The 57,671-nt window shown below is 70.1% G+C and carries 48 protein-coding genes and 1 pseudogene (2 of these 49 only partly in view); 20 read left to right on the forward strand and 29 right to left on the reverse strand.

Features of this window, described 5'->3' with window-relative positions; translation table 11 throughout:
• The 4 genes from IM697_RS09310 to pgfA form a co-directional block, all read right to left on the reverse strand.
• On the reverse strand, positions 1 to 2,385 hold the 5' portion of the coding sequence (locus tag IM697_RS09310; protein WP_194046443.1) for a DUF3367 domain-containing protein. It extends 2,187 nt beyond the left edge of the window; only the first 2,385 of its 4,572 coding nucleotides appear in the window; the start codon lies at positions 2,383 to 2,385; its stop codon lies beyond the left edge, outside the window.
• Positions 2,382 to 3,173 carry a class I SAM-dependent methyltransferase gene (locus tag IM697_RS09315; RefSeq protein ID WP_194046445.1) on the reverse strand — a complete coding sequence of 264 codons (792 nt, stop codon included), beginning with the start codon at positions 3,171 to 3,173 and terminating at the stop codon, positions 2,382 to 2,384. The genes IM697_RS09310 and IM697_RS09315 overlap by 4 nt, the downstream gene beginning before the upstream one ends.
• Positions 3,174 to 3,201: 28 nt before the next feature.
• Positions 3,202 to 4,350, reverse strand: coding sequence for a glycosyltransferase family 4 protein (locus IM697_RS09320; RefSeq protein ID WP_194046447.1), 1,149 nt, complete (start codon positions 4,348 to 4,350; stop codon positions 3,202 to 3,204).
• A 217-nt stretch (positions 4,351 to 4,567) separates the two neighbouring features.
• Positions 4,568 to 5,554 (reverse strand): cell envelope lipid trafficking protein PgfA, encoded by a 987-nt coding sequence (gene pgfA, locus IM697_RS09325; protein WP_194046449.1) that lies wholly within the window; start codon positions 5,552 to 5,554, stop codon positions 4,568 to 4,570.
• 213 nt (positions 5,555 to 5,767) lie between these two features.
• On the opposite strand from pgfA, the gene IM697_RS09330 reads away from it, so the two are divergent.
• Both IM697_RS09330 and IM697_RS09335 read left to right on the forward strand, forming a co-directional pair.
• On the forward strand, positions 5,768 to 5,920 hold the full coding sequence (locus tag IM697_RS09330; protein ID WP_194046451.1) for a hypothetical protein: 153 nt from the start codon (positions 5,768 to 5,770) through the stop codon (positions 5,918 to 5,920).
• A gap of 2 nt (positions 5,921 to 5,922) precedes the next feature.
• Positions 5,923 to 7,203, forward strand: coding sequence for a PucR family transcriptional regulator (locus tag IM697_RS09335; protein ID WP_194046453.1), 1,281 nt, complete (start codon positions 5,923 to 5,925; stop codon positions 7,201 to 7,203).
• Here IM697_RS09335 and IM697_RS09340 read toward each other — a convergent pair.
• The 3 genes from IM697_RS09340 to IM697_RS09350 all read right to left on the reverse strand — a co-directional run bounded on the left by IM697_RS09340 (position 7,173) and on the right by IM697_RS09350 (position 9,333).
• Positions 7,173 to 7,643: a hypothetical protein gene (locus IM697_RS09340; RefSeq protein ID WP_228044589.1), complete on the reverse strand. Its 471-nt coding sequence runs from the start codon at positions 7,641 to 7,643 to the stop codon at positions 7,173 to 7,175. The genes IM697_RS09335 and IM697_RS09340 overlap by 31 nt on opposite strands.
• Positions 7,644 to 7,724: 81 nt before the next feature.
• A complete protein-coding gene (locus tag IM697_RS09345) occupies positions 7,725 to 8,294 on the reverse strand; it encodes a DUF2269 domain-containing protein (RefSeq protein WP_194046455.1) in 570 nt (189 codons plus the stop codon).
• 118 nt (positions 8,295 to 8,412) lie between these two features.
• Entirely contained in the window at positions 8,413 to 9,333 is a 921-nt protein-coding gene (locus tag IM697_RS09350) for a LysR family transcriptional regulator (RefSeq protein WP_194046457.1), read from the reverse strand.
• A gap of 95 nt (positions 9,334 to 9,428) precedes the next feature.
• Between IM697_RS09350 and IM697_RS09355 the strand changes: the two genes are divergently transcribed.
• The 3 genes from IM697_RS09355 (at position 9,429) to IM697_RS09365 (ending at position 12,305) form a co-directional block, all read left to right on the forward strand.
• A complete protein-coding gene (locus tag IM697_RS09355; protein WP_194046459.1) occupies positions 9,429 to 10,613 on the forward strand; it encodes a nuclear transport factor 2 family protein in 1,185 nt (394 codons plus the stop codon).
• Between the two features lie 73 nt (positions 10,614 to 10,686).
• Positions 10,687 to 11,460, forward strand: a complete 774-nt coding sequence (locus IM697_RS09360) for an IclR family transcriptional regulator (RefSeq protein WP_194046461.1) — start codon at positions 10,687 to 10,689, stop codon at positions 11,458 to 11,460.
• On the forward strand, positions 11,457 to 12,305 hold the full coding sequence (locus IM697_RS09365; RefSeq protein WP_194046463.1) for an SMP-30/gluconolactonase/LRE family protein: 849 nt from the start codon (positions 11,457 to 11,459) through the stop codon (positions 12,303 to 12,305). Before IM697_RS09360 ends, IM697_RS09365 begins: the two co-directional genes overlap by 4 nt.
• A gap of 104 nt (positions 12,306 to 12,409) precedes the next feature.
• Here the strand turns inward: IM697_RS09365 and IM697_RS09370 are convergent, their stop codons facing one another.
• The 7 genes from IM697_RS09370 to IM697_RS09400 form a co-directional block, all read right to left on the reverse strand.
• The gene (locus IM697_RS09370; protein WP_194046465.1) at positions 12,410 to 13,810 is read right to left on the reverse strand and encodes an NAD(P)/FAD-dependent oxidoreductase; all 1,401 of its coding nucleotides are present in this window, start codon (positions 13,808 to 13,810) and stop codon (positions 12,410 to 12,412) included.
• A 62-nt stretch (positions 13,811 to 13,872) separates the two neighbouring features.
• Positions 13,873 to 15,060, reverse strand: a complete 1,188-nt coding sequence (locus tag IM697_RS09375) for an MAB_1171c family putative transporter (protein WP_194046467.1) — start codon at positions 15,058 to 15,060, stop codon at positions 13,873 to 13,875.
• Complete coding sequence (locus IM697_RS09380) at positions 15,057 to 16,253, reverse strand: MAB_1171c family putative transporter (RefSeq protein WP_194046469.1); 1,197 nt, start codon at positions 16,251 to 16,253, stop codon at positions 15,057 to 15,059. The genes IM697_RS09375 and IM697_RS09380 overlap by 4 nt, the downstream gene beginning before the upstream one ends.
• Positions 16,250 to 16,756, reverse strand: a complete 507-nt coding sequence (locus tag IM697_RS09385; RefSeq protein ID WP_194046471.1) for a toxin — start codon at positions 16,754 to 16,756, stop codon at positions 16,250 to 16,252. Before IM697_RS09385 ends, IM697_RS09380 begins: the two co-directional genes overlap by 4 nt.
• A 157-nt stretch (positions 16,757 to 16,913) precedes the next feature.
• Positions 16,914 to 17,558: a helix-turn-helix domain-containing protein gene (locus IM697_RS09390; RefSeq protein WP_228044591.1), complete on the reverse strand. Its 645-nt coding sequence runs from the start codon at positions 17,556 to 17,558 to the stop codon at positions 16,914 to 16,916.
• A gap of 323 nt (positions 17,559 to 17,881) precedes the next feature.
• Positions 17,882 to 19,114: an MAB_1171c family putative transporter gene (locus IM697_RS09395; protein WP_194046473.1), complete on the reverse strand. Its 1,233-nt coding sequence runs from the start codon at positions 19,112 to 19,114 to the stop codon at positions 17,882 to 17,884.
• Positions 19,111 to 19,740 carry a toxin-antitoxin system, toxin component family protein gene (locus IM697_RS09400; protein ID WP_194046475.1) on the reverse strand — a complete coding sequence of 210 codons (630 nt, stop codon included), beginning with the start codon at positions 19,738 to 19,740 and terminating at the stop codon, positions 19,111 to 19,113. Before IM697_RS09400 ends, IM697_RS09395 begins: the two co-directional genes overlap by 4 nt.
• Positions 19,741 to 19,952: 212 nt before the next feature.
• Between IM697_RS09400 and IM697_RS09405 the strand changes: the two genes are divergently transcribed.
• From IM697_RS09405 to IM697_RS09435, 7 genes are all read left to right on the forward strand, one after another.
• Positions 19,953 to 21,308: an extracellular solute-binding protein gene (locus IM697_RS09405; protein WP_194046477.1), complete on the forward strand. Its 1,356-nt coding sequence runs from the start codon at positions 19,953 to 19,955 to the stop codon at positions 21,306 to 21,308.
• On the forward strand, positions 21,305 to 22,243 hold the full coding sequence (locus IM697_RS09410; RefSeq protein WP_194046479.1) for a carbohydrate ABC transporter permease: 939 nt from the start codon (positions 21,305 to 21,307) through the stop codon (positions 22,241 to 22,243). Before IM697_RS09405 ends, IM697_RS09410 begins: the two co-directional genes overlap by 4 nt.
• Entirely contained in the window at positions 22,240 to 23,097 is an 858-nt protein-coding gene (locus tag IM697_RS09415) for a carbohydrate ABC transporter permease (RefSeq protein ID WP_194046481.1), read from the forward strand. Before IM697_RS09410 ends, IM697_RS09415 begins: the two co-directional genes overlap by 4 nt.
• 78 nt (positions 23,098 to 23,175) lie before the next feature.
• Positions 23,176 to 24,684, forward strand: a complete 1,509-nt coding sequence (gene arfA / locus IM697_RS09420; RefSeq protein WP_194046483.1) for an arabinosylfuranosidase ArfA — start codon at positions 23,176 to 23,178, stop codon at positions 24,682 to 24,684.
• Between the two features lie 233 nt (positions 24,685 to 24,917).
• Entirely contained in the window at positions 24,918 to 25,577 is a 660-nt protein-coding gene (locus IM697_RS09425) for a DUF4360 domain-containing protein (protein ID WP_194049650.1), read from the forward strand.
• Positions 25,578 to 25,700: 123 nt separating this feature from the next.
• The gene (locus tag IM697_RS09430; RefSeq protein WP_194046485.1) at positions 25,701 to 26,690 is read left to right on the forward strand and encodes a winged helix-turn-helix domain-containing protein; all 990 of its coding nucleotides are present in this window, start codon (positions 25,701 to 25,703) and stop codon (positions 26,688 to 26,690) included.
• A gap of 19 nt (positions 26,691 to 26,709) precedes the next feature.
• Positions 26,710 to 29,859: an NACHT domain-containing protein gene (locus IM697_RS09435; protein ID WP_194046487.1), complete on the forward strand. Its 3,150-nt coding sequence runs from the start codon at positions 26,710 to 26,712 to the stop codon at positions 29,857 to 29,859.
• On the opposite strand, the gene IM697_RS09440 is transcribed toward IM697_RS09435, so the two are convergent.
• Both IM697_RS09440 and IM697_RS09445 read right to left on the reverse strand, forming a co-directional pair.
• Positions 29,793 to 29,984, reverse strand: a complete 192-nt coding sequence (locus IM697_RS09440) for a DUF397 domain-containing protein (protein WP_194046489.1) — start codon at positions 29,982 to 29,984, stop codon at positions 29,793 to 29,795. The genes IM697_RS09435 and IM697_RS09440 overlap by 67 nt on opposite strands.
• The gene (locus tag IM697_RS09445; protein ID WP_194046491.1) at positions 29,981 to 30,814 is read right to left on the reverse strand and encodes a helix-turn-helix domain-containing protein; all 834 of its coding nucleotides are present in this window, start codon (positions 30,812 to 30,814) and stop codon (positions 29,981 to 29,983) included. Before IM697_RS09445 ends, IM697_RS09440 begins: the two co-directional genes overlap by 4 nt.
• A 130-nt stretch (positions 30,815 to 30,944) precedes the next feature.
• Here IM697_RS09445 and IM697_RS09450 point away from each other — a divergent pair, with 130 nt between their 5' ends.
• Positions 30,945 to 31,385, forward strand: a complete 441-nt coding sequence (locus IM697_RS09450) for an ATP-binding protein (protein ID WP_194046493.1) — start codon at positions 30,945 to 30,947, stop codon at positions 31,383 to 31,385.
• Here the strand turns inward: IM697_RS09450 and IM697_RS09455 are convergent.
• The 3 genes from IM697_RS09455 to IM697_RS09465 form a co-directional block, all read right to left on the reverse strand.
• A complete protein-coding gene (locus IM697_RS09455; RefSeq protein WP_228044593.1) occupies positions 31,362 to 32,609 on the reverse strand; it encodes an MFS transporter in 1,248 nt (415 codons plus the stop codon). The two genes, IM697_RS09450 and IM697_RS09455, sit on opposite strands and share 24 nt — an antisense overlap.
• Positions 32,610 to 32,629: 20 nt before the next feature.
• Entirely contained in the window at positions 32,630 to 33,748 is a 1,119-nt protein-coding gene (locus IM697_RS09460; protein WP_194046497.1) for a ThiF family adenylyltransferase, read from the reverse strand.
• 257 nt (positions 33,749 to 34,005) lie between these two features.
• A complete protein-coding gene (locus tag IM697_RS09465; protein ID WP_194046499.1) occupies positions 34,006 to 35,667 on the reverse strand; it encodes a M3 family metallopeptidase in 1,662 nt (553 codons plus the stop codon).
• 399 nt (positions 35,668 to 36,066) lie between these two features.
• Between IM697_RS09465 and IM697_RS09470 the strand changes: the two genes are divergently transcribed.
• Both IM697_RS09470 and IM697_RS09475 read left to right on the forward strand, forming a co-directional pair.
• Positions 36,067 to 37,035, forward strand: coding sequence for an arabinan endo-1,5-alpha-L-arabinosidase (locus IM697_RS09470; RefSeq protein WP_194046501.1), 969 nt, complete (start codon positions 36,067 to 36,069; stop codon positions 37,033 to 37,035).
• Positions 37,017 to 38,447 carry a family 43 glycosylhydrolase gene (locus IM697_RS09475; protein WP_194046503.1) on the forward strand — a complete coding sequence of 477 codons (1,431 nt, stop codon included), beginning with the start codon at positions 37,017 to 37,019 and terminating at the stop codon, positions 38,445 to 38,447. The genes IM697_RS09470 and IM697_RS09475 overlap by 19 nt, the downstream gene beginning before the upstream one ends.
• Before the next feature lie 26 nt (positions 38,448 to 38,473).
• Here IM697_RS09475 and IM697_RS09480 read toward each other — a convergent pair whose 3' ends face one another.
• From IM697_RS09480 to IM697_RS09525, 10 genes and pseudogenes are all read right to left on the reverse strand, one after another.
• The gene (locus tag IM697_RS09480) at positions 38,474 to 40,276 is read right to left on the reverse strand and encodes an Hsp70 family protein (RefSeq protein WP_194046505.1); all 1,803 of its coding nucleotides are present in this window, start codon (positions 40,274 to 40,276) and stop codon (positions 38,474 to 38,476) included.
• Positions 40,270 to 41,559, reverse strand: a complete 1,290-nt coding sequence (locus tag IM697_RS09485; RefSeq protein WP_194046507.1) for a KAP family P-loop NTPase fold protein — start codon at positions 41,557 to 41,559, stop codon at positions 40,270 to 40,272. Before IM697_RS09485 ends, IM697_RS09480 begins: the two co-directional genes overlap by 7 nt.
• A 90-nt stretch (positions 41,560 to 41,649) precedes the next feature.
• Positions 41,650 to 43,263: a pyridoxal phosphate-dependent aminotransferase gene (locus IM697_RS09490; protein ID WP_194046509.1), complete on the reverse strand. Its 1,614-nt coding sequence runs from the start codon at positions 43,261 to 43,263 to the stop codon at positions 41,650 to 41,652.
• A 137-nt stretch (positions 43,264 to 43,400) separates the two neighbouring features.
• Positions 43,401 to 44,465, reverse strand: a pseudogene (locus IM697_RS09495) (aldose epimerase family protein); the annotation flags it as partial.
• Positions 44,466 to 44,517: 52 nt separating this feature from the next.
• On the reverse strand, positions 44,518 to 45,762 hold the full coding sequence (gene mmsB, locus IM697_RS09500; RefSeq protein WP_194046513.1) for a multiple monosaccharide ABC transporter permease: 1,245 nt from the start codon (positions 45,760 to 45,762) through the stop codon (positions 44,518 to 44,520).
• Entirely contained in the window at positions 45,759 to 47,309 is a 1,551-nt protein-coding gene (gene mmsA / locus IM697_RS09505; RefSeq protein ID WP_194046515.1) for a multiple monosaccharide ABC transporter ATP-binding protein, read from the reverse strand. Before mmsA ends, mmsB begins: the two co-directional genes overlap by 4 nt.
• Before the next feature lie 32 nt (positions 47,310 to 47,341).
• On the reverse strand, positions 47,342 to 48,454 hold the full coding sequence (gene chvE, locus IM697_RS09510; protein WP_194046517.1) for a multiple monosaccharide ABC transporter substrate-binding protein: 1,113 nt from the start codon (positions 48,452 to 48,454) through the stop codon (positions 47,342 to 47,344).
• Positions 48,455 to 48,592: 138 nt separating this feature from the next.
• Positions 48,593 to 49,561 carry a glycosyltransferase family protein gene (locus IM697_RS09515; RefSeq protein ID WP_194046519.1) on the reverse strand — a complete coding sequence of 323 codons (969 nt, stop codon included), beginning with the start codon at positions 49,559 to 49,561 and terminating at the stop codon, positions 48,593 to 48,595.
• Positions 49,562 to 49,671: 110 nt separating this feature from the next.
• Positions 49,672 to 50,676 carry a zinc-dependent alcohol dehydrogenase gene (locus IM697_RS09520; protein ID WP_194046521.1) on the reverse strand — a complete coding sequence of 335 codons (1,005 nt, stop codon included), beginning with the start codon at positions 50,674 to 50,676 and terminating at the stop codon, positions 49,672 to 49,674.
• The gene (locus IM697_RS09525; RefSeq protein WP_194046523.1) at positions 50,673 to 51,833 is read right to left on the reverse strand and encodes a mandelate racemase/muconate lactonizing enzyme family protein; all 1,161 of its coding nucleotides are present in this window, start codon (positions 51,831 to 51,833) and stop codon (positions 50,673 to 50,675) included. The genes IM697_RS09520 and IM697_RS09525 overlap by 4 nt, the downstream gene beginning before the upstream one ends.
• Before the next feature lie 253 nt (positions 51,834 to 52,086).
• Between IM697_RS09525 and IM697_RS09530 the strand changes: the two genes are divergently transcribed.
• The 5 genes from IM697_RS09530 to IM697_RS09550 form a co-directional block, all read left to right on the forward strand.
• Entirely contained in the window at positions 52,087 to 52,800 is a 714-nt protein-coding gene (locus tag IM697_RS09530) for an SCO2400 family protein (protein WP_194046525.1), read from the forward strand.
• 172 nt (positions 52,801 to 52,972) lie between these two features.
• The gene (locus IM697_RS09535; RefSeq protein WP_194046527.1) at positions 52,973 to 54,019 is read left to right on the forward strand and encodes a LacI family DNA-binding transcriptional regulator; all 1,047 of its coding nucleotides are present in this window, start codon (positions 52,973 to 52,975) and stop codon (positions 54,017 to 54,019) included.
• A gap of 139 nt (positions 54,020 to 54,158) precedes the next feature.
• Positions 54,159 to 55,166, forward strand: coding sequence for an ABC transporter substrate-binding protein (locus IM697_RS09540; RefSeq protein WP_194046530.1), 1,008 nt, complete (start codon positions 54,159 to 54,161; stop codon positions 55,164 to 55,166).
• A 99-nt stretch (positions 55,167 to 55,265) separates the two neighbouring features.
• Entirely contained in the window at positions 55,266 to 56,804 is a 1,539-nt protein-coding gene (locus IM697_RS09545) for a sugar ABC transporter ATP-binding protein (RefSeq protein WP_194046531.1), read from the forward strand.
• On the forward strand, positions 56,801 to 57,671 hold the 5' portion of the coding sequence (locus IM697_RS09550) for an ABC transporter permease (protein WP_194046533.1). Its footprint extends 212 nt past the window's final position; 871 of the gene's 1,083 nt are visible here — the first part of the coding sequence; the start codon lies at positions 56,801 to 56,803; its stop codon lies beyond the right edge, outside the window. The genes IM697_RS09545 and IM697_RS09550 overlap by 4 nt, the downstream gene beginning before the upstream one ends.

Genomic DNA, 57,671 nt, shown 5'->3' on the forward strand with positions numbered 1-57,671 from the left:
CTCCCGCACGCCCTCCTGCGGCAGCGGCGCCACCTCGAACGACGACGGCATGTCGTACGACCCGCCCGCGAAGGCGATCCGCAGCCACTCACCGTCCGGCGAGCCCTCCGAGCCCTCGGTCCACGCCGTGTCCGGGTTGCCGTCGAAGGCGTTCACCGGGTCGAACTGCGGCAGATGGAACAGCCAGCTTCCGTACGAGGACGCCGTCACCGACCGCGCGCCGCGCAGCTCGGCCACCGTCTGGTGGTCGCGGCCGGCGGTGGGCAGGATCTGGTGCGGTTTCTCGCCCGCGTCCTGGGCGGCGTCCGGCGCGTTGCGCTCGTCGCGGGTGTACGTGTACGACGTGTTGGCGTTGACCAGCCCGAACCGGGTGTCCGCGCGCCGCAGCCCGTCGCCGACCACCTGCACGGGCGGCGAGCCGAGACCGGGGTGGTTGTCACCGGTCAGCACCGTCGCCCGGCCGCGCAGGTCGGACGCCAGCGGCAGCAGCGCCTCCGGGCCGCCGGAGACGACGGCCGTGTCGGCGACCGGCCGCAGCCCGGCCTGGTGCGGGCGCGGCACGTCCTCGCTCACCGGCTGGTAGATCTCCACCGCCCGCTGCCGTGGATACAGCCCCTCCACCTGGAGCGGGGTGCCGGCGGCGATCTGCCCGCCGGTCGTCACCGGCCCGAGGCCCGTCACCCGCTCGTACCCGGACTGTTCCAGGGTCCGCTTCACCGTCGTCGTGGGCACGGAACCGATCTGGTCGGGGTCGAGGTCGTTGCGGACGACGACGTAGTACACCCCCGCCCGGCTGAGGTAATCGGCCAGCCCCGGCACCTGGCCCCCGCTCGTCAGCGCCTGTTCGACGGCGTCCATCGCGCGCCGGTTGCCGGGCGTGCCGAAGGGCACGTAGTCCCGCTGCGCCCAGCGCGAGTCGGCGAGGACGTCGAGGGGCTGGTCGATGGTGGAGCCCCAGGTGTAGATGCCGTGCGCGGTGGCCGGGACGACGAGGGCGCGGGCGTCGGGGGAGTACTTCTTCATCCAGTCGGCCGTGGCCTGCCAGTACTTGGGCAGCTCCTTGAAGGAACCCGAGGTGAGGATCGAGCCGTTGAGATACGGCCACATCAGCCCGGGCAGCACCAGTACGGCCACGACCAGCGGCGCGAACCGCCGCCCCCGCACCGGCCGCGCCCCGCGCGCCTCGGCCGCCACGCCCGCCAGATGGGCGATCCCCAGCACCAGGGCGAGCGCGAGCCCGGTCTGGAACTTGTAGATGTTCCGGAAGGGGACGAGCCCGCCGTCCAGCCAGTCCTGCACCACCCCGTGGAAGGGCGCCCCGAACCTCCCGCCGTACCCGGCGAGCAGAATCAGCGCGACCGTCACCACGGTCAGCACCAGCCACCGCCGCTCCGGCATGTCCCGCCGCGCCAGCCCCGCGAGCCCCAGTCCGGCCGCGAGCGCCGAGCAGACGATCACGATCGCCGAGGAGGCGACGGTCCATCCGGCCGGCAGCCAGGCGTCCCCGAAGTGCAGATAGGCGACCCAGTTCCCGGCCCCGCGCAGGGCCTCCGTCGCCGCCATGGTCTCGGTCGTGGTCTGCGAACTCTCCACGTACGGAAGGAAGTTCTCGCCGTACGCGCCGAGCAGCAGCAGTGGGATCACCCACCAGGCGGTCGCCAGCACGACCCCCGGCACCCACCACGCGATCAGCTTCCGCTGTCGCGGCCCGGGCGGCCGGGACAGCAGATACAGCCCGACCGGCAGCAGCGAGGCAAGCGTCGAGGCGGCGTTGACGCCCCCCATGAAGGGGATGATCAGCGCCGACCGCAGCGCGGCGACCCGCGCGGCGTACCGCTCATTGGTCAGCGGCAGCAGCACCCACGGCAGAAACGCGCCCGGCAGCGCGGCGGCCGACGTGGACCCGACGACGATGGTGAAGACGGGCCACAGGGCGTAGGCGACGGCCGCCACCAGCCGTGACCCCCCGCTCCCCACCCGCAGCCGCTCAGCCAGCCGCAGCGCACCCCAGAAGGCCACCGACACGATCAGCGACAGCCACAGCCGCTCCGCCAGCCACACCGGCAGCCGTACGACATCGGCCAGCCAGTAGAACGGCAGCATCGGCCACAGATAGCCCGAGTACTGGTTCTGGATCCCGCCGAAGCTGCCCTCGTCGGACCACAACTGCCCGAGATCGGCGAAGAACTGCCCGGGATCGACGGTCACACCCAGCTTGGTGTCGAAGGTCTGCCGCCCCGGCTGCACCGCCAGCAGCAGCACGAACACCACGGCCCAGAACCCCAGCAGCCAGCGCCGCGACCGCGGCCCCTCCGGCGGGCCGGAGGCGGGCGCGGAGGTGGGCACGGCTGCCGGGGGAGGAGCCTGGACCGTGGTCGTCGTCATGGTGGACACCGCCTGAGGATGAGGAGGAGGTTCCAGGTGGCGAACTCGCGCAGGCCGGGCACCTTCACAACGCCCTCCGCGAGGAACGGCCAGTAGCGGGAGCGCGCCGAGACGACCGCCACGTCGTCACGGGCGCGGACCTGCCGCAGGGTGGTGCCGATGTGCACGGCGAAGAGGTTCTCGCCGAGGGTGTGCTTGGCGTCCCGTCCGGTCCGCCGCCGATAGCGCGCACGGGCCCGCTCGGCACCGAGGTAGTGCCAGGGGGCCCACTCGTGGCCGCCCCACGGGGACAGCCAGTTGGTGAACGACACATAGATCAGCCCACCGGGCCGGGTCACCCGGGCCAACTCGCTCAGGAAGGTCTGCGGATCGGCCACGTGCTCCAGCACATTGGAGGAGAACGTGACGTCGGCGACCCCGTCCCGCAGCGGCAGCAGATACCCGTCGGCGACAACGGCCGCCTCGGGCGGCTTCTCACCGAGCTCGCTCACATCCGGCTCGAAGAGAAACGCCTGCGCATCGCGACGCCGGAACTCCTCGGTGAAGTACCCGCCCCCACCACCGACGTCCACGACGGTACGCCCGGCGACGGGCCCGCCGTAGGCCTCGACCTGGTCGGCGGCGTCACGGGCGAGAAGGGAGTAGCAGTACTCGGGATCGTCCTGTTCGTGCAGGAAGGCCCGGAAGAGGGTGAGGGAGCGACGGAGAGACGGATCCTTGAAACTCCGCGGCGGTGATGCCGAGTAGGGGCGCGGGGAACTGCGCGACCAGCCCCCACCAACCGGCACTCGCGAAACAACCGAACCACCCCGGCGTTTAGGCGCCACGACGCACCGCTTCCGCCGCGACCGCCCGAAACTGTCTCACCGTCCGATCCCAGCGATAACCCGCCGCCCGGTCCCGGGCCGCCTTGCCCATCAGCTCCCGCCGATGCCCCGACAGCGCCAGCGTGCACCACGCGGCCGCGAACGACGATTCCCCGCGCGCGAGCACCCCCGTCTCCCCGTCCACGACGGAATCCCGAAGCCCGGGCACATCAAAGGCGACGGTCGGCGTCTCCCGGGTCGCGGCCTCGGTGACGACGAGCCCCCACCCCTCCACTGCGGACGGATGCAGCAACAGCCACGCCGCACACAGCAGCCGGTGCTTCTCCGCCTCGGAGACGTGTCCCGTGAACTCGACGCCGGGACCGGCGAGCGCCTCCAACCTCCCGCGCTCGGGCCCGTCCCCGACGATCAGCAGCCGGCCGCCGGTGACCGGCCGCACCCGCTCCCACAACCGCAGCAGCAGATCGATCCGCTTGTACTCGACGAGCCGCCCGACGGCGACGAACAGCGGCTCGTCCGACCGCTCGGCCCGTGGACCGGGCTCCTCGACGCCGTTGTGGACGATCCGAATACGATCTCGTTCGACCCCGATCGCCCGCAGCGCGTGCGCGGTGGACGGAGAGACGGCGACCAGCAGCCCCCGATGCTGCGCACCGGTCAACGCCCAGTGCTCCAGTCTTCGGCCAAGCCGAGCCGCAGGCGCCAACGCCCCGCCGAGACGCATCTGCCACAGATCGGTGTGCACATGGTTGACCAGGCACAACGTCGGCCCGCGATGCCACATGGGGGCGAAGTACGGCACCCCGTTGCAGACCTCGACCAGCAGATCGCAGTCGCCGACCTGACGGGCGAAGGCGGATCTCGCGCGCAGATAGTGGTCGTAGGCGCCACCGGCCGACACGACCCGGTAGTCGCGGTAGGCCGCGGGACCCCCGCACAGCAGGGTCACCTGGTGGCCGAGTCGGGTGAGGCCGTCGGCGAGGCGGTCGACCAGCAGCTCGGAGCCGCCGGCGGAACGGTTGCCCAGGTCACGATGGGCGAGAAAAACGATTCGGCGCGGATGTGGGGGGTGCGCCGGGGAGTGCTGCGGCGCCGGGGGGAGACTGGCGCGCAGCGGGGATGGCACGTGCTGGGGCATGGGTGCTCCAACTCGTCTCAGGGTGCGGAACACAGTGTGGGGGAGGGAGGGTTTGGGTTCCTGTGGGGGATTCGAAGGTTCCTTGGCTGGATTCGGTCGTCTTGCGTGAGGTGTGGACAGGCTGTGTCCGGGTGGGGTTGGACAGTTTTCGCCCCGCCGTTCGCCACGGCTACTCACCGGCGTGACAATTTCCGGCTTTGTTAGAGCTGACGTCACGTCACATTGTGAGTGAGGGCTGGGGCATCTCGGACGTACCGGGAGATTCCGGCTGCTTTCGGCCTCGCACCACCAAAACGCCACCCACCACCGCAAGCACGAATCCCGCACCGGCGGCCCCGATCGGCAGGATTTCACCCACCAGTCGCAGCAGCCCGCTGTCCCGCTTCGCCTGCCGCACGGCCTCCTTCTGCGTGGCCGTGGTGAACGCGATCTTCTCGCTGTCCAGCAGCACCGCCGCGTCCTTGTCGCCGCCGGGCGCCCGCAGGGTGCGGCGCGGGCCGGTCTGGGCGTAGATCACCCGGCCGGTGCGCTGGTCCACGACCAGCTTGAACCCGTGGTTGGAGTACCACTCCTCGGCCAGCACCTGCGGGCGGTTCGGCTGGTCGACGAGGGTGCCGGGGACGAGCCGGGTGCCGACCTTGCGGGGCGCGACCGTGGCGGTGAACCGGTAGCCCCGGTAGCCCTGGACCTTCTCGGTGCCGTCGTAGCGCATGGTGACCGTGGTCCCGCCGGTGTTGTCCCACCACTGGTAGGAGCGTTTCTGCACGTCAAAGGGGAACTTCAGATAGGCCTCGCCCTCGATGTACGGCTTTTCGCCACAGCAGTGCACCGGCCGGGTGGTCCTGCGGTCCATCACCCAGCGGTGCGGGGCGAAGTCCAGCGCGTCGTGCGGATCGGCGGCCGGCAGCGACTTGTCGGTGTCGACGGTGGTGATCACGTCCCACACGGCGTCGCCGCTGCGCTCGCTCGCCGCGACGTCGCCGCGCACCCGCTGGGTGACGGTGATCGTCTGGTCCGGCACGGTCTCGATCTTCTCGGTGTCGAAGACACTCCCGGTGCCTTTGTAAACGGCTGTGGTGTCGATGTCGATCGGGTTCACGGCGGCACGCGGGGCCACGTACCAGGCGAGCATGGGCGCCAGTACCAGCAGAAATGTGCCGAGGCCCAGCAGGATCAGCGAAAGGGGAGAGGCTGTACGGCGCATCCGGCACTCCTGGGGGGTTGACGCATGGTCGAGGCATACTCGGTGCACGGTCGTTGCCTGGCCGTTCTTGGGCCGGGAACCGTAGGCGCCCATTGACGGAGTGTCAATGTCTTGACGGGCTGACACGGCTTGTCGAGACTGGGCCCACAGGCAGGGGTCGGGCAGGCGACACCGGGGTGGGGACGACCTCCGGACAGAGAGGCTGACCCTGCGATGCCCAGACCGCTCGCCGCCGTGCTGACCGTCGCGCTCGCCGCCGTACTCGCGGTGGGTGCCGCGCTCGGTGTCGTCGCGCTGCTGGAAGCGACGCCCGACCAGCCGAACACGCCCTTGATCACCTACGAGCAAGCCGGCCAGGGGAGCTGACCGTGGCCGCCACCCGCTCCCCGGCACCCGCCGCCGTGGCCCGCTCGGCCTGGCACGACGTGCCCCGCTACCAGGTCCGCCGCTTCGCGGAGCTGGCCATGGCCGACGCGCCGAACCTCGCCGAGCAGATCCTGCGCGAGATCCAGCGCGAGTACCCGCATCTGCCGGTCGTCCTGGACGAGTCGGGCGAGCCGATGGCCCTGGTCGGCATCCGGCGCGCGATCGAGGTGTTCGTCCAGCACCTGGAGACCTCGGAGGGCCGCCCGACCGTGCCACCCGGCGTCTTCCAGGAGTTCGGCCGCGGCGAGGGCCTCAACGGCCGCTCCCTCGACTCCCTCCAGGCGATCTACCGGATGGGCGTACGGCTGGCCTGGCGCCGCTTCGCCGAGATCGGGCAGCGCGTCGACATCCCGCCGCCCGCGATGTACGAGCTGGTGGACGCGGGCTACGAGTATCTGGACGGCCTGGTCGATCAGTCGGTGCGCGGCTACGCCGAGGCGGCGGCGCGCCAGGCGGGCGAGCGGCTTCGCCTCCAGCGCCGCCTGATGGAACTGCTGCTCGCCGAACACCACCGGGGCGACCCGGCCGACGCCCTGTCGGAGCGCGCCGCCCGGATCGGCTGGCCGCTGCCCGAGAAGGTCGCGGTGGGCGTGCTGCTGCGCCCGGCGCGGGAGGCGGTGGCCCCGGCCGTGGGGCAGGGGGTGCTGCTGGACCTGGAGTACGAGCGGCCGCGCATGGTCGTGCCCGAGCCGGACGCCGCCGGCCGCCCCGAGCTGCTGCACCGGGCGCTGTGCGGCTGGTCGGGGGCGATCGGGCCCCCGGTGCCGCTGGCCGACGCGGCGAAGTCACTGCGCTGGGCCGAGGCCGCCGTACGCCTGATGGAGCGGCGGCTGCTGCCGGCCGGTGAGGTCCTGTACTGCACCGAGCACACCGAGGCACTGGTCCTGCTCCAGCCCGAGGAGCTGATCGACGATCTGGCGGTGCGGTGTCTGGCGCCGCTGGAGCAGTGCGGGCCCACGCACGGGCGGCGGCTCGCGGAGACGTTGCTGGCGTGGCTGGAGACCAGGGGCGGGGCCCCGGAGGTGGCGGCCCGCCTGGGGGTGCATCCCCAGACGGTCCGCTATCGGCTGCGCCAGCTCCGGGAGCTGTGGGGCGAGGAGATGGACGACCCGGACCGGCGGTTCGAGCTGGAACTGGTGTTGCGGGCCCAGCGGTTGAGGGGGGTGCTCGGCTCTTCAGATGCCGCCAGAAGTCACGGGACATCCACGGGTCGAACTCGGTGATCTGCGCGGCGGAACCGGCCTTCATCAAAAAGCAGCACTGGCCGGTCGGGGTCCAGTCGTAGAAGTCGTCGAGCTCGAAGGTGTGCCCGACCTGGAGGAAGCGTCCGCAGTCGGGCGCGCACTGCGGGGCGCCCCCACGCTCGTGTACGGCCAGGCGTTGTGCCCGCCGCCGTCGCCAGCGCGGTGTGGATCCGGTCGCGCAGGGCGGCGCTGACGGGGGCGTCGGACTCCCGGCGGACGCAGTAGTTGACGCTGCCCCGGTTGGCCATGACCTGGTCCCAGCCGTAGTTGCGGAAGCCGTAGAGGTCGGGGTAGGTCGACTCGACGTGGTTCCAGACCTCGTCGAGGGGCTGGACCAGGTGGGCGGGCGGGTTCCACTGGTCGGCGGCCTGGGCCGGGGCGGCGGTGACGGTGCCGAGCCGGGCTAAGCGGGTGCGCATGGCGAACTCCCTTGGTGGGGGACGGGACTTCACCTCCAGGTTGCCGCCGGGAGACCGGATGTTGCCGCCCCGCAGAGCCCGTCACGCCGCCTGACGGACCGGCTCGGTGTTGCCGTTGCGCCGACGGGTGGACGCGTCGCGCAGCCGCCGCCCTCGTCGCGTCAGCCCCCACGGCTTCAGGACCGAGATCACCGTCATGAACACATACGCCGACAGCGACACGATCGGCCCCATCATCAGGTCACCCGGATCGGGCAGCGGCTCGCCGGCGGCCACGGCGCTGACGGTGGTGCCCAGGCCGGGGCGCAGGGCGAAGGCCGTGGCGGCGGTCGTGGCGAGGGTCAGCCAGAACTTGACGTAGACCCACCGGTGCCGTGCCAGCCCCCACTGTGTGCCCAGGGACAGCACGAGTCCGCTGACCAGCGTGAGGAACGCGACGGGCAGCAGGAGCCAGTCGGCGAACAGCTTCATGGCCCGCACGGACGCCTCCACGGTCACCGCGGACCCGGTCGCGCCCGCGGTGATCGCGAGCGCGAGCAGCCCGACCGTGAGCCCGAGCCAGCTCGCGGAGGCGACGACATGGACGACGAGGGCGGCCCGGCGGGCGGGGCGGCTCAGTTTCTTGGCGGATGCGGAGGACGTAGAAGACATGGACAACACCGTGCCGGGCGCGCGCGGCGAGCACGTCTGACAGCGGGAGTAACCCCGTGTACTGACGTCGGCGTACAAGCCGCGTTCCCCGCAGCCGCCGGCGGGTCTCACGAGTCCGTCATGCGGTCGGCCGGTGGGCGGCCTGGGCGGGACGGGCGCAGGCGAAGGCGGTGGCGAACTGGTCGCGCAGGGGCGCTGCGCAGGGGTGGGGGTCGCGACGCGGTGTGATCGTGTAGATGCCGCGGTTCGGGGGATCGACGAGGTCCACGGTGGTGACATCGGTGCGCAGTGCGCGCGTCAGCACCCCGGGTATCAGCGCGATGGCGTGACCGGTCGCGACCAGCGCCAGCTTGCCGGGCAGGTCGGCCGCGGCGAGGTCGATGCGGGCGCTGACTCCGGCGCGGGCGGCGTGCTGACCAAGGAGCGCTGCCGAGCCGTCGTTGTCCTCGGCCCAGGTCTCGTCGGCCAGCGTCTGTATGCGCACCGGGCCGCACCCAGCCCGTGGATGGTCGACGGGCAGTGCGACGACCATGTCGTCCAGCCCGAGGAACCGGCGCTCGACCCGCGGGTCATCGGGCAGTCCTGGCGGTGCGTCGGTGACGACGGCGATGTCGAGATCACCGGTGATCACGCGGTGGTGCAGTTGGGCGCTCAGACCGGGGAGCAGGCTCCACCGGAGGGATCCGGCTTGCTTCAGCAGGGCCCGGACGGCCTCGGGGACGATCCCCGCGGCAAGAGAGGGCGTCGCGCCGACGGCCAGCGGCCGTCTGAACGCCCCGTCGCCGGCGTCTCGCGCGGCGCGTACGGCGCGGTCGGCCTCGTTGAGGGTGGCCAGAGCGTGGTGCCGGAACACCTCGCCGGCCGGCGTCGGGCGCACACCGCGCGCATGACGCTCCATCAGAGGCACGCCGAGTTGCCGCTCCAGCCCGGCGATCTGCCGGGAGACGGCCGACTGCGTGTGATGGAGCTCGGCGGCCGCCGCCGACAGCGACCCGAGGCGGCACACGGTCACGAAGGTTCGCCACACCGTCAGATCCATGGCGTCAGTATGCGCGTCCGGTATGCGAGTTCCGCAGGGCTGTCCTGCGAAGTCCGCGCTTGTCGCAGCCCTCGGCGTGCACCACGCTGGCGCACATGACCACACCGCATACGATCGCCGTCCTCGGCCTGGGGCGCATGGGTGAGGCGATCGCGACCCGACTGGACGCCCGGGGCTGGGACGTCGTCGGCTGGACCCGCTCCGGGCGCGCGTCAGGTGCCGTCAGGACGACCGGCGATCCGAACGACGCCGTGGCGAAGGCCGACCTCGTGCTCCTGGCGTTGTTCGACGGCCCCGCCTGCCGACAGGTCCTCGATGACGTCCGTGACAGGCTGCGCACGGACGCGGTGGTGCTGAACACCAGCACCATCGCCCCCGCCGAGGCGTCGGAGCTGGCCCGGCGACTCGGCCCGGCCTACGTCCACGCACCCGTGCTCGGCTCTGTGCCGGCGGTGGCTGTCGGCGCGCTGCAGATTCTCGCCGCCGCCGGTCAAGACGCGCTCGAGCGGGCGCGGCCGGTTCTGGAAGCGCTGGGCACCGTCCGGCACGTCGATGACGTCCGCACCGCCGCCGCGCTCAAGCTGATCGCCAACAACAGCCTCGCCGGCGCCGTCCTCGCGCTGCGCGACTCGCTGCGGCAGGCCGACGCCCTCGGCCTGCCCCGTGGCCAGGTGCTGGACATCCTCGAACTCGGCCGGCTCGGCGGGCTCGTGGCCCGCAAACGGCCCTTCCTCGCCGACCAGCCGGGCGCCGCCACCGCGGAATTCACGATTGGCGCGCTGGCCAAGGACATGGCCGTACTGGCCGACGCGTCCGACACACCCCTGCGCAGCGCGGCCCGTCTGGTCGACACCCCTGCCGACCCCGAGAGCGACATTGCTGTTGCCGCCACGGTCCCGGCCGTGGAGGACGCCGTGCTCGAACCGCTCCGCGCCTACATCCGCGGACACGCCACCGGTGATCCAACCCACTTCCGCGACGCGTTCCTGCCCACCGCCCACATCGAGGGCATCCGGGACGGCGCATTCGTCTCGTGGCGCCTGGACGAGTACTGCGCTCTCTTTCCGGGCCGGTCGGCCCCGGACGAACCGACCCGCTCCCGCCGCATCGACGTCGTCGACGTCCATGGCACCGTCGCGACCGCGACCATGACGCTGTCGCACGGCACAGACACGTTCACCGACATCTTCCTGCTGGTCCGCGTCGACGACGGCTGGCGCATCGCCAACAAGGCCTACCACCGACACCCATCCCTACAGATCCCAAGGGAAAAGCGCTAGCCTGTGTTCGTTATTCCGATCGGCTGTTGAAATCTCGAACGCAGCTACTGACACCCAAGGGAGGGGGCCGGACGTGGGACGCCTCGTACCAGCCGTGACCCGGGCTCTCGACATCCTCGAGCTCTTCCTCGACGGGGACGGCACGCTCTCCGCCCCTGACATCGTGCGCAAGCTCCAGCTTCCGCGCACCACCGTGCACGAGCTGGTCACCACACTCGCAGCCCGGTCTTACATCGTCCAGGTCCCGGGTCAGCCGGGACGGTACCGGCTGGGCGTACGGCCGTACCAGCTCGGCAGCCGGTACGCCGAGCAGCTCGACCTCGCGGCCGAGGGGCAGCAGGTGGCGCGCTCCGTCGCGGAGACCTGTGACGAGACCGTGCACGTGGCGATCCTCGAAGGCACCGACGTCATCTACATCGCCAAGGTCGACTCCACGCACGCCGTGCGCATGGTGTCCGCGGCCGGGCGCCGGCTGCCCGCGCACTGCACGTCCGTCGGCAAGATGCTGCTGGCCTCCCTTCCCGAGTCGGAACTCGGCTCCCGCGTCCCCGACGGCGCCGAGCTCGTCGCCATGACACCGAACAGCATCACCGACCCGGGCGCGCTGCGCGAGGCCCTCGCCACGATCCGGCAGCGTGGGATCGCCGTCGAGAGCCGGGAGTCCAACCCGGACGTGTCGTGCGTGGCCGCGCCGGTGAAGGACCGGACCGGGCAGGTCGTCGCCGCCCTCTCCATCTCCGTCCCCATGATCCGCTGGAGCGACGAGCGCCGCGCCGAGCTGGAGCAGCTCGCCGCCAAGGGCGCCGCGGAACTGTCGGAGCGTCTCGGACACCGGAGCGTGGCATGAACACCCGCTACGAGGTCGCGGTCCGGGCGGAGGCGGAGCTCGGCGAGGGGCCGACCTGGGACGCGGACCACGGGCGGCTGCTGTGGATCGACATCCTGGGGAGTCGGATCCACACGTTCGACCCCGTCTCGGGGCGGCGGAGCGTCCGTACGACGCCCCAGCACGTCGGCGCCGTCAAGCCCCGCGCCGGCGGCGGGCTCGTCCTCAACCTCCGGGACGGCGTGGGGCTGCTCGACCCCGACGACACCTTCCGCTGGCTGCACCACGAGCCCGTCCCCGGCCGCCGCGCCAACGACGCCGCCGTCGCCCCCGACGGCGCCCTGTGGGCGGGCACCATGCGCTACGACGAGGCCCCGGGCGGCGGGACGCTGTCCCGGCTCACCGGTGCCGGGGCGGTCGACGTCGTACTCGACGACGTGGCGGTCAGCAACGGCACCGGCTGGAGCCCGGACGGCAGCCTCATGTACTACATCGACTCGCCCACGCGGCGCATCGACGTCTTCGACCACGCGGACGGCGGCGTCACCGGCCGACGGCCCTTCGTCGAGATCGAGGACGGCGCCGGGTTCCCCGACGGGCTGACCGTGGACGCCGACGGGTGCGTGTGGGTGGCCCTGTGGGAGGGCTCGGCCGTACGCCGCTACACACCGGGCGGGGAGCTGGACCGGGTGATCGAGCTTCCGGTGCCCCGGGTGACCGCGTGCGCGTTCGCCGGGCCCGGACTGACCGACCTGTACATCACGACGGCCCGGGTCGGACTGGCGGCCCCGCCGCCGCTGGCGGGCTCGCTGCTCGTCGTGCCCGGCGCGGGCGAGGGGCTGGCACAGCCCGCCTTCGCCGGCTGACGGGAGGGAATCGGTTCCGGGAGGTGAGGGCGCCGTACTCCGGTGGCCTCGCCTTCTCGGCGCCGCGCCGATGCCGCCGGGTGCCCGTGCCCGTCGGACGGCCGTCAGGTGCCCGTGCGGTCCAGGTCCCGCAGGATCTCCCGCTCCTGTTTCGTCAGCGGGGCCCCGACCGCCGGCGGCAGCGGCGGCCCGTTCAGCGTCGCCAGTACCGTCGACGGGCGCAGCAGTCGCGTCGGCCCCGTCGTCATGCTCGTCACGTCCCAGACCGCCGACGCCGCCGTGTACGAACCGGTCGCCGTGCGGATCATGCGGCGGGTGTACGCCGTGACCAGGCGGTCCGCGAGTCCGGGCGAGCCGCCCCGGGTCCCGGGGAACCACACGTCCTGGCTGACCGCCATCGTCCACGCCCCCTCCACCGACCGCGCCGCCGTCCGCTGCACCCGCCGGGCCAGTCCGGCCCCGGTCAGTCCCGCCTCCCGCAGCTCCCGGGCCAGCACCTGCGCGCCCATCGCCGCCACCGACATGCCCTGACCGTACGCCGGGTTGAAGGTGGCCAGCGCGTCGCCGAGGACGACGAACCGCTCGGGCCAGTGGCGGGTCTTCTCCAGATAGCGGCGGTGGTTGCTGGTGCTGCGGCTGACATGGACGTCGGTGAGCGGCTCGGCACCGGAGACCAGCCGGCCGACGATCGGGTCGGGCAGGTCGAGGGCGTAGCGCAGGAAGGCGTCCGGGTCCGCCGGCGGCTCACCGCCGCCCCGGGTGCCGGCGAGGCTCACCATCCAGCGGTCGCCCTCGATGGGCAGCATCATCCCGCTGCGGCCGGGCCGGCCGAGATAGGGGTTGGCCTGCACTATGGTCAGCGGGAAGCGCGCGGCGCCGACGGGGGTGCGGTAGAGGCGGGTGGCGTTCACCAGCCCGGCGTCCACCGTCTTCTCCCGGACGTCCGAAATTCCCAGCCCCGCCAGCCATTTGACGGCCCGTGAGCCCCGTCCGGCGGCGTCCACCACGAAATCGGCGGCGAGTTCCTCCTCCCCGGCGCCGGTCGAGACGCGCAGCCCGGTGACCCGCTCGCGCGTGCCGGTCAGCTCCAGCGCCTGGCCCTTGCGGATCTCGACGCCGGTGTTGGCCAGCACCGCGACCCGTATCGCCCAGTCCAGCAGCGCCCGGGTGCACGTCAGCATGTGCGGTCCGGGATGCCGCCAGCGCCGGAACCAGCCCTCGGGGGTGAGGGCGACCATGCCCGAGCCGAGCGGGATCTCGTGCGCACCGGCGGCGAGCAGATGCCCCCGCATGCTCACGCCCGGCACCAGGTCCTCCATCGCGGCCAGCCCGCCGGCCATCAGCAGATGCGCGTGGCGTCCCTGCGGCAGGCCCTTGCGGTGCTCCGGCCCGTCGGGCAGCTCGTCCCGGTCGAGTACGACCACCTCGTCCGCGACGGTGGACAGCGCCGCCGCGGCCAGCATGCCGGCCAGTCCCGCACCGATGACGACAGCTCTACGCGACATGGGTTCCTCGCACTCAGCCGAGCGGACCTGGGCATGACGGATCGACGGCAACTCGTGGCACTTCAGAAGGCCTTAACCGTACCTTCACGCATCGTCCCCGCGGCATCCGATCCCCCCAGTGCCTGCGCCAACTCCACCAGCCCGCCCGCCCCGGACACCTCCGTGGCGTGCAGTCGGCCGGTGCTCGGCGTCCGCAGCGGCTCCTCGTGTGCCGCCGCCCGGCGGGCCGCCGCGGCGAGCATGGCGGCCTCCGCGGCGACCCGCGCCTGGTGCGCGGAGCGGCCCTCGGCCAGCGCGGCCGACAGCGCCCGCTCGCGCACCCGGTCGTCGAAGTACGGTGCCAGCGCCAACAGGGCGTCATGGATGGCCACTTCACGGCAGTGCAGGCGCTCGGCGGGCGACTGCCACCAGGCGGAGGGCGGTTTGGGGGCGGTCGACACGAAACCCACCCGGAGCCACAGCGGGTCCAGGCGCCGGTAGTCGCGCAGCCCGCGCCAGTGCCCCACGGCGGCCGGCAGCAGCCGCGGCAGCACGAACCCGGCGGAACAGGTCAGGGCGGCCAGCGCGGCCATCGGCGGGGCCACCCGGGTGGAGAGGAAGTCCAGGTCATGGCCCGTCCAACGGGCCACCACGGCCGTGTACTTGGTGAGCTGGAACCCCACCAGGTCCAGCAGTGCCCCCACGAAGATCAGCCACAGGCCCGCCCTGAGCAGCCCGGTGACCTCCCGGCCCCAGCGCACGCACACCACCGTCATCGCCACGATGGCCGCGGTGTGCCCGAGCAGGTACAGCACGATCATCTCGCGCATGCCGGGGGTGTTGGCGTAGTACGTGTCGAGGTCGTTCAGCCGCTCCACCCGCGCGTCCGCCAGCGCGAACAGCACCACGATGGCCACGATCAGCGGGCCGTACACGGCGATGCAGCGCAGCACCAGCCGCCGTACCCGCTCGCGGGGCCCGCCCCGCCAGTTGATCAGCAGGATCAGCAGCGAGCAGCTGTACGCCGAGAGCAGCCCGTATGTCAGCGGTGCGCCGAAGTTGGGGACGCCGGTGAGGTCGTTGACGGCGGCCAGGGTCATCGGCGCCGAGCAGAGGAACACCACGGCGCCGAGCGCGATCGCCACGCAGGTGGACACGGTCAGCGCGTTGCGCAGCCCCGAGGGCTTGCCGACGGCCGTGTTCGGGCGCCGGAACAGTACGGCGGCGGACAGCGCGAGGACGGCGGCCGCCAGATAGACCACGAGACTCATACGGGGGAGCTCCGTTCCACCGCCGGTGTCAACGCCCCGCGCACCAGCGGCGAGGTGACCAGCGCGTCCGCGATACGCACCAGCGCGTCCGGGCCGGGCGCCCGCTGCTGGAACCACTCCGACTCACCGGCGTACACCGCCCCGAGCGGTGCGTCGCGGCCCGCCCGGTCCGCCATGCACACCCTGGCCGCCGCCCGGATCACCGCGGCCCACGCCGTCGCCGCCGCCCGCTCCGGGTCGCCGGTCGTGCGCAGGGCGGCCTCGCGCGTGGTGTCGTACAACTCCCGGTCGACGTAGGCGTCCAGGTGGCTGAGCGCGTTGTGGATGCTGGTCTGGCGCCAGACCAGCCGGGTGACGGGGGAGGACCAGCGCGGGCGCGGCAGTCGCAGCCGGCGGCGGGCGAGGATCTCGTCCAGCTCCCGCTCCAGGGGCTCCAGGCGTACGTACGTCCGCCGGGCCCGCCGCCACTCGATGAGCCGGGGTCCGGCCAGCGGGATCAGCACGCCGGCCACCGTCAGCAGGGCGGCCGTGCCCGCGGCGACCGGGGCGCCCTGGGTGGCCAGCGCCGCCCAGTCGCGCCCGGTCCAGCGGGCGGTCACGGCGACGAGCTTGGACCCGCTGTACCCGGCGCCGCACACCGCTCCGGCCCCCAGCGTGACCAGTCCCGCGCGCAGCGGGCCGCGCACCTCGCGGGCCCAGCGCAGCGCGGAGACCGCGGTGATGGTGACGGCGGTGAGATGCCCGGCCAGATAGAGCAGGATCATCTCGCGCAGGTAGGGCGTCGTCGCGTAGTACGTGTCCAGGTCCTCGCGGCGCTCCACCGCGGCATCGCCCAGCGCGAACAGCACCGCGATGCACAGCACCACACCGGCGTAGCCGGCGACCCAGCGGCGGGCGGTGCGGCGCGCGCCCGGCCCGCCCCGCCACAGGGCGACCAGGATCTGCGAGGCGGCGCCGTAGGCGGTGATCGCCACGTACGTCAGCGGGGCCGCGAGGTTGGGGATGCCGCTGAGGCGGTTGACGGCGCCGACGGTGGGCGGGGAGCCGAGGAAGAAGCACAGGCCGGCCAGGCCCAGCACGGCACACAGGGTGCGCAGATAGGGGTCGTGCCGGTGGCGGAGCAGGTCCGGGGCGCGCACCAGCAGGCCGAGCCACAGCACGGCGCAGCTCACGTAGGCGATCAGGCCGGTCATCCGCGGGTGCCCCGGTAGTTGAGGGCGGCCCCGATGCGTCCGGCGAGGTCCTGGTCGTCGGTGCCGGCCGCGAACACCGAGTCGGCGGAGGCCTCCAGCCAGGTGCGCAGCCGGCGGCCCATCAGCATGCCGAAGCGGTCGGCCTCTTGTTCGTCGGCGAGCGTGAAGTCGCTGCGGGCGGCGGCGGGTTGCTCCCCCGCGCCGGTGCCGGTGCCGCGCCGCTGGTGCATGTGCCACACCTCATGGCAGAAGATCACTATCTGGTGCCATACGGCGGCCCGCTTGTCGACGATGACGTCGTCATGCGTCTCGCGCTCCAGCCACAGCCCGCTGGCGGTGTGCGGCGGGAACACCTCCCGGTGCACCACGATGGGGCGTCCGCGCCACTGGACCGCCGAGTCGACGACCGCCTGGAACAGGGTCTCGGGGTCCGCGGGGACGGGCACCCGGATGGGGCCGATGAGGGCGTCGGCGAGGCGACGCATCTCCCTGTTCGTACGCACGGTTCTCCCCGTGGCTGCTGGACGTTCGACCCTGTGCAATATGCCAAGTCGTCCGTCGCCTCAGCCACCTCCCGCACCCGCGCCCGGCCAGGGATGGCCGAAACCGAGCCGAACACGGCCAACGCCGGGGCGTCCGGCGGGACATTCGACACCCGCCCTAGATGTCCTCGTCCTCCGCCGGGTTCCGCTCCGTGATCATCTCGGCCCATTCGGCCAGGGCCTGGAGCTTGCGCGGCGACATGTGCGGTGCGCGGCGGGCCAGCCGGTAGAAGCCGGGGGTGCGCAGCGGGGCCAGTGGGTCGGCCTTGGCCTCCAGGCCGCCCAGTACCGGCTGGAGGGCGGCGTGCAGGGCCTCGGCCTCGTCGGCGGTGAAGAAGCCGGCGGGCAGGTCGAAGTGGCGGCGGATCCGGTCGGCGTGCTCCAGGCTGGGCAGTCCGCTCCTGCGCCACTCGCTCAGCCACTGCCTGCTGGTGCCGGCGATTTTGGCCAGTTCGTCGAGGGAGTAGCGCTTGCCGTCGGGGCGGCGCCGGGTCTCGCGCAGGAAGTCGAGCCGCTGCCGGACGCGGTCGCCCAGGCTCGTCTCCGGCACGCTGCGACCGGCCAGCAGCGCCGTGACCGTGTCCGCGGGGACGCCGGTGGCGTACGACAGCTCCGGCACGTCCAGCACCTCGGCCAGCCGGCCCGGCTGTCCGGTCAACTCCTCCAGGCGCTCGCGCAGTTCGGCGAGCGAAGCGTGGGCGTCGGTCACCGAGGTCTCCCCGTTCTCCCTGGGCGCGTTCGCCGGATCGTTGGCTGGGCTCACGGGAGCGTATCGGGTCCCTTCGGCCGCGACCAGCCGGAGTGGGCAGGAATAACTGCCCTTTTTTGCAGCGATGGTTGACAGTGGCGCTCACCGCGGGCAATGATCACGTCACTGAAAGACGCATTCCGCTTTCTGCGGCGTGCGATCTGCGACTTCCGGCCGCGCACCGCCTCTTGACGCGGCCGGAGGAGGCCGGGGCCCGCCTCGACGGGGGACGCGAGCACTGTCGGCTCGCCGTCTGCGAGACAGCCTCGGCCACCGCGGGGGATCCGGGCGCCGCCTCGGGGGAGCGGCGCCCGGGGCGCTCCGCTGCCGAGTCGAGGTCAGCTGGTGACGGCGACGCTCTCCGGCCGGTCCCCCGCCGCCCGTTCCCGTACGGCCCGGACGTCCTCCGTGTCGCGCAGGGCCCGGGACATGGCGCCGATGTCGCGCAGCAGGTCCGTGGTGTCGGTGTCGGTCGTGCCGTCGGCTTCGTGTGCCGCGTTCCGGGCGTCGATCGCGTCCAGGATCGCCACCGCGGCGGCCAGCGCCTTCGCCCGGTCCGGCGGGAGGCCGAGGGCGACGGCGGCGTCGTGGGAGCGCCCGCGCCGGTCCTCGTCGACGAAGCGGGCCAGGGGGAGCAGGACGTCGCGGATGAACGTCTCCCGGCGGATCAGCCGGAGTTCCGGGGTGGCACGGAGGAGGAAGGGGACGCCGGAGCCGTTGACGGACTTCATCAGCAGGTACAGCGGGCGCAGTTCGTGGTGGGCGAGGCGGATGCGCCAGCGGTCGTGCAGATACTGGCCGGCGTGCGGGAGGATGAAGCCGACCGCGACCAGGATGGCGGACAGACAGGCGATGGGCGGCGCCACCGCCGTGCTCAGCCAGTCCAGGTTCCGGCCGGTCCAGCGGGTCGCCACGGCGGTGAGCTTGGCGGCGTCGAAGACGAGCTGGAGGGTGTAGCCGACGCCGAGGAACCTCAGGCCCCAGCGCAGCCAGGCGTCGAGGCCGTCGGTGCGCATCCAGTTCCAGATCAGCCAGTTGGTGACCAGCGCGGCCGCGGTGTGCGCGAGCAGATACAGCACGATCATCTCGCGCATGTACGGCGTGTTGGCGTAGTACGTGTCCAGGTCCCGCAGCCGCTCCACGGGCACGTCCGCCAGCGCGAACAGCACCCACAGCGCGACGATCACCGAGAAGTAGCCGGCCACGACCCCGCGCATCGCGCGGCGGGTGCGCGGCGAGCGGTCGGACAGGCCGGTGCGCCAGGTGATGATCAGCAGGAGGCAGGACGCGCAGAACGCGGTGAGCAGGGAGTACACCCAGGGGCCGGAGAAGTTCGGGATGCCGGTGAGGCGGTTGACCCGGGCGATCGTCGACGGCGCCACGAACACGAACACCGAGCAGGCGAGCAGCAGCAGCCCGCCGACCGCGCGCAGCAACGGGTCGTTCCACAGCCGGATGATGCTCGGCAGCTTGATGGCCAGGGCGGCGGCCAGGATCCCGGCGGGGATCCACCAGAAGTTCGGGTAGAACTCGTTGACGAACTCGACCGGCGTCAGCGCGAGCCCCGTCACGGCGCCGTGCCTCGCTGCCGGCCCCGGTAGCCCAGGGAGCGCTGCACGGGGTCCAGGGGCGGCTCCGCACGTTGCTCACCCGGCAGCAGCGGCCGGAACGCGGCGGCCAGCCGGTGCCCGAAGTCGTCGGCCTCGGCCTCGTCCCGCTGCCGTGAGCCGTTGCGCGCGGCCACCGCGAGGGCGGTGTCCCGCCAGCCGGACGTGCCCGCGAGGGCGTGCGCGGCCGCCGTGCCGTCCGTGTGGTCGTGGCGGTGCCCGGCCTGCATGTGCCACAGCTCGTGGCCGAGGACCACCAGTTGCTGCACGGCCTCCGCCCGCTCCTCGACGATGATCAGGTCGAAGTCCTGGAACTCCACCCACAGTCCGGTCACTTCGATCTCGTCCGGGAACCGCTCGAACCGCAGCTCCACGGGCCGCCCGCCGCGCCGCGCGCTCATCTCCGCGCACAGCGCGTGGCACAACTCGCCCACATCGGACGGGGGACGGGGTCTGGCACGCACGGCCGCGCTCAGTTCGGAGGCCAGGTCACGCATCCCGGAAGCGGCGGAAGAGCGCCGCACCCGCAGGGCACCTCCAAGTGCCGAAGTGACCCGGGCCGCCTTCTCGCGCGCGCCCGCGATGTCCATCGCACCCCCTGTTCTCCCACCGCTCGGCGGGCCGTTCGAGCCTACGCGGCCCGCAGCGTCTCCGTCATGTGATGTCACGCGATCGGAATTCATGCACAGGGCATTGACTAGAAAGCGCTTGCACCCTACGGTCCCGTCCGACCCCGTTCGAAGTTACGTGCCAATTTCGATATCTCGAACAGCTTCGATATCTCGAACAGTAAGGGCAGGCAATGGGACGACCTGACCTGAACCGCAGGCAACTTCTGGCCACCCTGGGCGGCTTGACGGTCGCCGGCAGCTTCGGGTTCGCCGCACTCGGCACCGGCGCCGACGCACTGGCCTCCGGCGCGGACACCCGGGTGCGCTACTGGAACCTGTTCAGCGGCGGCGACGGCTCCAACATGATCGCGATGCTGGACGCCTTCCGCGCGGCCAACCCCGCCATCGACGTGAAGGACTCCACCCTCCAGTGGGGCAACCCCTTCTACACCAAGCTCGCCATGGCCGCCGCCGGCAACCGCGCACCCGACCTCGGCGTCATGCACCTCGGCCGTGTCACCGGCTTCTCGCCCGGCCGCCTCCTGGACCCCTGGGACGTGGAACTGCTCGCCGAGTACGGCGTACGGCAGGCGGACTTCAACCCCGGACTGTGGAACCGCGGCGTCATCGACGGCAAGCTCTACGCCCTTCCGCTCGACGTCCACGTCCAGCTCTGCTTCTACCGCAAGGACGTGCTCAAGAAGGCCGGGCTGCTCGGCGACGACGGCCGGATCGTGCCCGTGACCTCGGCCGACGAGTGGTTCGACATGCTCAAGGAGGCCAAGAAGGCCACCAAGAAGGGGCTGCAGACCATCGGCCTGTGGATCAACGACCAGAACTTCCAGTGGTGGTTCTTCGTCGCCTTCTACACCCAGCTCGGCGGCACCTGGTTCAACGCCGACCGGACCGAGGTCACCTTCGACACCGACAAGGCCGTCCAGGTCCTGCAGTTCCTGCGCCGGCACGTCACCGACGGCTACGCCGTCCCGAGCCTGGCCTCCGTCAACGCCGAGCAGTTCATCAACGGCGCCCCCTTCGCCTGGGAGGGCAACTGGTCGCTGCCGGTCTACTCCGGGGCCGGGCTCGACTACGGCGCGACCCCGCTGCCGCCCGTCTTCGGCAAGCAGGCCACCCACGCCGAGTCCCACTCCTTCGTCCTGCCCCACCAGTCCGACCGCGGTGGCGCCACCAACGAGGCCGCGCACCGGCTCGCCGCCTACGTCGTCACCCACGCCCAGCAGTGGGCGGCCGGCGGCCACATCCCCGCGTACACACCGACCCTGTCCACCCCCGCGTACCGGAAGCTGGACCCGCAGAACGAGTACGTCTCCGCCATGGACCACCAGGCCACCGAGCCGAAGGTGTGGTTCGCGGGCTCCACCGGCATCCTCGCCCAGCGCATCGGCCCGATCGTCGTCTCCTCGACGCTGGGCTCCGCCAAGCCCGACACCGTCGCCCGCCGGATGAGGCGTGAACTCACCACGCTGCTCGCGATGAAGAACCCCATGGACGGCAGGACCGCAGCGCAGGGAGGCACGGCCGCATGACGACCAGCGCACAGACCGTCTTCGCCCCGGCCCGCGCCACGACCGCCGCCGGCAGCGCCACCCTCCGCCGCAAGCAGGGCTTCCAGCACGGCGGCTGGTTCGTGGCCCCGTTCCTCGTCCTGTTCACCCTGTTCGTCGTCTGGCCCCTGCTGCGCGGCGTCTACCTCAGCCTCACCGACGCCAACATCTCCGGCGAGGGCGAGAGCTTCGTCGGCCTCGACAACTACCGCGAGGCCCTCCAGGACCCGCTGATGTGGGACGCGCTCGGCCACAGCGCGTACTTCACGCTTCTGGTCGTGCCGTGCATCACCGTCCTCGCCTTCCTCCTGGCGATGCTCGCCCACCACATCGAGCGCGGAAAGTGGCTGTGGCGCCTGTGCTTCTTCGCGCCCTTCCTCCTGCCCTCCACCGTCGCGGCCAACCTGTGGCAGTGGCTGTTCAACCCCGGCACGGGCATGATCAACCATGTCTTCGGCATCGAGACCCCGTGGCTGACCGACAAGTCGTACACGATGCTCGCGCTGGTCATCTGCACCCTCTGGTGGACGGTCGGCTTCAGCTTCCTGCTCTACCTCGCCGCACTCCAGTCCATCCCCGACCACCTCTACGAGGCCGCCAAGCTCGACGGCGCGAACGCCTGGCACCGCATGGTCCACATCACCCTGCCGATGCTGCGCAACATCACCGGGCTCGTCATCACGCTCCAGATCCTGGCCTCGCTCCAGGTCTTCGACCAGGCCGTCGTGATGATGGACTTCGGTCCCGGACCGGAGAACTCGACCCGCACCTTCGTGCAGTACACCCTCGAAGAGGGCTTCACCAGCTACCGCGTGGGCTACGCCTCCGCGATCTCCATCATCTTCTTCGTGCTCATCGCGGTCGTCGCCCTCGCGAGGATGTGGCTGCTGCGCACCCGTGAGGAGGGCACCCGATGACCACCGCCGTGCCGACGAAGCCCCGTAGGTCCTCCTGGACCCCCGGCCAGATCGTCCTCACCCTCCTCGGTGCGGCCGTCTCGGCCGTGTTCCTGGCGCCCTTCGCCTGGGGCCTGTTCACCTCGCTCAAGTCGGAGACCGAGGCGGTGGAGGTGCCCCCGCACTGGCTGCCGCGGGACTGGACGGGCCAGGCGTGGAAGGCGCTCTTCGAGACCGGCAACATCACCGACTGGTTCGTGAACTCCCTGGTCGTGTCGGTGTGCGTGACCTCCGTCGTGCTGCTGGTGAGCGCACTCGCCGGCTACGGCTTCGCCCGCACCGAGTTCCGCGGCAAGAGCGCCCTGATGGGCGTCGTCATGGCGGGCCTGATGATCTCCCCGGCGGTCCTCGGCGTGCCGCTGTTCACCACGGTCCAGCAGATGGGGATGGTCGACACGTACTGGGGCATGATCCTTCCCCAGTGCGCGCCCGCCGCGATGGTCTACATCCTCTACAAGTTCTTCCAGGGCATCCCGCGCGAGCTGGAGGAGGCCGCGTTCATCGACGGCGCGGGCCGCTGGCGCGTCTTCTACACGATCGTGGTCCCGCTGGCCCGCCCCTCCCTGGCGGCGGTGGGCATCTTCACCTTCATCGCGTCGTGGAACAACTTCCTGTGGCCCTACATGGTGACCAACAACCCCGACCTGATGACCATGCCGAACGGCATCGCGACCGTCATGAACTCCTACGGCATCCAGTGGGCCCAGCTCATGGCCGGCGGCCTGATGGCGGGCCTGCCGCTGATCGTCGTCTTCGTCTTCTTCCAGCGGCAGATCGTGGCGGGCGTCGCCCACACGGGTCTGGCGGGGCAGTGAGAACGAAACGGCGCTCCCATCGCCCTCCAGGGCACACCCGCCACCGAACCAAGAACCACCCACCCCCGAAAGGCGCCCATGCACACCGCCCGCTTCACCCTCGACCCGGCCTTCACCGTCGGCGAGGTCAACCCCCGTCTCTTCGGCTCCTTCGTGGAACACCTCGGCCGCTGCGTCTACACCGGCGTCTTCGAACCGGACCACCCGGCCGCCGACGCCGACGGCATCCGCACGGACGTCCTCGACCTGGTCCGCGAACTCGGTGTCACCGCCGTCCGCTACCCCGGCGGCAACTTCGTCTCCGGCTACCGGTGGGAGGACTCCGTCGGCCCGGTCGAGGACCGCCCGAGCCGCCTGGACCTGGCCTGGCACTCCACCGAGACCAATCACTTCGGCCTCTCCGAGTACATCGCGTTCCTGCGCAAGATCGGCCCCCAGGCCGAGCCCATGATGGCCGTCAACCTCGGCACCCGCGGCGTCGCCGAGGCCCTCGAACTCCAGGAGTACGCCAACCACTCCGCCGGTACGGCCCTGTCCGACCTCCGGGTCTCCCACGGCGACAAGGACCCCTTCGGCATCAGACTGTGGTGCCTCGGCAACGAGATGGACGGCCCCTGGCAGACCGGACACAAGACGGCCGAGGAGTACGGCCGGGTCGCCGCCGAGACGGCCCGTGCCATGCGCCAGATCGACCCCGGCATCGAACTCGTGGCCTGCGGCTCCTCCAGCCAGACCATGCCGACCTTCGCCGAGTGGGAGGCGACCGTCCTCAAGGAGACGTACGACCTCGTCGACTACGTCTCCCTGCACGCCTACTACTGGCCCGAGAACGGCGACGTCGACTCCTTCCTCGCCTCCGCCGTCGACATGGAGTCCTTCATCGAGAACGTCGTCGCGACCGCCGACCACGTGGGCGCGCGGCTGAAGTCGAAGAAGAAGATCAACCTCTCCTTCGACGAGTGGAACGTCTGGTACCTGCCGGAGTGGGAGGAGCACGCCAAGTCGCAGCGGGACTGGCCGCAGGCCCCGCGCCTCCTGGAGGACAACTACAGCGTCATGGACGCGGTCGTCTTCGGCTCGCTCCTCATCGCCCTCCTGCGCCACGCCGACCGCGTCACCGTCGCCTGTCTCGCGCAGCTCGTGAACGTCATCGCCCCGATCATGACCGAGCCGGGCGGCCCGGCCTGGCGGCAGACGACGTTCTTCCCCTTCGCGCAGGCCTCCCGGTACGGCCGTGGCCAGGTCCTGGACGTCCGGGTGGACTCCCCGACGTACGAGACGAAGAAGTACGGCGAGGCCGACCTGCTGCACGCCACCGCCGTACGCGCCGACGACGGCACGGTCACCGTCTTCGCGGTCAACCGCAGCCGCACCGGGGCGCTGCCGCTGGAGGTCGCCCTCAGCGGTCTCGACCTCACCTCGGTCACCGAGCACAGCGCCCTCGCGGACGGCGACCCCGACGCCCGCAACACCCTGGACGACCCCGAGCGGGTCACCCCGCACCCGGTCGAGGGCACGACAGTGAAGGACGGCCGCCTCACGGCCGTACTGGAACCGCTGTCGTGGAACGTGATCCGCCTGGCCTGACCCACCGACCGACGGCATACGGACGGCCCCGGGCCGCGCTTCAGCATCCTTGAGCGCGGCCCGGGGTCTGTTGCAACTCGACAAAAAATGGCTGGAGTTGGCTCCTGCTAGTCATGCCCATGACTCCTACGATGCGTACGCCTTCGCCCTTCACAGAAACCTCACTGTTTCTTCAAGGGTCTCAGGCGCAGCCACCCCCCATCCCCAAGGAGAGCCCCATGGCACAGAGACCCATGGCACGTGGACTGCTGCGCTTCCTGCTGAGCGGCGGCGCGCTGGCCGCCCTCCTCACCACGGCGCTGCCCGCGCAAGCGGCCCCCGCCTTCGACAACCCGCCGCCGGACAAGATCGTCATCAAGGTCGCCACGGTGAACGGCTCCGGCTGCCCCCAGGGCACCACCGCCGTCGCCGTCTCCGAGGACAACACCGCCTTCACCGTCACCTACAGCGACTACCTCGCCCAGGTCGGCGGCAACTCCGACCCCACGGCGTTCCGCAAGAACTGCCAGCTCAGCCTGGTCGTGCACGTCCCGCAGGGCTTCACCTACGCCATCGCCAGCGCCGACTACCGCGGCTTCGCCTCCCTCCAGCCCGGTGCGAGCGCCCTCCAGAGAGCCTCGTACTACTTCCAGGGCTCGCCGAACACCCAGTTCCGCAGCCACCCCTTCAGCGGCCCGCTCGTCGACAACTGGCAGGCCACCGACGAGACCGACTGGGCCCAACTGGTCTATGCGCCCTGCGGAGTTCAGCGCAACTTCAACATCAACACCGAGCTCCGGGTGAACCTCGGCTCGTCCTCGTCGAGCAAGGTCAGCTTCATGACGATGGACTCGACGGACGGTGACATCAGCACCGTGTACCACCTGGCGTGGAAGGAGTGCCCGGGCAGGTAGTGCCGCGGGACGTCATGGGCTCCGTCCGGTCGCCGGGTCGGAGCCCATGACTTCTGAGGATGGCAAGAGCCCAAAACCCCCGGAGCATGCGAGTGCACCAGGTATCGAACGGGGGTGGCTCACATGCCGGTACGCATTCACTTCAGCGACGACGATCTCGCGGGCATCAGGCTGGCGCAGGCGCCCGACCCCATGTGGGAGGCGCTGCTCAGCATGCACATGCTGCAGACCGACACCGGATCCGCCGTCTTCGGCGGCTGGCGGACCAGAGTGCGCCGCCAACTGCCCATCGAGGTGGGCCCGTTGTTCCGCCTGGCGCCCCCGGCCGGCTACTCCGCCGACTTCCTCACCCCGGCCGCCGGCACCGGCGGCCTGGACGCCGGGATCGGCGCCCTGCTGTCCACACCGCGCCGGCGGCTCCGCGGCGACCTCGTGGAACTGTCCCGCGCCGGGCGCCGCCTCCCGCCCTGGGCGCGGCCGCTCGCCGACGGCGACAAGGAGGCCGTCGGCCACGTCGCCGGCACGCTCCGACGGTACTTCGCGACCGCGCTCGCCCCGTGGTGGAGCCGCGTCCGCACCCGTTTCGACGCCGAACGGGCCGCCCACGCACGGTACTTGGCGAACGGCGGCCCCGGCTCCCTGCTGAGCGCCCTGCACCCCGGCCTGGTCTGGCGCCGACCGGTGCTGGAGGTGACGGGACTCGGCGCGGACCGCGACGTCCACCTGGACGGACGGGGCCTGCTGGTCCTCCCGTCGTACTTCTGCTGGCGCAAGCCGACGCTGCTGAAGGACCCCGCACTGCCCTGCGTCGTCGTCTACCCGATGACCCACGAGACCGTCCTGAGCGGCGGTCCACCGGGGCCGCGCTCCCTCAACGCCCTCCTCGGCCGCACCCGCGCCGGGATCCTGGAGTCGCTGGCGCAGCACGGCGTGACGACGACCGAACTGGCCCAGGACGCGGGGATCTCCCCGGCCACGGCCAGCCATCACGTCGGGATTCTGCGGAAGGCGGGGCTGGTCAGTACGTGCAAGGCGGGGCGGGTCGTACTCCATACGGCGACCCCGCTGGGGATGGCGCTGCTGGACGGCGATTCTCTAGCGTTGGGCACATGACCGACGAGGGCGACGAGCAGTGATCGCGGGCAGCGTTTCGGACCGGGTCGTCGTGGTCCTCGGGGAGGGGCAGGGCAGCGGGGTGCTGCTCGGCCGCAATCTGGTGCTCACCGCGCAGCACGTGGTGGGCGGCGGCGGCCGGGTCGAGGTGATCCACCCGTCGAGCCGGCATCCGGTCCCGTGCTTCGTCACGTGGGCCGACGAGAGCCTCGACGCCGCTGTGCTCCTCGCGGACTCGGAAGTGATCGGTCCCGAGCTGTCCGGCCCCCTGGGACAGATCCGAGTGGGCGGCGTCGGCACCGGTGCGCCGCTGCCGCACTGCCAGATCGTGGGATTCCCCGGGATCCAGCGCTACGGCGGACTGGGCGACCTCGAGTACGACCAGTTCCGCGCGACCGTACTGCCCCTGGCCGGACGCATGAGGGACGTCCTCGTCTGCGAACTCGACGTGCCGCCCGCCGACGAACGAGGCGCGGACGTCTCACCGTTGGCAGGGCTGTCGGGGGCTCCCGTCTTCGCGGGAGCGGTGCTCCTCGGGGTCGTGCATCAGGTGCCGCGGGGCCGCTCACACCTCAGAATCGAAGCGGTCCCGATCACCACCGTGCTGGCCGAGGCCCGGTCGTTCCGATGGGGCTTCAAGGCCGAGGACATCACCGACGTCCACCCGCGGGACGAACTGTTCGAGGTCCGGTACGCCAAGGACCTGGCCGCGCAGTACCGCAAGACGGAGATCTTCGGCATCGAGGAGCTGGGCCGCACCGAGTCCCGCTGGGACCTCGACACCGCCTACCTGAGCCTGGAGGCCGAGACCGCCGCCGCCGAGGACGAGCGCAGGGAAGCCGGGTACTCGGCGCAGCGCATCGACAGCCTGCTCGTCGAACGCCCCCGCGCCCTGCTGCGCGGCCAGGCCGGCGCCGGCAAGACCACCCTGGTGTGGTGGCTCGCCGCCCACGCGGCGAACGGCACCCTCAGCGAGAACCTCTGGAAGCTGAACGGCCTCGTGCCCTTCGTCATCCCGATGCGCGAGGTGTACGCGCGGGGCGGACGGTTCCCGGCGGTGTCGGAGCTGCTTTCGGCCGGAAGGGTCATCTCGGACGACGCCCCGGACGGCTGGGCCGGCCGGGTCCTGGAGGCCGGCAGAGGGCTGCTGCTGGTGGACGGCCTCGACGAAGTCCCGCCGGAGGAACGGGAGAAGGCCCGCCGCTGGCTCTCGGCGCTCCTCACCCGGTACCCGGACACCCGGTGCCTGGCCACCGTCCGCCCGGACGCGGTGGAGAAGGACTGGCTCCGCGCCGAGGGCTTCACCGAACTGACGCTGCTGCCGATGAGCGACGAGGACGTCCAGGCCTTCGTCTCGGCCTGGCACGACGCGGCCCGCCTGGAATCCGAGCATGTCTACGATGCCCGCCGATGCGGCGACGAACAGGAACTCCTCTCCTCCCTGGAGCAGGACCTCGCCCACCAGTTGGAGCAAAGCACCGCGCTCCGCGACCTCGCCCGCACCCCGCTCCTCTGCGCCGTCATCTGCGCCCTGCACCGTCGCCGCCGCGGCCTCCTCCCCACGACGCGCTGGTCGCTGTACCGAGCGGCCCTCGCCATGCTCCTCGGTGGCCGTGACGCGGCGCGTGGTGTCTCCCGACCCGACGACATCAGCCTCGACTCGGACGAACAGCACGTGCTGCTCCAACGGCTGGCCATCTGGCTCGTGCGGACCGAGCAGCAGCAGATGACGACCAAGCTCGCCACGCACCAACTGGAACTCGCGATGCGGGACATGCCGCAGGTTCGCGCCCAGGCCTCGCCCTACCGGGTACTGCGCTTCCTCCTGGAACGCAGCGGCGTGCTCCAGGAACGGACGGACGACGCGATCCAGTTCATCCACCGCACGTTTCAGGACTTCCTCGCGGCGAAGGAGTTCCACGAGAGCGGGTACGTCCTGGAACTCCTGAATCACGCGGGCGACGAAACCTGGCGGGACGTGATCGTGCTGGCCGTCGGCCATGCGACGCGGACGGACGCGCAGTTGCTCATCGAGAAGCTGGTCATGTTCGGGGATGTGGTGGAGGGGCGTGAGGAGAAGTGGTACCTGCATGTGCTGGCCGCGCAGTGCGCCACGAGTCTGCTGTCGCTGGACGCGGCGCTGATGGAGGTGGTGCGGGGGCGGGTGCGGGCCCTGATGCCGCCGTTGAGCCGTCCGGAGGCCGTTGACATCGCGGGCCTGGGTGCGTGGGCCGTCGAACTGCTGCCGGGGCCGAAAGGGGACGACGGCAGTGTCGGAGACTGGCACATCGTCGATGCCCTTGCGCGGATCCGGACGGCGGAGGCACGGCGGAAGCTGAGGCAGTTCGCGTTGCGTTCGCGGTATCGCACCAAGACCAGGATCGTCCTCGGTTGGGTTCATCAGCCTGCGGAGCAATACGCCCGCGAAGTACTGGCGGGCTCCGGCATTGACCTCCTGGAGGTGCAGAACAGTTCCCAGCTGGCTCAGCTTCCACACCTCGACTCGCTCCGCCGTGTCTTGGTGACTGGGTCGTACTCCGCGGAGGAACTGGACGCTTGTCTGCCCACGCGAGACCTCGTGGAGATCGGCTTGCAGCTCAACGAGACCTTGACCCGCATGGACTTCCTGCGCAAACGGGAGCACCTGCGAGTGGTGAAGGTGATTGCCTGCCCGGCTCTCGGGTTCGACAACGATGAGTGGTCCGAGCTTCTGGACGGCTGGACGACCCTTGAGGGTCTGCGCTTCTACGGTGACGAGGAGAGCACGCGGAAGATGCTGCGAGCCGCGGCTCTGGCGCCTCGGTTGAAGCGTCTGGATCTGGTGATGAATTCGCTCGACTCCCTGACCGAGCTTGCGCCGCTGCCCGCCGTGCGAGAGGTACAGCTCTGCTCTCTGCGGGACCATAGGCGCATGGCACAGGTGTCTCTCGTCTTTCCGAGGCTGGAAACACTGGCACTTGAGTTTGCGGGGGATGCTGTGGCGCCGCTCGATCTGACGCACCTGCGGAACCTGCACGGATTGCGTCAGGTCCTCATCAGCGGCACGGTCACGTCGCGTCCCCGCATCGTGGGCGCCGACGCGATCGGCGCCCGTCTCACCGATCAGCTCCGTGTGCTGGGGGCGTACGACACGAACGCCCCCCAGGATTCCGGCGAAACCGTCAGCTGACGCTCGTCCGGGGCCTTGGAGTCGCGGACGTGGATGGTGTGGGGGCGGGTGGCGACCTCGACGCAGTCGCCGGAACCGCCGCTGCTGTAGCTGCTCTTGAACCAGGCCAGTTCACTGGTGCTCATAGGTCTCCTCGCATCCGCTGCAACAGGCTCATCGAGTCCTTGAGAGTGAGAGCCTGTGAGCGCATCCTGGCATACCTCATCTGGAGCATGCTGACCACCTTCGAGTCAGCGATGAACTGGCCGCTTTCCTGCCCCTCACAGTAGGCGAACCACTTGTTCTCCGGGGTTTCCAGGAGCTGCATGGGGCCGTCCAGCCCCGCGTGTGTGTCCTGTTCTGTCGGCATGATCTGGATCTCGACGTTCCGCGCTTCGGAGATCTCCAGCACATGGTCGACGAGCCCCCGCGTGACCTCCAACCCTCCCGTGCGCCGACGAAACAGGTGCTCCTCCAGGATGAAGCCGAACGCCGTGTTCGGCCGTTCCCGCAACAGCCGTTGCCGTTCCGCCCGCGCGACCCACTGCGCCTCGATCTGCTCGTCGTCCAGCGGCGGGAGCTGGTTCGTGAACAGCGTCCGCGCGTACGCCTCGGTCTGCAACAAGCCCGGAATCAGCCGGCATTCGTACGTGTACAGCGTGATCGCCGTGGCCTCCAGCCGCGCCCACCTCCGAAACCACGCCGCCAACCCCGGCTGCCGAGCCAGATGCCGCGCCGCCTTCTGCAAGGCCCCCGTGTTCCCCAGCACCGGCTCCGAGCGATCCGCGAACGTCGGATCCGGCATCCGCCGCCCCAGCTCCAGTGACGCCACCGTGTGCTTGGACAGCCCCACCCGGTCCCCGAACTCCTCCCGGCTCAGCCCCGCGTGCTCCCGCAGGGCCTGTACAACCGCCCCGAACGTCCGCAGACTGTCCGACGACTCCGGCTCGCCACCCGTACCCGCACCATCGACCACCCTTGGTCACCTCCCGCGCACATGGTCACGGTCCGTCACGCGTACTGTCCAGCCCGTGACCGCGTACGCTCGCGCACCGTACACACCGCTCACCTGGTGAACCGCCGTGCACAGCCGCCAGATTGAGCGCATGCCAGTACCGCTCACCCAGCGCCTCAGCGCCACCCCGCGAGGCGCTCGCCTCGCCCGGCACCTCGTCCTGAACCAGCTGCACGACTGGGGCATCCCGCACGGCAGTGACGTCTCCGAGGCCGTCGCCGTGATCGTCGCCGAGCTGGCCGCGAACGCGGTGACCCACGGCCGTGTCCCGGGGCGGGACTTCGAGCTGCGGCTGTCCCTGCCCACGGGCAGCGTCCGGATCGAGGTCAGCGACACCCTCGGCGAACAGCGTCCGCCGAAACCCGGCGACGTACGGCGTCCGCACTCGCTCGACGAGCACGGCCGCGGACTGGTCCTCGTCGAGGCGGTCGCCGATCGATGGGAGGTGCTGGACCGGGAGCCGCCCGGCAAGACGGTCCGCGCGGAGGTGGACCTGCCGCGGTGGCTGTCACTTGTCGGCGCCCGCCGGTGACGGCTCGGCGGGTGTCTGCGCGGACGACGACCTGCGCAGGGGCGAGAGGTACGCCAGGCCCGCGATCAGCAACCTGAGCAGCGCCCCGATGGTGATCAGGACGTAGATGTCGTGGAACGAGCTCTCCACCGCCCCGGCCGCCACCGCCGCGACCGGAATCGAGGCGAACGCGAGCATGCGTGTCGTCGCCACGACCCGGCCCAACAGGTGGTTGGGGACGATGCGTTGGCGGAGGGTGAACCAGGCGACGGGGTTGATCGAGCCGAGGGCGTAGACCAGGCCCCAGACGATGGCGATGCCGACCGGGTCGCGGACCGGGACCAGAAGCAGGGTGGTCAGGCCCGCCAGGGCCGTCGTGGCGATCAGGATGCGGCCGGGGTACCACCGGCGGATGAGACGGCCCGCGACCGCGGCGCCGAGGACGGCCCCCACGCCCTGCGCGGCCAGTACCGTGCCGATGACGCCCGGTTCGAAGCCCCGGTAGTCGGTGAGGTAGTAGATGAAGTTGGCCTGGATCAGCCAGATGGCGAAGTTGGTCCCGGTGAACATCAGGGAGCCGGCCATCAGGACCTTGTTGTCCTTGAAGATGTAGCGGACCGCCTCCCTGATCTCACCGAGGAAGGAAGCCTTCGCGTGTGGCGCCGCCGCCTTGGCCGGTTCCGTACCCCCCTGCACGCGGATCAGCAGGATCGCCGCCCCCGACACCAGAAAGGACCCGGCGTTGACGAACACCGTGACCTCGAAGCCGAACACCGCCACCAGTCCGCCGGCGATCGCCGGGCCGGCCATGGCCATGATGTTGTCACCGGTCTGCATCCAGGCGTTGGCCTGGCCCAGGCGCTCGGAGGGGACGATGTCGGGCAGGAAGCTCTGGAACGCGGGGTGGTAGACCGGCTCCACGCAGGAGAGCAGGAACGCCGCCACGTAGATCGGCCACAGCGTCTCCACGTCGAGGACGACCAGGATGCCGAGGCAGCCCGCGATGACGCCGGCCGTGGCGTCACCCGCGATCAGTAATCGGCGCCGGTCGAAACGGTCCGCGAACACCCCGCCCGGCATGGAGAGCAGGAGGAACGGGATGTACTCGATGGCGTACAGGACTCCTGTGCTCAGGGCCGAGCCCGTGAGGTGCAGTACGAGGAGCGGCAGCGCCAGTCGGTAGACCCAGTTGCCGAGCGAGGAGGTGAGATAGGCGGTGAGCAGTACGTAGTAGCGGCTTCCCATGCGGGGCATCTTGGCGTACCTCACGTCATGGCGGCGTCCTTGCCGCAGACGGCGCAGTCGTCCAGTCGCTCCCAGCGTTCACTCTCGGTCATCTCGTAGTCGTCGAAGCGCAGTTGCATCAGCCGGCCCGCCGCCACCGGCGGTGCGATGCCGGTGATCAGACGGGTGAGCTCGCCGACGAGGAATCCGGTGGTCATGGTGACCAGCGGGCAGAACGCGGCGTTGTCCCCGCCGATCTGGCGCTCGCGCTTCTCGGTGAGCAGCCGGTCGGAGACGCGGTCCTCGTGCAGGACCTGGCGCCGCCAGCAGGCGATGCAGCCGGTCTGTCCGGGGATCATGGTGAAGTACACCGCGCGCTGGGTCTCCAGACCGCCGGTGACGAGCGGTTTGCGCTCCAGGACACAGCCCTCGTTGACCCAGTGGGCCAGCTCCATCTTGGGGCGGTCGGCGACCGAGATCACCACGTCGGCGCCGTCGATCACACCCAGCACGTCCTTGGTGGAGCCGATCTTCAGGCTCACCGGCTCGATGTCGATGTGCGGATTGAACAGCCGGACGCGCTCGGCCGCGAGATACAGCTTCTCCTCGCCGATGTCGCTCTCGCGGTACAGGATCTGCCGGTTGAGGTTGGACAGCTCGACGCGGTCGAACTCCACCGCTCGTACGTGTCCGATGCCCATCGCGGCCATGTCGAGCAGCAGATGGGTGCCCAGCCCGCCGAGGCCCAGCAGCGTCACACGGGCGTCGCGCAGTCTGCGCTGGAGGTCGTACTTGTTGTCCGCGAGGTGGGCGTAGGACCCGAAGAAGTTGATGTTGCGTGCCCAGCGCTGGAGTTCGTGGTCGGCCAGGATGCCGTCCGGGGTCACGGCTCCGTTCAGCAGGAAGCCGGCCTCGTCGAACTGCTCCACCGCCGCGGTGACCTCTTCGGCGGTCACCGCCGGGAAGTCCGCGGCGAGATCGCGGTGCACCTCGGCGACGGTCCGGGTGCCGTCGAGGAGTTCGAGCAGCCGGCGGATCGAGCCGGTGGGGTCGTCGATCTCGGTGACCTCGCCGAAGCCGCCGATGTAGACGGTGTCGCCGGATCCGAAGAGGGGCGAGGTGTGCTTGAGCTGGGGCAGGATGCGCCCGTCTGTGGGCATGGTGGTGCCGTCCCTCCGTGATACGTCTGGCTTGAAACGTCGCGAGAGCGGAATACTCGACCATGGTGATCCCGCCGGTGGGCGATTACGGCGCCCACCGGCGGGATCCCTGACATCACGAGAGGCCTCAGCCCTCGACCGTGCTACCGGCGATGCTCGCCTTGCGCGTCTTCATGGCAACGGTCATCTCGGTTCCCTCCTTTCTGCCGGGTCGGCGTGTTCTTTCCGCGCTCGCACGCGTCGTGGCGGCGCGGAAGTCAGGTGAGCTGTCCGGCCAGTTCCCTCAGCCGGGTCAAACGGTCCCGCAGGGTGCGGGCGGCGCGGCGCCAGTCGGCCGCCTCGGTGGTGCGGACGCCGGCGGCGCCGAGGAGCCGGTCCGGCGGCCGGGTGTCGCCGGCCGCCAGCAGGCGGCGGAACCGGGGGCCGAAGCCCGCCGGGTCCTCGTCGCGGCGGTCCAGTAGCGCCAGGGCCGCCAACTGGCCGTAGACGTAGGGGTAGTGGGAGCCCGGGTCGGTGAACAGCGGGCCCAGGTAGCTCCACCACATGCGGTAGCCGTCGGTCAGTTCGACGGCGGGTCCGTACAGGTCGCGCTGGCCGTCCGTCCACAACTCGCCGATCCGGTCGGGCTCCAGTGCGCCGGTCTCCCGCAACTCCGTGCGCAGCGCGACCTCGAAGCGGTGGAGGGCGGCGTGTCTGCCGACGGCCACCAGCTGGTCCTCCAGCCAGCGGGCGAGCAGCGACGCCCGGGCGCGCGGACCGGTGCTGCCGGCCAGCAGCGTGCGCACGGTCATGGCCTCGCAGAACAGGGCGACGGTCTCGTTGACCATGGACGGCGGATTCGCGGCCAGGAAGGGCTGGTCCGAGGCCAGCCTCATATGCAGCGCGTGCCCCATCTCATGGCCGAGGGTCAGGATGTCCCGCAGCCGGCCGGTGAAGTTCATGGAAATGCATGGCAGGTGTCCGGGGATTGCGCGAGTGAAGGCACTTCGCTGTTTTCCCGGACGGGGTGCGGCATCCACACAGCCGCCCTCAACCATTGACCGGACAAGTTTTTCGAAGTCCGGGTCGATTTCCCGGAAAGAGGCGATCACCACATCGACGGCCTCCGGCCATGCGATGTCCTGTTCCGAATTGTCGAGGGGTGCGTACCGGTCATAGTCGGCCAGTTGATCGAGGCCGAGAAGCGTGCACTTCAGCGCGTAGTACTCATGGACGACCGGGGTGCATTCTTCGGCCACGGCGAGCAGCGCGGCGACTTCGTCCGGCCGGATCCGGTCGGCCAGGTGGCGTGATTCCAGCCAGTCAGTGCCGCGCAGCCCGGCCCGCGCCTCGCCGTCCGCGACGATCATGCCGAGTGCGGTCGCGCGCAGTTCCAGTTCGGGTTCGAGGGCCCGGTTGACCGAGGCGTGGACCGTGGCCCGCCGGGCGCGGTCGGCGCTGTAGAGGGTGGGCAGGGCCTCCCCGATGGAGCGCCGCTCGCCGTCGATGTCGACGCGGATGCGCGCCAGCAGCTGCTGCGCCAGTCGCTGCCAGCCCTCGGTGCCGGTCGGCAGCAGTGCGGCGAGGGCCGCCTCATGGGGTCCGCCCGGTCCCTCGCTCGCCGCCGCCGTACGGGTCTGCTCGGCGAAGTGGCGGTACGGGCCGAGGTCGCCGGGCGCGGGGTGAGCGGCCAGACCCGGCTCGAAGAACTCCAGTTCGGTGGCGAGGCGGGCCCACTCGGCGTCCAGGCGCCGCAGCAGGGCGGTCGCCGCCGGCCCCTGGTCGTGGAGCGCGTACAGCAGTTCCGCGTAGACACCGACCCGCTGAAGGAGCGTGACACACCGCTCGTACTGACGGATTCCGTCCAGCAGGGACGCCGTGTCCAGCTCGGTCATCCGGTCCCGTAATCGACCGGAGAGATCCTTGGATTCCTGGCGCACGGTGGCCAGGACTCTGTCGATTTCCCGGGATCCCGGATCCGGGAATATCACCGTGGGATCCCATGACGGGCAGTCGCTCTCGACCCGTCCCCCGTTCTCGACGGAACTCACGTCTACCCCCGTTCGGTGATCCGTCCTGGGCGTCGAGAATTCCTTACGGCTGCCTACCCTAAGCACGCGGTTGAGTGAGTGTCAACGAATCAACAGGGCGATTACCGGAGTTGTGAATTCCATGTGCTATTTGCGCGAGGGATCATCATTGTCCGGCCAGGGCGGTCACCGGCGGGGGCCGCGTGACGGGCGGGGCTGTGTGAACCATTGACGCGCAAGGGGTTCGATTCTACGGTCCCGTCCGAAGTGGCGATCGTTGTTCGACATACAGAACAGGAGCGTCCCCCCATGAGCCGCAAGCGCACCGCTCTTCTCGCCCTCCCCGCCGCCGCTCTCCTCGCCCTCATCCCGTCCTCGGCGTCGGCCTACCCCAACCCCGGCCGGGTCACCGGCTCCGTCGTCACGCACGACCCGACGATGCTGCGCACCTCGTCCGGCCAGTACCTGCTGTACGCCACCGGCGGCGGCATCGCCAGCAAGACGTCGTCCGACCGCACCGCGTTCAGCGCGGGCGCCGACGCCTTCGGGAGTCGCCCGAGCTGGTGGCGGAACTACTCCTCGGTGCCGGAGGCCTGGGCGCCGGACATCTCGTACCACGGCGGCAAGTACCTGATGTACTACTCGGTCTCGAAGTTCGGCTCGAACACCTCCGCCATCGGACTCGCGGGCTCCACGACCGGCCGGCCCGGCAGCTGGACCGACTACGGCACCGTCTACACCTCCAGCTCCTCCAGCGACTACAACGCCATCGACCCGAACCTCTTCGTCGACGGCGACGGCAAGTGGTGGCTGTCCTTCGGCAGTTGGTGGACCGGGATCAAGATGATCCAGATCGACCCCGCCACCGGAAAGCAGCTCTCTTCCAACACCACCCGCTACTCGCTGGCCTCCCGCCCGACCGGCACCAAGGCCGTGGAGGCGCCCTTCATCGTCAAACGGGGCAGCTACTACTACCTCTTCGCCTCCTACGACACCTGCTGCGCCGGCACCGGCTCCACCTACAAGGTGAAGGTCGGCCGCGCCACCAGCGTCACCGGGCCGTACCGCGACAGGAACGGCGTCTCGATGATGAACAACGGCGGGACGCCCGTCCTCGAGTCCCACGGCAGCGTCATCGGCCCCGGCGGCCAGTCGATCATGAACGACGTCGACGGCGACCTGATCGTCTACCACTACTACGACGGCAACGACAACGGCACGCCCAAGCTGGGCATCAACCTTCTGAACTGGAGCAGCGGATGGCCCGTCGCCTACTGACCCTGCTGGCGGCGCTGCTGCTGGCCCTGTCGCTCGGACAGCCGTCCGCGAGCGCGGCGTCCTTCACCAACCCGGTCAAGGCGCAGAAGGGCGCCGACCCCTGGATCTCGTACCACGACGGCAACTACTACATGGTGGCGACCAGCTGGACCGACGTCATCACCATCCGCAAGTCCGCCACCCTCGCCGGCCTGGCCTCCGCGCCCGGCGTGCAGGTGTGGAAGGGCGACGCGGCGAACCGCTGCTGCAACATCTGGGCGCCGGAGATCCACTTCATCAACGGCCGCTGGTACCTGTACTACGTCGCCGGGCAGAACGTCTCCGACTACATCCCGACCCAGCGCACCCACGTCCTGGAGAGCGCAGGCTCCGACCCGATGGGCCCGTACACCTACCGGAACCAGCTCAACTCCGCCTGGATGCTGGACCCGAACGTCGCGACCATCAACGGTCAGCTCTACCTCTTCGGCAGCGCGAGCGGCGGCACACAGAACCTGGTCGCCGCCCGGATGTCCAACCCCTACACCCTGGCCACCGGCTTCTCCACCATCTCCACGCCGACCTACGACTGGGAGCGCAACGGCACGGTCAACGAGGGGCCGGAGATCCTGCAGCGCGGCGGGCGGACCTTCCTCATCTACTCGGCCAGCGGCTGCTGGACGCCCGACTACAAGCTCGGCCAGCTCACCCTGACCGGCTCCGACCCCCTCTTGGCCGCCTCCTGGACCAAGAAGTCCACGCCGGTCTTCCAGCGCAGTGACGCCAACGGCGTCTACGGACCGGGCCACAACGGCTTCTTCACCTCACCCGACGGCACCGAGAGCTGGATCGTCTACCACGCCAACGACTCCGCCTCCGACGGCTGCGACAACGGCCGTACGGCCCGTGCGCAGAAGTTCACCTGGAACTCCGACGGCACCCCGAACTTCGGCACACCGGTCCGCCTGGGCGCGAGCATGACCGGGCCGTCCGGTGAGCCGTCGTCCGCCTCGACGACGTACACCGTCATCAACCGCAACAGCGGCAAGTGCCTTGACGTGGCGGGCGGTTCGACGGCCGACGGGGCGAACGTCCAGCAGTGGAGCTGCAACGGCGGCAACAACCAGAAGTGGCGCCTGGAGGACCTGGGCGACGACACCCACCGTCTGGTGAACGTGGCCACCGGCAAGGTCCTCGACACCGAGAACTGCTCCGCCGCCGACGGCGCCGGCCTGCGCCAGTGGTCCTGGCTGGACAACACCTGCCAGCGCTTCCGGTTCGTGGCGACCGACGGCGGCCACGTCCGCATCGCCAACCAGGCCACCGGCAAGGTGGCGGACGTGGCGAACTGCGGCACGGCGGACGGAACGGACGTACGCCAGTGGAGCTGGCTGAACAACACCTGCCAGCAGTGGAGGCTCAACCCGGTGTAGACCCGGCTGTGCCGCCGGGGCGTCTGTCAGAAGATCAGTTTCTCGATCTCGGTCAGGCGCCCCAGCAGTTGGTCACGGATGTGCGCGCGGATCTTCTCCACCAGCTCGTCGACCTTTCCCTCCTCCAGGGAGAGCGCCTCGATGTCCTTGACCATCTTCCGTACGGTCAACCGGTCCGCGGCCTCCAGGATCGCCGGCCCACCCCACTGCCACGCCACCCGCGCCATCTCCAGGTAGGGGTGGCCGGGTTTCGTCGGTTGCAGGGGATTGCGGTTGCCTTGCTCGATCATCCTTCGCTGGTTGGACATCGCCCAGCTGATCCGTCCTGAGCGGAGGGTGCCCTTGCTCCTCATGTAGCTCAGCAGACGCTCGGTGACGGTCTCGGCGACGCTGAGCGGCAACTGGAACTCCAGGTTCAGAGCGTCGTGCGGCACCCCGTGCTCCCGGCACAGGGAGCTGACCCGCTCACCCAGGCGCTGGTTCAGGGCGTGGCGCAGCTCGGTGATGGCCAGGGGCTCGCCCTCGCCCTCGACGAGTTGCCGCGTCCGTGCCTCGTCGCCGCCCGGAGCGTCCCGCATGGTGCGCACCTCCCGGATCAGCCGCCGCTGAAGCTCGGCGAAGCCCTCCGTGATGTGCTCCTCGCACAACTCGCCCAGCTCCGGCTCGTCCAGCAGCGCGGCCAGAGCCGCCCGGAAGCGCTCCAGGCGCAGCTCCGTGTGGCCGGCCAGGGCCAGGCCCCGGGCCACCGAGAAGGCGGGCTCGGGGTCGTTCTCCACGACCGCGGTGGGGAAGATCTCGGCGCAGATCCGCCTGGTGAACGGCATACGGGACCCGCCCCCGGTGAGTACGACCTGGTCGGGGTCCTTGTCGGCCATCAGCCGGCGGGCCTGCGCCAGCAGTGCGCCGAACTCCTCGGCCCACCCGCCGGGGGCGGCCACCAGCTCCGGGATCTCCAGGGAGCGCAGCCAACCCCAGGCCAGACGGACGATCGGCTTGAAGCGGGGGTTGACGGGTTGGCGCAGGATGTCCGCCTCCGTCCCGGTGAACTGTGCCTCCTTGGCCCGGCGGCAGGCCAGCAGGAGGAACTCCCGGCCACCGTCGGCGGCGAGCGCGTCCCTGAGGATCTCGTTGTCGCGCAGACGCTCGGTCACCAGGTCGGCCACCTGGAAGTCGATCCGGCGGCAGCCGAAGTCGGCCCCGAGGGGGAGGCTGTGGGGCTCCATGTCCGTGATGAGGGTGAAGTCGGTGGTCGAGGAGCCGATGTCGACCACCAGGACCCGGCTGTCGCGGGGCTGCTCGGCGATGCTCCGGTCCGCCGCGTCGGCCGCGGCACCGGGACGGCGGACATGGACGAGCGCCGCCTGCGACTCCGGCAGCAGCCGGGTCCTGATCCCGTCGAGTTTCAGGTGCTTTCCGTAGGCTTTGATCACCTCGGGGCTCCAGCCCGCCGGATGCCCGACGACCATCGTCGGCTTGGCGGTCTCCTCGGTCTCCTCGGCCCGTTCCGACTGGGTGGCGAGGAACTCCGCGAGCAGCGACTGGACGAACAGCACCGCCTCCGGTGTCTCGAATCGCACGGGATCCGGTCCCTGCTTGAAGTTCAGGCTGAACTCGGCGGCGCCCGCCGCGTACACGGCCTCCTCCCCGAGCAGACGGCGGCGGTCGGTGGCCGCACGGGCCATGGCGGTGAGCACGCTGCGTTCCCTGGTGGACTGGCGCTGGAAGATGTGGATGTCGCCTTCGCCGTTGCGCGTCGTCCAGGCGAGAGTGGTCTCGCCGTCGCCGAGGTCGAGCCCGATGACAAGGCCGTCGGGAGTGGTGGTCACCATGTCTGGGCCTCCCCCTGAGTGGTGTGACCGGTAACGGGATCCATCGCGCCGCCCGTGGTCACGCTCAGGACCTCGGTCAGGGTGTCGATCTCGGTCTTTCCCGGCGGCGGAGGGAAGTCCAGTCCCGCTGTTCTGCTGGAGGTGGCGCGGAGCAGGTCCGCGAGGTCCGTGTCCGTGTTGAAGAGGGTGTCTTCGTCCATGTGCAGCACGTTGGTGTTGCCGTTGGCGGCCTCGTCCATGCGCTGCCAGGACTCGGGGGAGCGGTTGACCATGGCGTAGAACGCCGGGTGTTGCAGTCGGATGGTGAGCAGGATCGCCGCGTGCAGCATGCGCGCACGACTGGGCGTGGAGTGCAGCCGCAGAGATATGACGGTGAGGTTGAGAGCGTTGATGAAGCGGCGCACCCGCCGGGGGTTCTGGCCGTAGGCGACGCGGATGAGCTGCCACAGCGCCGGGTCGTCGCGCAGGCCGAGGACCTCTTCGCTGAGGTGGCTGAACATGGACTCGAAGGTGACATGGGGGAGGTGGTACGGGAACTGGATCAGCTTTTCGAGATACTTCCGGCCCATCTCCTCGTCACCGTCGAACCGCTGGGCCACGGCTTTGGCGATCACCTGCTGGTCCATGGCGAGCACGAAGACGCAGGACGCCTCACCGAGGAAGAGCTTCAGCGAGTCGAGGACGGTCGTCGCGGCCTCGGGTGTGCAGCGGTCCAGGTCGTCGATGAGGATCACCAGGCGCCCGCCGCCGGTGAACTGCTCGACGACCTCGGCGAAGTCGTGCTCGAACTGGTTGACGTGCCGGTACTCGAGGGGATCCCCGTTGTCCCAGGCGTCCTTGAGCGCGTCGGCGTCACTGGTCGAGACGAGACCGGCGGTGAGCGGCACCGCCGCCTTGCGGGTCATCAGCCAGGCGGCGGTACGGCTCAGGGCGGCGGCCTTCTTGAGCGCGTGCTGGAGCTGTGCGCTTCGTTTGGCGTCCGGATCCTCGGTGATCCTGGCCGCGATCTCGTCCAGGATGGTCTGGATCAACGCGTGCCAGATCTCTTCGCGCTGGTCGTACTTCCAGGGGTTGAACGACACCACCGGTATGCCCTGCTCCTGCAGGAGTGAGCGGCAGATGTTCATGAAACTGGACTTGCCGGTTCCCCAGGCGCCGTAGAGGGCCACGCTGAGGGGGAGGTCGCGGGTTGCGTTGATCGCGTCGCACAGGACCCGGGAGTGGGGGAGGAAACCGAAGCGGTCGCCCTCCGAGCCGTTCACCGGGTTGTCGGTCAGCAGCATCCACACATCCTGACACCGCGCTTTCACGGTGTCAGGAGGTTGTCATGAAAGCCGACTTGTCGGATCTGAGAGGTGCGGGCGCGTGTAGGATCACGCCCCCGCCGCACTGGGCCAACTCTGCGCATTGGGCCACCCGGTGGCCGGCGCCGGAGACAACCCCGGCCCCGGCCCGGGCCCGGTGGTGCCCCGCACCTGCGCGGCCGTGAGCCCCCCACGGGCCGGCACCCCCGGCGGCGTCGGACTGGGGGGCGGCGGCGGCACCACCGCCGCGGCCGGTGCCACGGGTGACGGGAACGGCATCGGAGCCGGTGCCGGTGCCGGCGCCGGTGCCTGAGCGGCGGGGGCAACGGGCGCGGGCGCCGGCATCGGGGCCACCGGAGCCGGCGCCGGCATCGGCATACCGCCCCCCGGCGGCACCGCCTGTGGCACCGGCTGCGGCTGAGGCGCCGCGGGCATCCCGGCTCCCACGGCCTGAGCGGCAAGGCCCTGGACTCCGGCGCCGTTGGTGGAGCTGACCAACCGGTCCACGGCCGCCGTACCCGAGCTGTAGTTGGTCCCTGTACCGAGCTCGGGTACGGCGGCTCCCCTCCTGGTCCCGTAGAGCACCTGCTCCAGGCCGGACACCAGGCGACGCACATCCACCTGGGGGCGCACCACGAGTCGCAGGAAGCGGCTGGACGAACCGATCTTGTTGCCGCACTCGCGGACCAGGATCCGGTGCTCGGTGAGCAGCCGGTCGCGGACCACGGTGCCCTCCGCGCCCACGGGGAGGCGTACGAAGAGGAAGTTGCCCTGTGACGGGTAGACCGTCAGACCGGGCAGCTGGGCCAGATGGCTCGCCATGTCGAGGCGGTCCCGGCGCACCTGCTGAAGGCTCTGCGCGTACTCGGGGCCGTGCTCCTTCAGCATGAACACCACGTGCTCGGCGAAGGCGTTGAGGTTCCACTTCGGCAGCATGGAGCGGACCATGCCGGCCAGCGCCGGGTTGGCGACGAGGTAGCCGAAGCGGATGCCGTGCAGGCCGAAGTTCTTGCCGAGGCTGCGCAGGACGATGACGTTCGGCCGGAGCATCGCCTCCTGGACGACCGACGGTTCCTGCTCGGCGTCGGCGAACTCCAGGAAGGACTCGTCGATGATGACCAGGTCCAGGTCGGCCATCGCGTCCATGAACTGCACCAGCGCGTGCTTGTGGAGATAGCCGCCGTCGGGGTTGTTCGGGTTGCAGATGACCGCCACCCGGGTCCCCCTGGCCCGGATGAACTCGGCGTACTGGGCCAGGTCCAGGGCGAATCCGCTGGACTCCTGGAGCGGGAACATGTCGACCCGCTTGCCGGTCTCCATCGGCTGGTCGGTCCAGCGGCCGAAGGTGGGGACGGGGATGGCGAGGGACTCCCGGACCATCAGATGGTCGATCCAGGTGATGAGCTCGGTCGATCCGTTGCCCATCGCCACGCACTGCGGCGGAAGCTGGAGCAGGCTGCACAGTTCGGACGTGATCGTGTCGGCGCTGCTCGGGTAGAAGGTGATGATGTCCCGCAGCTTCCCCGCCATCTCCTGGAACATCTCCGGGGTGGGGAAGTACGGATTGCAGGGGATGCAGAAGTCGACCGGACCGGCCCCGTCGCCGCCCTCCCGCGTCAGCGCCGCCATCGACGGGCTGTGTGCCGCGGTGCTGCGGAACAGCGAGGTGACGTTGTCGGCCATGGAACCTCCGTATGGGGCGGACCCGGTGGGGACGGCCGGGCCCGTCGTCTTGGGTGGCCCGCGCGGGGGAGCGCGGGCCGTCCTTACATACGGAGGCTGGAGGTACCTCGTTCAATAGATGTGACAGAAGTATGAAGCTATCGACTGAATGAGTGGACCGTCGTCGAGCGGTACGTCTGCCCCGGCCGCAGCACCGTCGACGGGAACGACGGCTGGTTCGGCGAGTCCGGGAAGTGCTGCGTCTCCAGGCACAGCGCGTCACCCTGCCGGTAGATCCGTCCGCTCGGGCCGACCAGCGTGCCGTCGAGGAAGTTGCCGGAGTAGAACTGCAGGCCGGGCTCGGTGGTCGCCATCCGCAGGGTGCGGCCGGAGGAGGGGTCCTTCAGCGTGGCGATCCACTCGGGCTTCGGCGAGATGCCCTTGTCGAGCACCCAGTTGTGGTCGATGCCCTTGGCGTACAGCAGTTGCTGGTGCGTTTCGCGGAGGTTCTCGCCGATCGCCTTGGAGCGGCGGAAGTCGAACGGGGTGTCCGCGACCGGGGCCGGCTCACCGGTGGGGATGAGGCCCGGGTCGACCGGTGTATAGCGGGAGGCGGCGATCTTCAGCTCGTGGTTCTCGATCGTGCCGCTGCCCTCGCCGGCGAGGTTCCAGTACACGTGGCTGGTGAGGTTGACGACGGTGGCCTTGTCGGTGGTGGCCTCGTAGTCGACGCGCCAGTCGCCGTGCTGGGTGAGGGTGTACGTCACCTTCGTCTTCAGCGTGCCGGGGTAGCCCATCTCCCCGTCGACCGAGGTGTGGTGCAGGTACAGGCCGACGTCCGGGCCCTTGGTGAACGGCTCGATGTCCCAGACGACCTTGTCGAAGCCCATGGTGCCGCCGCCGTGCAGGCTGTTCTCGCCGTCGTTGACGGACAGCCGGTACGTCTTGCCGTCCAGCGTGAACTCGCCCTTGCCGATGCGGTTGCCGTACCGCCCGATCAGGGCGCCGAAGTACGGGCTGGCGGAGACGTAGTCCTCGATGTTGTCGAAGCCCAGGCAGACGTTGGCGTAGTGGCCACGCCGGTCCGGGATCTCCAGGGACCGCACGATGCCGCCGTAGGAGAGGACCTTCATCCGCGTGCCGCCGTTGGCCAGCGACCAGCTGTGGATCTCGGTGCCGTCGGCGAGCTTGCCGAAGAGTTCCTTCACGGGTTGCTCCCCGCCCTTCTCACACGAAGGGGGCCCCGCCTTCCGGTGGGGCCCCCTTCCGGTGCTGTCAGCTACCGACCTTGCGCTTGTTCCATACGTCGAACCCGACCGCGGCCAGCAGCACCATGCCCTTGATGACCTGCTGCCAGTCGGTGCCGATGCCGACGAGGTTCATGCCGTTGTTCAGCACGCCCAGGACCAGGCCGCCGATGATCGCGCCGAGGACCGTGCCGACGCCGCCGCTCATCGACGCGCCGCCGATGAACGAGGCCGCGATGGCCTCCAGCTCGAAGTTGAGGCCGGCCTTGGGGGAGGCCGCGTTGAAGCGGGCGGCGAAGACCAGACCCGCCAGGGCCGCGAGCATGCCCATGTTCAGGAAGACCAGGAACGTGACCTTCTTGTCCTTCACACCCGACAGCTTGGCCGCGGGCAGGTTGCCGCCGATCGCGTAGATGTGGCGGCCGATGATCGCGTTGCGCATCACATAGCCGAAGCCGACGAGCAGCACGCCCAGGATGAGCAGCACGATCGGGGCGCCCTTGTAGCTGGCCAGCAGCATCGTCAGCGTCAGGATGGCGGCGCCGAGCGCGACCAGCTTCAGCAGGAACAGGTTGAAGGGCGGGACCTCGAGGGAGAACTCCTGCGAGCGGCGGCGGTCACGGAACTCCTGGAAGACCACGAACGCGATCAGCGCGAAGCCGAGCAACAGGGTGAGATTGTGGTAGTTCGTGTTCGGACCGACCTCGGGCAGGAAGCCGTTGGCGACCTTCTGCAGACCCTTCGGGAACGGGCCGAGGGTCTGGCCCTCCAGGAAGATCTCGGTCAGGCCGCGCCAGATCAGCATGCCCGCGAGGGTCACGATGAACGAGGGTATGCCGCCGTATGCGATGAAGAACCCTTGGATGGCGCCCGCGATCGCGCCCACCGCGAGGCACAGGATCACCGCGACCGGCCAGGGCAGATCGTTTTTGACCATGAACACGGCCGCCATCGATCCGATGAACGCCGTCAACGAGCCGACCGACAGGTCGATATGGCCCGCGATGATCACCAGCATCATGCCCATCGCGAGGATGAGGATGTAGCTGTTCTGCAGCACCAGGTTGGAGACGTTGCGCGGCAGCAGCAGGTCACCGTCGGTCCACACGGCGAACAGCGCCACGATCAGGCTGAGGGCGATCAGCATGCCGTACTGGCGCATGTTGCGGCGCAGGCCGTCCAGCACCAGCTGGAGCAGACCGTCGCCCGCGGCCCCTCCGCTCTTGCCCGGCGGCGCGGGGGCCGGGGTCTTGGCGGTCACATCCGTGCTCATCGGGATACCTCTTTGTCCTTCGTCATCTGACGCATCAGCGATTCCTGCGAGGCCTCGGCCCGCGAGAACTCGCCGGTCAGCCGCCCCGCGGCCATCGTGTAGATGCGGTCGCACATACCGAGCAGCTCCGGCAGCTCGGAGGAGATGAAGACGACCGCCTTGCCCTGGGCGGCCAGCTGGTCGATGACCGTGTAGATCTCGTACTTGGCACCGACGTCGATGCCGCGCGTCGGCTCGTCCAGGATCAGCACGTCCGGACCCGCGAAGATCCACTTGCTGAGGACGACCTTCTGCTGGTTGCCGCCGGACAGCTTGCCCACCGGCTCGAAGACGGTCGGCGCCTTGATGTTCATGGACTTGCGGAAGCCCTCGGCGACCTGCCGCTCCTCGTGCTCGTCGACCACGCCCCGCTTGGCGACCTTGCCCAGCGCGCTGAGCGAGATGTTGCGGTTGATGGTGTCGATGAGGTTGAGGCCGTAGTGCTTGCGGTCCTCGGTGACATACGCGATGCCGTGCTTGACCGCCTCGGCGACGGTCTTGGTACGGATCTCCGTGCCGTCCTTGAGGACCGTGCCGCCCGCGTGGCGGCCGTACGTCCGCCCGAAGACGCTCATCGCCAGCTCGGTGCGGCCGGCGCCCATCAGGCCCGCGATGCCGACGATCTCGCCGCGCCGCACCTCGATCGACACATCGTCGACGACCTTGCGCTGCTGGTCGATCGGGTGGTGCACGGTCCAGTTGCGGATCTCCAGCGCCGGGTGGGCGCCCTCCTCCGGCTCGTGCGGGGTGCGCTCGGGGAAGCGGTGCTCCAGGTCCCGGCCGACCATGCCGCTGATGATCCGGTCCTCGGTGGTCTCCGGCGCCTTCACATCGAGGGTCTCGATGGTCTTGCCGTCGCGGAGGATCGTCACCGAGTCGGCGACCTTGCGGATCTCGTTGAGCTTGTGGGAGATGATGATCGAGGTGATGCCCTGCTTCTTCAACTCCAGGATCAGATCCAGGAGTTTGCCGCTGTCCTCGTCGTTCAGGGCCGCGGTCGGCTCATCCAGGATGAGCAGTTTCACCTTCTTGGACAGCGCCTTCGCGATCTCCACGAGCTGCTGCTTGCCCACGCCGATGTCGGCGACGCGGGTGTCGGGGTGATCGCTCAGCCCGACCCGGCGCAGCAGCTCGGTGGCGTGCCGCAGGGTCTCCCGCCAGTCGATGAACCCGCTCTTGGCGTGCTCGTTGCCGAGGAAGATGTTCTCCGCGAGGGAGAGGTAGGGCGACAGCGCCAGTTCCTGGTGGATGATGACGATGCCGTGCTGCTCGCTCGCCCGGATGTCCTTGAACTCGCAGACCTCCCCCTCGAAGAGGATGTCTCCCTCGTAGGTGCCGTGCGGGTGGACGCCGGAGAGGACCTTCATCAGGGTCGACTTACCGGCGCCGTTCTCCCCGCAGATGGCGTGGACCTCGCCCTGCTGGACGGTCAGCGTGACGTCCGACAGCGCTTTGACGCCGGGAAAGGTCTTGACGATCGAGCGCATTTCCAGGACGGGTCCCGCCATGGTCGTGCCTTCCAATCCGTAGGAGACGGCGGTTAGTTGAGGTCGCTTTCCTTGATGTAGCCGGAGTCGACGACCGTCTCCTTGTAGTTCGTCTTGTCGACGCTGACCGGCGTCAGCAGGTAGGCCGGGACCACCTTGGAGCCGTTGTCGTAGGTCTTGGTGTCGTTGACCTCGGGCTTCTTGTCGTTCAGGACCGCGTCGACCATGTTCGAGGCCACCTTGGCGAGCTCACGGGTGTCCTTGTAGACGGTCATCGACTGCTGGTCGGCGATGATCGACTTCACCGAGGCGACCTCGGCGTCCTGGCCGGTGACGATCGGCAGCGGCTTGCTCTTGGTGCCGTAGCTGTCCGACTTCAGCGCCGACAGGATGCCGATGGAGATGCCGTCGTACGGCGACAGCACCGCGTCGACCCGGTCGCTGCGGTAGGACCCGGTCAGGATGTCGTCCATGCGCTTCTGGGCGGTGCCGCCGTCCCAGCGCAGGGTGGTGACCTGGTTGAGCTCGGTCTGGCCGGACTTGACGACGAGCTGCTTCTTGTCGATGTACGGCTGCAGGACGTTCATCGCGCCCTGGAAGAAGTAGCGCGTGTTGTTGTCGTCGTTGGAGCCGGCGAACAGCTCGATGTTGAACGGGCCCTTCTTGGAGCCGTCCTTCAGGCCCAGCTTCTCGACGATGTAGGTGCCCTGGAGCTCGCCGACCTTCTCGTTGTCGAACGACGCGTAGTAGTCGACGTTCTCCGTGCCCAGGATCAGGCGGTCGTAGGAGATCACCGGGATGTCCGCGTCCTTGGCCTGCTGGAGCACGCTGTTCATCGTCTTGTTGTCGATGGCCGCGATGATCAGCGCCTTGACGCCCTGCGTGATCAGGTTCTCGATCTGCGAGACCTGCTGGTCCGGGTCGTCCTCGCCGTAGACCAGCTGGGTCTTGTAGCCCTTGGACTCCAGGTCCTTCTTGACGTTGTTGCCGTCGGCGATCCAGCGCTCGGAGGACTTGGTGGGCATCGCGATGCCGATGGTGGCGCCCTTGGTGTCGCCACCCTTCTCCTCGCTCCCACCCTCACTGTTCTGGCCGCAGGCGGACAGGGTCAGGGCGAGGGAGGCGGCGGAGGCTATGGCGGCGAGGGCGGCTCTGCGGTTGCGCATGGTCATCATCCTTGATGTGTGTGCAGGGCTCGGTCTGGGATGCGAAGTCGCCCGGAGGATCATGCCCGGAAGACCGAGAAGCGGTGCGTGGGATTCTGCGCGACTGTGTCGTCTTTTGTCGCGGATGTTTCTGGAACGTTATGCCGAGTGACCGAACCGTGTCAGAGCGCCCGGCAGCCGCGAACCGAGCGGCGCCATGTCGCCGTCCGCGCCATGCCGCGCCAGCAGATCCAGGGCGAGCCGGCCGCGCCGCACCCGCTCCTTGGCGGTGGTCAGGGTCAGGTCCCGCATGTGGTGGCCGTACGGGTAGATACCGGGCGCCTTGGACAGGCCGAACTTCAGATAGATCGGTGCGCCACGCCGGATGAGCTCGGCGACCTCGTACATCCGCACATAGCCGCCGAGATCGTCGGGGGCCTCGATGTACATGTCCATGGGGGCGGCGGAGACCCGCCGGATCTCGGTGAGGTGATCGAGCGTCAGATCGCTGGGCACGTTGATGGAGTCGGCGCCCAGTTGCTCGTACACCGCGTACGCGGCCGGGTTGACCGGCCCGATCAGCGCCGAGACCTTCAGGGTGGTGTCGGCGGGGAGGATCCCGGCGGCCCGCGCCCGGTGCAGCGTCCACAGCACGCCCTCGTCGGCGACGAGCAGGCACTTGACGCCCAGCTCCGTTGCCCGGACGGCGTCTTCGACGCACCCGGCGACGGCGTCGTGACCGCGGGCGCGCAGTCCGGCGCCCTTGGAGTCGGTGCGCGTGGACCCGCCGATGTCCCACGTGCCGCGCGGCCCGGTGAACAGGCAGAGCTCGATGTCGCGCTCGGCGGTGGCCTCGACCATCTCGGTGATCTCGGCGTCGCTCAGCATCCACACGCCGCTGCCCTGGCTGATCCGGTGGATCGGCACATCGAGGCGCGAGGCCTCCTTGAGGACCACGGCCAGCGCCTCGGGACCCTCGCACGAGGGGATCTCGGTGCGCCAGCGGCCGCCGCCCGGGAAGGTGTGCGGCGAGGCGTCGGCGGGGGACAGGGCGGGCGCGCCCAGGCCGAGCGCGGCGAGCGCCTGCTCACCGGGTCGGCGGGCTGCCGTGGCGGAAGCGTCGGTCACAAGCTGTCCTTAGTGTTCGAAATGTCGGACGAAGTTCGCGGCTCAGGGTGTGGGGGCTTGGGTGTACGCCGATACGGGAGCCGTCAGGTTGCCCCCGTACCGGCGTACGTCTAGGGGCGGAGCAGTACCTTGCCCACCTTCGGATCACCGGACCCCACCAGCTCGATCGCCTCGGGGAACTCGGCGAGCGGCAGCTCGTGCGTCACCAGCGGCAGCGGATCGAGCAGACCGGCCCCGAACACCCGCACCGTGTGCGCCCAGGCGTCCGGCGGCGCACCGAAGACGGTGTGCACCTCCAGCTGCCGTACGACGAGGTCGGTCGGGTCCAGCCCGTCGGCGCCCGGCGCCGGGATCCCGGTCAGGACCAGCCGCCCGCCGCGCCTGAGCAGCGCGGCGGAGGTGCGCGCGGCGTCCGCGGACCCGGCGGTCTCGATCACGACGTCGATGTCATCGGGGAGCAGCTGGTCCTTCGTGCGGAAGTCGGTGGCGCCGTACTGCCGGGACAGCGCCTCCCGGTCACCCCGGGTGCCGACGACGAGCAGTTCGGCGGGGGAGATCGCCTTCAGGAACTGAACCGCGAACATGCCGAGGGTGCCGGTGCCGACGACGGCGACCCGCTCGCCCGGCTGGGCGTTCGCCTTGAGCGCGGCGGCGGCGATGCAGGCGGCGGGCTCCAGGAGAGCCGCGGCCGTCAGGTCGGCGTCGTCCGGCAGGACGTGCAGGAGCCGGGCCGGGAGAGTCAGCGTGGTGGCCATGGCCCCCGGCTGGGTGAACCCGGTCTCCTCGTAGCCGGCCGTGCACAGCGTCGTCTCACCCGCGTGGCAGCGGTCGCAGACCTGGCAGTTCCGGAAGCCCTCCCCGACGACCTTGCGGCCGGCCAGGGACGCGGGGACGCCCGCGCCGACCGCCTGGACCGTCCCGGACCACTCGTGGCCCGGCGTGAGCGGATAGCGGACGTACCCCTCGGGCCGGTTGCCCTGGTACACCTCGCGGTCGCTGCCGCAGATGCCGACCGCGTGGACGCGGACGAGGGCCTCGCCGGGACCGGGCTCACGAGGCGTGTGCTCGGTGAGCCGGTGCTCACCGGGCGCCTCGATGACGACGGCGGTGCTCACTGCTGGGTGCCCTTCGGCTTGCGCTGCTCCCAGCCCTCGGCCCACAGGTCGAACCGGGCCTGCTGCTGCGGGAACTCGGCCGCCGCGTCGGTGTCGAGCTCGACGCCGAGGCCGGGGGCGTCGGAGAGGTGGAAGTAGCCGTCGACCACCTGCGGAGCGCCCTTGACGACCTTCTTGATCTCCGCGTCCGCGAAGTCGTTGAAGTGCTCAAGGATCTTGAAGTTGGGGGCGGTGAAGCCCACCTGGAGGGAGGCGGCGGTCAGCACCGGGCCGCCCACGTTGTGCGGGGCGACCAGCATGTAGTGGGTCTCGGCGGTCGCGGCCAGCTTCCGCGTCTCCCAGATACCACCGATGTGGCCGACGTCCGGCTGGATGATGTCGACGGCCTGGCTCTCGAACAGCTCGCGGAACTCGATGCGGTCGTGGATGCGCTCACCGGTGGCGACCGGCATGTCCACCTTGGCGGCGACCTTCTCCAGGGCCTTGAGGTTCTCCGGCGGCACCGGCTCCTCCAGCCAGGCGGGCTTGAAGGGGGCGAGCTCATGGGCGAGGCGGACGGCGGTCGCGGGCGAGAACCGGCCGTGCATCTCCAGCATCAGCTCGGCGTCGGGTCCGATGGCGTCCCGTACGGCCTCGATCAGGGAGACGGAGTAGAGGGTCTCGTCGTGGTCGAGCTCGAAGTGACCGGTGCCGAAGGGGTCGATCTTGAGGGCCTTGTAGCCGCGCGCCATGACCTCCTGCGCGGCCTTGTGGTACGCCTCGGGGGTGCGCTCGGTGGTGTACCAGCCGTTGGCGTACGCCTTGACCTTGTCGGTGACCTTGCCGCCGAGGAGCTGCCAGACGGGGACGCCCAGGGCCTTGCCCTTGATGTCCCAGCAGGCCATCTCGATCACGGCGATGCCGGACATCACGATCTCGCCGGCGCGCCCGTAGTCGCCGTACTTCATGCGGCGGACCAGATCCTCGACAGCGAACGGGTCCGACCCGAGAATGTGGTTGGTCTCCGCCTCGTGCAGATAGCCGAGCAGCGCGTCGGTGTGGCCCAGCATGCGGGTCTCGCCGACGCCGGTGAGTCCTTCGTCGGTGTGCACCTGGACGTAGGTCAGGTTTCGCCACGGCGTCCCAACCACGTGCGTGCTGATTCCCGTGATGCGCACGGTAGCCACTCCCTGTACTCGTCCGGCCTGTTCGAAATATCGTCACACGTTCGAAATGCTGACGCGACAGTAAAGACGGCGCGGTCGGAGTGTCAATGGGTCGAGCGAACAACGATTTCGACGCGATGGCCGGGATGGCGGGGGATAGTCCGGCCTGTCCTCGCCTCCGTGGGCCGGGAACGCGGAACTCCCACACAACTTTCACATCCTCGCCCGGGGACGGTACCGGTGCGGAATTTAACCTTCCCGCGTCATGGACTACTGCCACCCGTGCCAACGGCACCTCAATGGCGCCCTCGCTTGTCCGGGGTGCGGCGCACCGGCCGAAGAGCGCTGGGTGCATACGGACTCCGTGCTCGATCGGGACGGTGCGGCCGCGGACGAACCCGACGAAGCGTACGAGGGTGACGAACCGGAGGCCGGCGGAGACCGGGCCCGGCCCGAGCCCCGGTTCCGGGACCGCGGCGTGGGCGGCAGCCGGCGGGACCGGAAGGCGGCGCTGCACCGGCGCCGCCGCCGGCGGGTCCTGATGTTCGGGACGGGGCTGCTGCTTGCCGCGGGCGGACTGAGTCTCGCGGAACTCGGCATGGAGGCCCCCTCGGAGGAGCCGAAGGGCGCCGCCGCCGGATCGCCGTCGGCGTCGGCGGAGGATGTCCCGGAGTCCGGTGGTGGGGCGCGGGGATCGACCGGCGCGGGAGTGGATTCGCCGGCCCCGTCGGCGTCTGCCTCGGCCTCGGAGACGAAGAAGCCCGAGGAGGAGGACCGGGACGAGTCCGAGGACCCCGAGGGCTCGAACGCGACGGCGAAGCCGGCGCCCTCGGCTCCCGCCGCGACCTCCCCGCCCGCGAACCCCGGCGCCTCGGCGCCCGGTTCGTCACCGGACCCGACCACCGCCCCGACCGCGGATCCGGTCCCGGACCCCACGCCTTCTCAGACGTGCACGCGCTTCCTGTGGTGGTGCGCGTAAGGGAGTTCGGGCCGTCGGGCAGACGCCGCCTCCCGGACCCCCTGCCGCCTGGCGCGTTACTCAACCGTAACGACTTCCCGGTGCAGGCCTCTTGACCGCCATGAATTGTTAGCGCTCACAATGACCTCCGCGTTCAACAGTCGGTCTCGACGACAGCCAGGGAGGTGCGGCCGTGACCCACTCACCGCTTCGGCCGCCCACCATGGCCGACGTGGCACGCCTGGCCGGTGTGTCCCACCAGACCGTGTCCCGTGTGCTGGGGGAGCATCCCAACGTGCGGGACGAGACGCGGGCCAGGGTGCTGCGCGCGATCGAGGAGATGGGTTACCGCCGCAACTCCTCGGCACGGGCCCTGGTCACCCGGCGCACCCGGACCCTGGGTGTGGTCGCCTCCGACACCACCCTCTTCGGACCGGCCAGCACGTTGTTCGCGCTCGAGGAGGCGGCGCGTGCCGAGGGGTACCTCGTCTCGACGGTCAGTCTGCGCAAGCTGACCGTGGAGAAGCTGTCCGAGGCCCTGGACCACCTCAGCGAGGGCGGGGTCGAGGGAGTGGTCGCCATCGCCCCGCAGCGGTCGGCGGTCGAGGCCCTCGCCGAACTCCGCCACCCGTTCCCGGTGGTGACCGTGGGCAGCGGGCCCGGATCGGGGATCCCCAGCGTCAACGTGGATCAGCATCTGGGCGCGCGGCTGGCCACCGGCCACCTGCTGGCCACCGGCCACAGCAGGGTCTGGCACCTCGCCGGACCCGAGGACTGGCAGGAGGCGGCCGACCGGGCCGCCGGCTGGCGGTCGACCCTCGAAGCGGCGGGCGTGGAGCCGCCCATGCTGCTGCGCGGGGACTGGAGTCCGCTGTCCGGCTACCGTGCCGGCCAGGAACTGGCCGGCTGGGTGGGCCGCGGACTGACCGCCGTCTTCGTCGCCAACGACCAGATGGCACTGGGGGTGTTGCGGGCCCTGCGGGAAGCGGGTGTGAGAACTCCCCAGGACGTCGCGGTGGTCGGCTTCGACGACATCCCGGAGTCGGAGTTCTTCGCTCCCCCGCTCACCACCGTCCGGCAGGACTTCTCGGCGGTGGGCCGGCGGAGCATCGCGCTGCTGCTGGATCTCATCGAGGGCCGGGCCCCCACCGGGACACCCCGGTTCGCCATCGAACCCCAACTCGTCGTCCGCGCCAGCACCTGTCCGTCCACCCCTCAGGCGGAGGGCGCTCCCGGCTGACGCGGCACCAACCGGTCGCCGTCCCTCCATTCGTGCGGCCGATATTTCGAACAATGATCGACAGGCTGGACGCACGCGGCCGGTCCCATCGAGTACCAGCAGGTCCGGCCCCGGACCGGCTCTTCAAAGGAGAAGAAGCATGCTCAACAGACGGAACTTCCTCACTGCGGCGGTCGGCGTGGCGGCGGCGGGCGGCCTGGCGGCCTGCGCCAAGGAGGACGACAGCCCCGCCGGCTCCGCCTCCTCGGGCGGCGGCAAGAAGCTCACCCTCGGCTTCTCCCAGGTCGGCTCGGAAAGCGGCTGGCGTACCGCGAACAGCCAGTCGGTGAAGGACGCCGCCAAGGAAGCGGGCTTCACCCTCAAGTTCTCCGACGCCCAGCAGAAGCAGGAGAACCAGATCTCCGCGATCCGCAGCTACATCGCGCAGAAGGTGGACGTCATAGCCTTCTCGCCGGTCGTCGTCACCGGCTGGGACGCGGTGCTCAGGGAGGCCAAGAACGCGAAGATCCCGGTGGTCCTCACCGACCGCTCGGTGGAGACCTCCGACGAGTCCCTGTACGTCACCCTCGTCGGCTCCGACTTCACGGACGAGGGCCGCCGCGCCGCCCGGATCCTGGAGAAGGTCCTCGACAAGGCCGGCCACAAGGGTCCCGTGAAGATCGCACAGCTGGAGGGCACCACCGGTGCCGCCCCCGCGATCGAGCGCGGCAAGGGCTTCAAGGAGGTCATGGAGGCGGAGCACAAGGACGACTGGAAGATCGTCGTCAGCCAGACCGGTGACTTCACCCGGGCCGGCGGCAAGCAGGTCATGGCGGCCTTCCTGCAGTCCAACCCGGACATCAACGTGCTGTTCGCGCACAACGACGACATGGGGATCGGCGCCATCCAGGCCATCGAGGCGGCCGGCAAGAAGCCCGGCAAGGACATCCTGATCGTCACGGTCGACGGTGTGAAGGACGGCTTCGTCGCCATGTCCGAGGGCAAGATCAACGCCATCGTCGAGTGCAACCCGCTGCTCGGCCCCCAGCTGATGGAGGTCGTCCAGAAGGTCAAGGACGGCGAGACGGTCGAGCGGTGGATCAAGACCGAGGAGAGCGACTTCATGCAGGACCAGGCCAAGGAAGCGCTCCCGAACCGCAAGTACTGACCGACCGCACCCACCGGCAGGGGGCCTTCGGCGACCGAGAACCGCCTCGGGCCAGGAGGCTCCCTGCGGGCCTGAACCCACTTCACGAGGAGCGCTGCCATGGCAGAGCCGCGGCCCGTCCTGGAGATGACGGGCATAGTCAAAGAGTTTCCGGGGGTACGGGCTCTGTCGGGCGTCGACTTCCGGCTCTTCCCCGGCGAGATCCACGCCCTGATGGGCGAGAACGGCGCCGGGAAATCCACCCTCATCAAGGTGCTGACAGGGGTCTACTCCCTGGACGGCGGCACGATCACCCTCGACGGGAAGTCCGTGCGGTTCGGCAGCCCGCTGCAGGCGCAGCACGCCGGTATCAGCACGGTCTACCAGGAGGTCAACCTCTGCCCCAACCTGTCGGTGGCGGAGAACATCTTCATCGGACGCGAGCCCACCCGCATGGGCCGCATCCAGTGGAAGCAGCTGCGGCGGGACGCGGCGAAGCTGGTGGACCGGCTCGGCCTCGACATCGACGTGACCGCGCCCCTGTCCGCGTACCCGCTGGCGGTGCAGCAACTGGTGGCGATCGTACGGTCGGTGGGCACCGGCGACAGCGACGGCGAGGGCTCCGGCACCAAGGTGCTGGTCCTGGACGAGCCCACCTCCAGCCTCGACCGCGACGAGGTCCTCGAACTGTTCCGCCTGATGCGGCAGCTGCGGGACGAGGGCGTCGCGATCCTGTTCGTCTCGCACTTCCTCGACCAGATCTACGAGATCTGCGACCGGATGACCGTCCTGCGCAACGGCACGCTGGTCGGCGAGCACCTGGTCCGTGACCTCGACCAGGTCGGGCTGATCGAGCTGATGATCGGCAAGGCGCTGGACCAGCTGGAGGAACTCCACGACCACCAGCTGCACTCCGGCGTCGGCGAGACGCTGCTCAAGGCCGAGGGCCTGGGCCGCACCGGCGGCATCGCCCCCTTCGACCTGGAGATCAAGAAGGGCGAGGTCCTCGGACTCGCCGGCCTGCTCGGCTCGGGCCGCACCGAACTGGCCCGGCTGCTGTTCGGCGCCGACCAGCCCGACAGCGGCAAGGTGACCGTCGGCGGCGAGCAGGTGCCGATGAGCGCCCCGAACGACGCCATCGGCGCCGGGGTCGCGTTCTGCTCGGAGAACCGCAAGACCGAGGGCCTGGTCCCCGATCTGACGGTCCGGGAGAACATCATCCTCGCCCTCCAGGCGGCCCGCGGCTGGACCCGGCCCATCCCGGTCGCCCAGCGCGACGAACTCGTCGCCAAGTACATCAAGGCGCTCGACATCCGCCCCGCCAACCCGGAGGCCAGGGTCGGCCAGTTGAGCGGCGGCAACCAGCAGAAGGTGCTGCTCGCCCGCTGGCTGATCACCCAGCCGAAGCTGCTGATCCTGGACGAGCCCACGCGCGGCATCGACGTCGGCGCGAAGGCGGAGATCCAGAAGCTCGTCGTCTCCCTCTCCGAGGACGGCATGTCCGTGCTGTACATCGCGGCCGAGCTGGAGGAGGTCCTCCGGCTCAGCCACACCATCGGAGTGCTGCGCGACCGCCGGCTGGTGGCGCAGATCGCCAACGGGCCCGAGATCACTCCCAGCCGGATCCTGGAGACCATCGCGAGCGGAGAGCACCAGTGACCACTCCCACCCGCTGGCGAGCGCTGACTCACCACCACCTGTTCTGGCCGGTCGTGGTCCTGGTCGTCCTGCTGCTCGTCAACGTCCCCTTCACGCCCGACTTCTTCTCGATCCGGATGACGGACGGCCACCTCTACGGCAGCCTCGTCTCGATCGTGCTGTTCGGCTCGCCCCTCATCCTGGTGGCGGTCGGCATGACCCTGGTCATCGCCACCGGCGGCATCGACCTCTCCGTCGGCGCGGTCGTCGCCATCACGGGGGCTCTGACCTGTTCGTACATCAGCGACCAGGCCGACCAGAGCGCCCTGTCCGGAGTACTGCTCGCCATGGGGCTCGGCCTGCTGGCCGCGGTGGTCTGCGGCCTGTGGAACGGCTTCCTGGTCGCCAGGATGGGCATCCAGCCGATCATCGCCACGCTGATCATCATGGTCGCCGGACGCGGTGTCGCCCAGCTGATCACCGACGGCCAGATCATCACCGTCAACAGCGAGCCGTACAAGCTGATCGGCGGCGGCTACTGGCTGACCCTGCCGTTCTCCATCTTCGTGGTGGCCGTGGTCGTGGCCGTCACCGTGGCGCTGACCCGCCGCACGGCGCTCGGCCTGCTCGTCGAGTCGGTCGGCGGCAACGCCGAGGCCAGCCGCCTGGTCGGCATCAGGTCCCGGCGCATCAAGATCATGGTCTATATGTTCTGCGCGCTGTGCGCGGGCATCGCGGGACTGATGATCAGCTCCAACACCTCGGCCGCGGACGGCAACAACGCCGGCCTGTGGATCGAACTCGACGCGATCCTCGCCGTGGTCATCGGCGGCACCTCGCTGCTCGGCGGCCGGTTCTCCATCGGCGGCACGGTGATCGGCGCCCTCG

It is taken from the genome of Streptomyces ferrugineus (genome assembly GCF_015160855.1).
Lineage (GTDB): Bacteria > Actinomycetota > Actinomycetes > Streptomycetales > Streptomycetaceae > Streptomyces > Streptomyces ferrugineus.

Excerpts from the sequence above, each read along its gene's own strand:
- IM697_RS09320 (WP_194046447.1), bottom strand. The coding sequence starts at position 4,350 with ATGCCCCAGCACGTGCCATCCCCGCTGCGCGCCAGTCTCCCCCCGGCG.
- pgfA (WP_194046449.1), bottom strand. The coding sequence starts at position 5,554 with ATGCGCCGTACAGCCTCTCCCCTTTCGCTGATCCTGCTGGGCCTCGGC.
- IM697_RS09330 (WP_194046451.1), top strand. The coding sequence starts at position 5,768 with ATGCCCAGACCGCTCGCCGCCGTGCTGACCGTCGCGCTCGCCGCCGTA.
- IM697_RS09340 (WP_228044589.1), bottom strand. The coding sequence starts at position 7,643 with ATGCGCACCCGCTTAGCCCGGCTCGGCACCGTCACCGCCGCCCCGGCC.
- IM697_RS09345 (WP_194046455.1), bottom strand. The coding sequence starts at position 8,294 with ATGTCTTCTACGTCCTCCGCATCCGCCAAGAAACTGAGCCGCCCCGCC.
- IM697_RS09350 (WP_194046457.1), bottom strand. The coding sequence starts at position 9,333 with ATGGATCTGACGGTGTGGCGAACCTTCGTGACCGTGTGCCGCCTCGGG.
- IM697_RS09355 (WP_194046459.1), top strand. The coding sequence starts at position 9,429 with ATGACCACACCGCATACGATCGCCGTCCTCGGCCTGGGGCGCATGGGT.
- IM697_RS09365 (WP_194046463.1), top strand. The coding sequence starts at position 11,457 with ATGAACACCCGCTACGAGGTCGCGGTCCGGGCGGAGGCGGAGCTCGGC.
- IM697_RS09370 (WP_194046465.1), bottom strand. The coding sequence starts at position 13,810 with ATGTCGCGTAGAGCTGTCGTCATCGGTGCGGGACTGGCCGGCATGCTG.
- IM697_RS09375 (WP_194046467.1), bottom strand. The coding sequence starts at position 15,060 with ATGAGTCTCGTGGTCTATCTGGCGGCCGCCGTCCTCGCGCTGTCCGCC.
- IM697_RS09380 (WP_194046469.1), bottom strand. The coding sequence starts at position 16,253 with ATGACCGGCCTGATCGCCTACGTGAGCTGCGCCGTGCTGTGGCTCGGC.
- IM697_RS09400 (WP_194046475.1), bottom strand. The coding sequence starts at position 19,740 with ATGGACATCGCGGGCGCGCGCGAGAAGGCGGCCCGGGTCACTTCGGCA.
- IM697_RS09405 (WP_194046477.1), top strand. The coding sequence starts at position 19,953 with ATGGGACGACCTGACCTGAACCGCAGGCAACTTCTGGCCACCCTGGGC.
- IM697_RS09410 (WP_194046479.1), top strand. The coding sequence starts at position 21,305 with ATGACGACCAGCGCACAGACCGTCTTCGCCCCGGCCCGCGCCACGACC.
- IM697_RS09415 (WP_194046481.1), top strand. The coding sequence starts at position 22,240 with ATGACCACCGCCGTGCCGACGAAGCCCCGTAGGTCCTCCTGGACCCCC.
- arfA (WP_194046483.1), top strand. The coding sequence starts at position 23,176 with ATGCACACCGCCCGCTTCACCCTCGACCCGGCCTTCACCGTCGGCGAG.
- IM697_RS09425 (WP_194049650.1), top strand. The coding sequence starts at position 24,918 with ATGGCACGTGGACTGCTGCGCTTCCTGCTGAGCGGCGGCGCGCTGGCC.
- IM697_RS09430 (WP_194046485.1), top strand. The coding sequence starts at position 25,701 with ATGCCGGTACGCATTCACTTCAGCGACGACGATCTCGCGGGCATCAGG.
- IM697_RS09440 (WP_194046489.1), bottom strand. The coding sequence starts at position 29,984 with ATGAGCACCAGTGAACTGGCCTGGTTCAAGAGCAGCTACAGCAGCGGC.
- IM697_RS09450 (WP_194046493.1), top strand. The coding sequence starts at position 30,945 with ATGCCAGTACCGCTCACCCAGCGCCTCAGCGCCACCCCGCGAGGCGCT.
- IM697_RS09455 (WP_228044593.1), bottom strand. The coding sequence starts at position 32,609 with ATGGGAAGCCGCTACTACGTACTGCTCACCGCCTATCTCACCTCCTCG.
- IM697_RS09460 (WP_194046497.1), bottom strand. The coding sequence starts at position 33,748 with ATGCCCACAGACGGGCGCATCCTGCCCCAGCTCAAGCACACCTCGCCC.
- IM697_RS09470 (WP_194046501.1), top strand. The coding sequence starts at position 36,067 with ATGAGCCGCAAGCGCACCGCTCTTCTCGCCCTCCCCGCCGCCGCTCTC.
- IM697_RS09475 (WP_194046503.1), top strand. The coding sequence starts at position 37,017 with ATGGCCCGTCGCCTACTGACCCTGCTGGCGGCGCTGCTGCTGGCCCTG.
- IM697_RS09480 (WP_194046505.1), bottom strand. The coding sequence starts at position 40,276 with ATGGTGACCACCACTCCCGACGGCCTTGTCATCGGGCTCGACCTCGGC.
- IM697_RS09485 (WP_194046507.1), bottom strand. The coding sequence starts at position 41,559 with ATGCTGCTGACCGACAACCCGGTGAACGGCTCGGAGGGCGACCGCTTC.
- IM697_RS09490 (WP_194046509.1), bottom strand. The coding sequence starts at position 43,263 with ATGGCCGACAACGTCACCTCGCTGTTCCGCAGCACCGCGGCACACAGC.
- mmsB (WP_194046513.1), bottom strand. The coding sequence starts at position 45,762 with ATGAGCACGGATGTGACCGCCAAGACCCCGGCCCCCGCGCCGCCGGGC.
- mmsA (WP_194046515.1), bottom strand. The coding sequence starts at position 47,309 with ATGGCGGGACCCGTCCTGGAAATGCGCTCGATCGTCAAGACCTTTCCC.
- chvE (WP_194046517.1), bottom strand. The coding sequence starts at position 48,454 with ATGCGCAACCGCAGAGCCGCCCTCGCCGCCATAGCCTCCGCCGCCTCC.
- IM697_RS09530 (WP_194046525.1), top strand. The coding sequence starts at position 52,087 with ATGGACTACTGCCACCCGTGCCAACGGCACCTCAATGGCGCCCTCGCT.
- IM697_RS09540 (WP_194046530.1), top strand. The coding sequence starts at position 54,159 with ATGCTCAACAGACGGAACTTCCTCACTGCGGCGGTCGGCGTGGCGGCG.
- IM697_RS09545 (WP_194046531.1), top strand. The coding sequence starts at position 55,266 with ATGGCAGAGCCGCGGCCCGTCCTGGAGATGACGGGCATAGTCAAAGAG.